The 57057-nt window shown below is 39.5% G+C and carries 71 protein-coding genes, 1 tRNA gene, 2 pseudogenes and 1 riboswitch (2 of these 75 running past the window's edge); of the genes and pseudogenes, 55 read left to right on the top strand and 19 right to left on the bottom strand.

The genetic code is table 11. From position 1 onward, the window contains the following. Window positions 1-247 carry the 5' portion of an aminotransferase-like domain-containing protein gene (locus PKC55_RS07620; protein WP_291126841.1) on the bottom strand. The gene continues 794 nt to the left of window position 1, outside the view, so 247 of the gene's 1041 nt are visible here — the first part of the coding sequence; the start codon lies at window positions 245-247; its stop codon lies beyond the left edge, outside the window. Window positions 248-925: 678 nt separating this feature from the next. After that, complete coding sequence (locus tag PKC55_RS07615) at window positions 926-1600, bottom strand: S24 family peptidase (RefSeq protein ID WP_291126843.1); 675 nt, start codon at window positions 1598-1600, stop codon at window positions 926-928. Between the two features lie 72 nt (window positions 1601-1672). On the opposite strand from PKC55_RS07615, the gene PKC55_RS07610 reads away from it, so the two are divergent. From PKC55_RS07610 to PKC55_RS07530, 17 genes are all read left to right on the top strand, one after another. Beyond that, on the top strand, window positions 1673-1870 hold the full coding sequence (locus tag PKC55_RS07610) for a hypothetical protein (protein ID WP_291126845.1): 198 nt from the start codon (window positions 1673-1675) through the stop codon (window positions 1868-1870). 4 nt (window positions 1871-1874) lie between these two features. Further along, window positions 1875-2078 (top strand): hypothetical protein, encoded by a 204-nt coding sequence (locus PKC55_RS07605; RefSeq protein ID WP_291126847.1) that lies wholly within the window; start codon window positions 1875-1877, stop codon window positions 2076-2078. Window positions 2079-2145: 67 nt separating this feature from the next. Continuing rightward, window positions 2146-2790: a coiled-coil domain-containing protein gene (locus tag PKC55_RS07600; RefSeq protein WP_291126849.1), complete on the top strand. Its 645-nt coding sequence runs from the start codon at window positions 2146-2148 to the stop codon at window positions 2788-2790. A 30-nt stretch (window positions 2791-2820) separates the two neighbouring features. Beyond that, a tRNA-Leu gene (locus PKC55_RS07595) sits at window positions 2821-2890 on the top strand. A 185-nt stretch (window positions 2891-3075) separates the two neighbouring features. After that, the gene (locus PKC55_RS07590) at window positions 3076-4932 is read left to right on the top strand and encodes a protein-tyrosine phosphatase family protein (RefSeq protein WP_324372502.1); all 1857 of its coding nucleotides are present in this window, start codon (window positions 3076-3078) and stop codon (window positions 4930-4932) included. A 24-nt stretch (window positions 4933-4956) separates the two neighbouring features. Next, window positions 4957-5814: an AAA family ATPase gene (locus PKC55_RS07585; RefSeq protein ID WP_291126853.1), complete on the top strand. Its 858-nt coding sequence runs from the start codon at window positions 4957-4959 to the stop codon at window positions 5812-5814. A 39-nt stretch (window positions 5815-5853) separates the two neighbouring features. After that, window positions 5854-6507: an ATP-binding protein gene (locus PKC55_RS07580; protein ID WP_291126855.1), complete on the top strand. Its 654-nt coding sequence runs from the start codon at window positions 5854-5856 to the stop codon at window positions 6505-6507. Between the two features lie 11 nt (window positions 6508-6518). Then, entirely contained in the window at window positions 6519-6968 is a 450-nt protein-coding gene (locus tag PKC55_RS07575) for a hypothetical protein (RefSeq protein WP_291126856.1), read from the top strand. Continuing rightward, entirely contained in the window at window positions 6965-7165 is a 201-nt protein-coding gene (locus PKC55_RS07570) for a hypothetical protein (protein ID WP_291126858.1), read from the top strand. Before PKC55_RS07575 ends, PKC55_RS07570 begins: the two co-directional genes overlap by 4 nt. Next, the gene (locus PKC55_RS07565) at window positions 7165-7296 is read left to right on the top strand and encodes a hypothetical protein (RefSeq protein ID WP_291126860.1); all 132 of its coding nucleotides are present in this window, start codon (window positions 7165-7167) and stop codon (window positions 7294-7296) included. Before PKC55_RS07570 ends, PKC55_RS07565 begins: the two co-directional genes overlap by 1 nt. A gap of 248 nt (window positions 7297-7544) precedes the next feature. Further along, window positions 7545-8018, top strand: a complete 474-nt coding sequence (locus PKC55_RS07560) for a hypothetical protein (protein ID WP_291126862.1) — start codon at window positions 7545-7547, stop codon at window positions 8016-8018. Further along, the gene (locus PKC55_RS07555) at window positions 7936-8487 is read left to right on the top strand and encodes a hypothetical protein (RefSeq protein ID WP_291126864.1); all 552 of its coding nucleotides are present in this window, start codon (window positions 7936-7938) and stop codon (window positions 8485-8487) included. Before PKC55_RS07560 ends, PKC55_RS07555 begins: the two co-directional genes overlap by 83 nt. Window positions 8488-8744: 257 nt before the next feature. Next, window positions 8745-9314, top strand: a complete 570-nt coding sequence (locus PKC55_RS07550; protein ID WP_291126866.1) for a hypothetical protein — start codon at window positions 8745-8747, stop codon at window positions 9312-9314. A 3-nt stretch (window positions 9315-9317) separates the two neighbouring features. After that, window positions 9318-9548: a hypothetical protein gene (locus PKC55_RS07545; protein ID WP_291126868.1), complete on the top strand. Its 231-nt coding sequence runs from the start codon at window positions 9318-9320 to the stop codon at window positions 9546-9548. Between the two features lie 76 nt (window positions 9549-9624). Then, window positions 9625-9876 carry a hypothetical protein gene (locus PKC55_RS07540; protein WP_291126870.1) on the top strand — a complete coding sequence of 84 codons (252 nt, stop codon included), beginning with the start codon at window positions 9625-9627 and terminating at the stop codon, window positions 9874-9876. 5 nt (window positions 9877-9881) lie between these two features. Beyond that, window positions 9882-10406 carry a hypothetical protein gene (locus PKC55_RS07535; protein ID WP_291126872.1) on the top strand — a complete coding sequence of 175 codons (525 nt, stop codon included), beginning with the start codon at window positions 9882-9884 and terminating at the stop codon, window positions 10404-10406. A gap of 266 nt (window positions 10407-10672) precedes the next feature. Next, window positions 10673-11110 carry a hypothetical protein gene (locus PKC55_RS07530; RefSeq protein WP_291126874.1) on the top strand — a complete coding sequence of 146 codons (438 nt, stop codon included), beginning with the start codon at window positions 10673-10675 and terminating at the stop codon, window positions 11108-11110. 61 nt (window positions 11111-11171) lie between these two features. On the opposite strand, the gene PKC55_RS07525 is transcribed toward PKC55_RS07530, so the two are convergent. From PKC55_RS07525 to PKC55_RS07480, 10 genes are all read right to left on the bottom strand, one after another. Next, the gene (locus PKC55_RS07525) at window positions 11172-11648 is read right to left on the bottom strand and encodes a hypothetical protein (protein ID WP_291126876.1); all 477 of its coding nucleotides are present in this window, start codon (window positions 11646-11648) and stop codon (window positions 11172-11174) included. 12 nt (window positions 11649-11660) lie between these two features. Continuing rightward, window positions 11661-11894 carry a hypothetical protein gene (locus PKC55_RS07520; protein ID WP_291126878.1) on the bottom strand — a complete coding sequence of 78 codons (234 nt, stop codon included), beginning with the start codon at window positions 11892-11894 and terminating at the stop codon, window positions 11661-11663. A 128-nt stretch (window positions 11895-12022) separates the two neighbouring features. Next, window positions 12023-12358 (bottom strand): hypothetical protein, encoded by a 336-nt coding sequence (locus PKC55_RS07515; RefSeq protein ID WP_291126880.1) that lies wholly within the window; start codon window positions 12356-12358, stop codon window positions 12023-12025. Between the two features lie 113 nt (window positions 12359-12471). After that, window positions 12472-12936 (bottom strand): hypothetical protein, encoded by a 465-nt coding sequence (locus tag PKC55_RS07510; protein WP_291126882.1) that lies wholly within the window; start codon window positions 12934-12936, stop codon window positions 12472-12474. A 28-nt stretch (window positions 12937-12964) separates the two neighbouring features. After that, window positions 12965-13387, bottom strand: a complete 423-nt coding sequence (locus tag PKC55_RS07505; protein WP_291126884.1) for a phage virion morphogenesis family protein — start codon at window positions 13385-13387, stop codon at window positions 12965-12967. Next, a complete protein-coding gene (locus tag PKC55_RS07500) occupies window positions 13380-14240 on the bottom strand; it encodes a phage head morphogenesis protein (protein WP_324372492.1) in 861 nt (286 codons plus the stop codon). Before PKC55_RS07500 ends, PKC55_RS07505 begins: the two co-directional genes overlap by 8 nt. Window positions 14241-14272: 32 nt before the next feature. Further along, window positions 14273-15472 carry a phage portal protein family protein gene (locus PKC55_RS07495; protein ID WP_291126888.1) on the bottom strand — a complete coding sequence of 400 codons (1200 nt, stop codon included), beginning with the start codon at window positions 15470-15472 and terminating at the stop codon, window positions 14273-14275. After that, a complete protein-coding gene (locus PKC55_RS07490) occupies window positions 15469-15948 on the bottom strand; it encodes a hypothetical protein (RefSeq protein WP_291126890.1) in 480 nt (159 codons plus the stop codon). The genes PKC55_RS07495 and PKC55_RS07490 overlap by 4 nt, the downstream gene beginning before the upstream one ends. Before the next feature lie 34 nt (window positions 15949-15982). Next, window positions 15983-16819: a hypothetical protein gene (locus PKC55_RS07485; RefSeq protein ID WP_324372489.1), complete on the bottom strand. Its 837-nt coding sequence runs from the start codon at window positions 16817-16819 to the stop codon at window positions 15983-15985. Window positions 16820-17490: 671 nt separating this feature from the next. Beyond that, on the bottom strand, window positions 17491-17940 hold the full coding sequence (locus tag PKC55_RS07480; RefSeq protein ID WP_291126894.1) for a hypothetical protein: 450 nt from the start codon (window positions 17938-17940) through the stop codon (window positions 17491-17493). A gap of 193 nt (window positions 17941-18133) precedes the next feature. Here PKC55_RS07480 and PKC55_RS07475 point away from each other — a divergent pair, with 193 nt between their 5' ends. The 20 genes and pseudogenes from PKC55_RS07475 to PKC55_RS07380 all read left to right on the top strand — a co-directional run bounded on the left by PKC55_RS07475 (window position 18134) and on the right by PKC55_RS07380 (window position 33002). Then, window positions 18134-19051 carry an HK97 family phage prohead protease gene (locus PKC55_RS07475; RefSeq protein WP_291126896.1) on the top strand — a complete coding sequence of 306 codons (918 nt, stop codon included), beginning with the start codon at window positions 18134-18136 and terminating at the stop codon, window positions 19049-19051. Window positions 19052-19380: 329 nt separating this feature from the next. Beyond that, window positions 19381-19917 carry a hypothetical protein gene (locus PKC55_RS07470; RefSeq protein ID WP_324372486.1) on the top strand — a complete coding sequence of 179 codons (537 nt, stop codon included), beginning with the start codon at window positions 19381-19383 and terminating at the stop codon, window positions 19915-19917. Window positions 19918-19977: 60 nt separating this feature from the next. After that, window positions 19978-20589 carry a hypothetical protein gene (locus PKC55_RS07465; RefSeq protein ID WP_291126900.1) on the top strand — a complete coding sequence of 204 codons (612 nt, stop codon included), beginning with the start codon at window positions 19978-19980 and terminating at the stop codon, window positions 20587-20589. Window positions 20590-20593: 4 nt separating this feature from the next. Beyond that, complete coding sequence (locus PKC55_RS07460; protein ID WP_291126902.1) at window positions 20594-21790, top strand: DUF2586 family protein; 1197 nt, start codon at window positions 20594-20596, stop codon at window positions 21788-21790. Window positions 21791-21930: 140 nt separating this feature from the next. Continuing rightward, window positions 21931-22257, top strand: a complete 327-nt coding sequence (locus PKC55_RS07455) for a hypothetical protein (RefSeq protein ID WP_291126904.1) — start codon at window positions 21931-21933, stop codon at window positions 22255-22257. Between the two features lie 45 nt (window positions 22258-22302). Next, window positions 22303-22626 carry a hypothetical protein gene (locus tag PKC55_RS07450; RefSeq protein ID WP_291126906.1) on the top strand — a complete coding sequence of 108 codons (324 nt, stop codon included), beginning with the start codon at window positions 22303-22305 and terminating at the stop codon, window positions 22624-22626. 170 nt (window positions 22627-22796) lie between these two features. After that, the gene (locus PKC55_RS07445; RefSeq protein WP_291126908.1) at window positions 22797-24596 is read left to right on the top strand and encodes a tape measure protein; all 1800 of its coding nucleotides are present in this window, start codon (window positions 22797-22799) and stop codon (window positions 24594-24596) included. After that, on the top strand, window positions 24589-25086 hold the full coding sequence (locus PKC55_RS07440; protein WP_291126910.1) for a DUF6046 domain-containing protein: 498 nt from the start codon (window positions 24589-24591) through the stop codon (window positions 25084-25086). Before PKC55_RS07445 ends, PKC55_RS07440 begins: the two co-directional genes overlap by 8 nt. 365 nt (window positions 25087-25451) lie before the next feature. Further along, window positions 25452-26060, top strand: a complete 609-nt coding sequence (locus PKC55_RS07435) for a hypothetical protein (RefSeq protein ID WP_324372479.1) — start codon at window positions 25452-25454, stop codon at window positions 26058-26060. A 185-nt stretch (window positions 26061-26245) separates the two neighbouring features. After that, window positions 26246-26620: a hypothetical protein gene (locus tag PKC55_RS07430; protein WP_324372477.1), complete on the top strand. Its 375-nt coding sequence runs from the start codon at window positions 26246-26248 to the stop codon at window positions 26618-26620. Next, on the top strand, window positions 26617-26949 hold the full coding sequence (locus PKC55_RS07425; protein WP_291126916.1) for a hypothetical protein: 333 nt from the start codon (window positions 26617-26619) through the stop codon (window positions 26947-26949). The genes PKC55_RS07430 and PKC55_RS07425 overlap by 4 nt, the downstream gene beginning before the upstream one ends. Continuing rightward, window positions 26936-27223, top strand: a complete 288-nt coding sequence (locus PKC55_RS07420) for a hypothetical protein (protein WP_291126917.1) — start codon at window positions 26936-26938, stop codon at window positions 27221-27223. Before PKC55_RS07425 ends, PKC55_RS07420 begins: the two co-directional genes overlap by 14 nt. Continuing rightward, a complete protein-coding gene (locus PKC55_RS07415; RefSeq protein ID WP_291126919.1) occupies window positions 27220-27456 on the top strand; it encodes a hypothetical protein in 237 nt (78 codons plus the stop codon). Before PKC55_RS07420 ends, PKC55_RS07415 begins: the two co-directional genes overlap by 4 nt. Continuing rightward, a pseudogene (locus PKC55_RS07410) lies at window positions 27440-27829 on the top strand (N-acetylmuramoyl-L-alanine amidase); the annotation flags it as partial. The gene PKC55_RS07415 and the pseudogene PKC55_RS07410, both read left to right, overlap by 17 nt. Before the next feature lie 29 nt (window positions 27830-27858). Continuing rightward, on the top strand, window positions 27859-28362 hold the full coding sequence (locus PKC55_RS07405) for a putative periplasmic lipoprotein (RefSeq protein WP_291126922.1): 504 nt from the start codon (window positions 27859-27861) through the stop codon (window positions 28360-28362). A gap of 6 nt (window positions 28363-28368) precedes the next feature. Further along, a complete protein-coding gene (locus PKC55_RS07400) occupies window positions 28369-29229 on the top strand; it encodes a hypothetical protein (RefSeq protein WP_291126924.1) in 861 nt (286 codons plus the stop codon). Then, window positions 29222-29716, top strand: a complete 495-nt coding sequence (locus tag PKC55_RS07395; protein WP_291126926.1) for a hypothetical protein — start codon at window positions 29222-29224, stop codon at window positions 29714-29716. The genes PKC55_RS07400 and PKC55_RS07395 overlap by 8 nt, the downstream gene beginning before the upstream one ends. A gap of 91 nt (window positions 29717-29807) precedes the next feature. Continuing rightward, window positions 29808-30599, top strand: coding sequence for a tail fiber protein (locus PKC55_RS07390; protein ID WP_324372471.1), 792 nt, complete (start codon window positions 29808-29810; stop codon window positions 30597-30599). Between the two features lie 35 nt (window positions 30600-30634). Next, entirely contained in the window at window positions 30635-32752 is a 2118-nt protein-coding gene (locus PKC55_RS07385) for a hypothetical protein (RefSeq protein WP_291126930.1), read from the top strand. Between the two features lie 4 nt (window positions 32753-32756). Continuing rightward, a complete protein-coding gene (locus tag PKC55_RS07380) occupies window positions 32757-33002 on the top strand; it encodes a hypothetical protein (protein ID WP_291126932.1) in 246 nt (81 codons plus the stop codon). 120 nt (window positions 33003-33122) lie between these two features. Here the strand turns inward: PKC55_RS07380 and PKC55_RS07375 are convergent, their stop codons facing one another. Further along, complete coding sequence (locus PKC55_RS07375) at window positions 33123-33386, bottom strand: GntR family transcriptional regulator (RefSeq protein WP_291126934.1); 264 nt, start codon at window positions 33384-33386, stop codon at window positions 33123-33125. A 242-nt stretch (window positions 33387-33628) separates the two neighbouring features. Further along, window positions 33629-33827: riboswitch (cobalamin riboswitch) on the top strand. A gap of 117 nt (window positions 33828-33944) precedes the next feature. On the opposite strand from PKC55_RS07375, the gene PKC55_RS07370 reads away from it, so the two are divergent. After that, on the top strand, window positions 33945-36005 hold the full coding sequence (locus tag PKC55_RS07370) for a TonB-dependent receptor plug domain-containing protein (RefSeq protein ID WP_291126936.1): 2061 nt from the start codon (window positions 33945-33947) through the stop codon (window positions 36003-36005). 20 nt (window positions 36006-36025) lie between these two features. Next, a complete protein-coding gene (locus PKC55_RS07365; protein ID WP_291126938.1) occupies window positions 36026-37108 on the top strand; it encodes a sirohydrochlorin cobaltochelatase in 1083 nt (360 codons plus the stop codon). A 357-nt stretch (window positions 37109-37465) separates the two neighbouring features. On the opposite strand, the gene PKC55_RS07360 is transcribed toward PKC55_RS07365, so the two are convergent. The 6 genes from PKC55_RS07360 to PKC55_RS07335 all read right to left on the bottom strand — a co-directional run bounded on the left by PKC55_RS07360 (window position 37466) and on the right by PKC55_RS07335 (window position 41187). Beyond that, window positions 37466-37759, bottom strand: a complete 294-nt coding sequence (locus PKC55_RS07360; RefSeq protein WP_524536938.1) for a phage integrase SAM-like domain-containing protein — start codon at window positions 37757-37759, stop codon at window positions 37466-37468. A 604-nt stretch (window positions 37760-38363) separates the two neighbouring features. Next, complete coding sequence (locus PKC55_RS07355) at window positions 38364-38789, bottom strand: DUF3788 family protein (RefSeq protein WP_291124405.1); 426 nt, start codon at window positions 38787-38789, stop codon at window positions 38364-38366. Window positions 38790-38801: 12 nt separating this feature from the next. Then, complete coding sequence (locus PKC55_RS07350) at window positions 38802-39278, bottom strand: DUF1905 domain-containing protein (protein ID WP_135105929.1); 477 nt, start codon at window positions 39276-39278, stop codon at window positions 38802-38804. Window positions 39279-39361: 83 nt separating this feature from the next. Continuing rightward, the gene (locus PKC55_RS07345) at window positions 39362-39835 is read right to left on the bottom strand and encodes an AraC family transcriptional regulator (protein WP_291124408.1); all 474 of its coding nucleotides are present in this window, start codon (window positions 39833-39835) and stop codon (window positions 39362-39364) included. After that, the gene (locus tag PKC55_RS07340; protein WP_291124410.1) at window positions 39832-40773 is read right to left on the bottom strand and encodes a helix-turn-helix transcriptional regulator; all 942 of its coding nucleotides are present in this window, start codon (window positions 40771-40773) and stop codon (window positions 39832-39834) included. Before PKC55_RS07340 ends, PKC55_RS07345 begins: the two co-directional genes overlap by 4 nt. 9 nt (window positions 40774-40782) lie before the next feature. After that, on the bottom strand, window positions 40783-41187 hold the full coding sequence (locus PKC55_RS07335) for a VOC family protein (RefSeq protein WP_291124412.1): 405 nt from the start codon (window positions 41185-41187) through the stop codon (window positions 40783-40785). Window positions 41188-41512: 325 nt separating this feature from the next. Here PKC55_RS07335 and PKC55_RS07330 point away from each other — a divergent pair, with 325 nt between their 5' ends. The 16 genes and pseudogenes from PKC55_RS07330 to PKC55_RS07255 form a co-directional block, all read left to right on the top strand. Further along, entirely contained in the window at window positions 41513-41974 is a 462-nt protein-coding gene (locus PKC55_RS07330; protein ID WP_291124414.1) for a hypothetical protein, read from the top strand. Further along, window positions 41970-42292, top strand: a pseudogene (locus PKC55_RS07325) (RNA ligase family protein); the annotation flags it as partial. The gene PKC55_RS07330 and the pseudogene PKC55_RS07325, both read left to right, overlap by 5 nt. Window positions 42293-42460: 168 nt before the next feature. Next, on the top strand, window positions 42461-43003 hold the full coding sequence (locus PKC55_RS07320) for a GNAT family N-acetyltransferase (RefSeq protein ID WP_291124416.1): 543 nt from the start codon (window positions 42461-42463) through the stop codon (window positions 43001-43003). 27 nt (window positions 43004-43030) lie between these two features. Then, window positions 43031-43762, top strand: coding sequence for a DNA alkylation repair protein (locus PKC55_RS07315; protein ID WP_291124418.1), 732 nt, complete (start codon window positions 43031-43033; stop codon window positions 43760-43762). A 19-nt stretch (window positions 43763-43781) separates the two neighbouring features. Further along, window positions 43782-44642: a GNAT family N-acetyltransferase gene (locus PKC55_RS07310; protein WP_291124420.1), complete on the top strand. Its 861-nt coding sequence runs from the start codon at window positions 43782-43784 to the stop codon at window positions 44640-44642. Between the two features lie 89 nt (window positions 44643-44731). Continuing rightward, entirely contained in the window at window positions 44732-45526 is a 795-nt protein-coding gene (locus PKC55_RS07305) for a helix-turn-helix domain-containing protein (protein ID WP_291124422.1), read from the top strand. Between the two features lie 90 nt (window positions 45527-45616). After that, complete coding sequence (locus tag PKC55_RS07300) at window positions 45617-45985, top strand: VOC family protein (protein WP_291124424.1); 369 nt, start codon at window positions 45617-45619, stop codon at window positions 45983-45985. A gap of 476 nt (window positions 45986-46461) precedes the next feature. After that, entirely contained in the window at window positions 46462-47631 is a 1170-nt protein-coding gene (locus tag PKC55_RS07295; protein ID WP_324372460.1) for a hypothetical protein, read from the top strand. Window positions 47632-47636: 5 nt separating this feature from the next. Continuing rightward, entirely contained in the window at window positions 47637-48854 is a 1218-nt protein-coding gene (locus tag PKC55_RS07290) for a quaternary amine ABC transporter ATP-binding protein (protein ID WP_324372459.1), read from the top strand. Window positions 48855-48856: 2 nt separating this feature from the next. Next, window positions 48857-49738 carry an ABC transporter permease gene (locus PKC55_RS07285; RefSeq protein WP_291130501.1) on the top strand — a complete coding sequence of 294 codons (882 nt, stop codon included), beginning with the start codon at window positions 48857-48859 and terminating at the stop codon, window positions 49736-49738. Then, the gene (locus PKC55_RS07280; RefSeq protein WP_291130502.1) at window positions 49735-50553 is read left to right on the top strand and encodes a glycine betaine ABC transporter substrate-binding protein; all 819 of its coding nucleotides are present in this window, start codon (window positions 49735-49737) and stop codon (window positions 50551-50553) included. The genes PKC55_RS07285 and PKC55_RS07280 overlap by 4 nt, the downstream gene beginning before the upstream one ends. A gap of 878 nt (window positions 50554-51431) precedes the next feature. Further along, entirely contained in the window at window positions 51432-52640 is a 1209-nt protein-coding gene (locus tag PKC55_RS07275) for a tyrosine-type recombinase/integrase (RefSeq protein WP_291130504.1), read from the top strand. 427 nt (window positions 52641-53067) lie between these two features. Then, entirely contained in the window at window positions 53068-53601 is a 534-nt protein-coding gene (locus tag PKC55_RS07270) for a UpxY family transcription antiterminator (RefSeq protein ID WP_135106448.1), read from the top strand. 39 nt (window positions 53602-53640) lie between these two features. Further along, a complete protein-coding gene (locus PKC55_RS07265; RefSeq protein WP_291031188.1) occupies window positions 53641-54798 on the top strand; it encodes an MraY family glycosyltransferase in 1158 nt (385 codons plus the stop codon). Continuing rightward, window positions 54795-55595: a polysaccharide biosynthesis/export family protein gene (locus tag PKC55_RS07260; protein WP_291031186.1), complete on the top strand. Its 801-nt coding sequence runs from the start codon at window positions 54795-54797 to the stop codon at window positions 55593-55595. Before PKC55_RS07265 ends, PKC55_RS07260 begins: the two co-directional genes overlap by 4 nt. 20 nt (window positions 55596-55615) lie before the next feature. Next, window positions 55616-57057, top strand: the 5' portion of a protein-coding gene (locus PKC55_RS07255; RefSeq protein ID WP_291130508.1) for a GumC family protein. The gene runs 973 nt beyond the window's last position; only the first 1442 of its 2415 coding nucleotides appear in the window; its start codon is at window positions 55616-55618; the stop codon falls past the right edge of the window.

Genomic DNA, 57057 nt, shown 5'->3' with positions numbered 1-57057 from the left:
CCGGGTTTTCAACTAACACAACATCTCCTTTTTCGAGTAAACAATGAGCTGTAAGAAACAATGCCATTTGACTTCCACGTGTAATGCACACATCAGCAACCGATGTTTGCATACCTCTATTTTGATTAAGCATACTGGATATTGTTTCACGAAATTTATTATCACCAAATTCGCTGGCAATATTCATGATTTGCCAATGGGCTTTGCGGCTAAAGATACGTCGATATGCTCTCGCCAATTCTTTCATTGGAGTATACACTGCATCCGGAAGTCCGTCATCGAAAAATATTAAATCGTTTCTGAATATCTCACTTGGTTGAATTTGAGATTTTTTCTTTTTTGAAACTTGAGATATCTGTATGGGGGTTAAAATGAAAAATCCAAAACGCAGAATTTCATAAAACGCTTTAAATGCTTATGTATAAAGGAGTTTGACACCGAAAAGCAAAAGCGCAAAGTATTTTTGAAAAGTACAAAATGTATATTTGATGTCACTTTGATGTCACTTTGATGTCGTGTTGCATATAGAAATGAGGGGCAAAAGCCTCTCTTTTTTTGTTTATACTGTTTAAATAGCTGAAAAACTGCATAAATAAAGCGTTTTAGATGCATAAATATAGTGTTTTATTACCGTGTAAACGGTGTTTAAACGGTGATTGAACAAAGACGCGAAAAACACGAAAATAAGCCTTTTTTAAGCTTTGGGCAGTCAAATGGGCAGTCAAATGGGCAGTCACTTTGCGGCATAAAATATGCTTAAATATACCCCATATTGCCAAAAATCACCCTTAAAACTGTTAAATAACGACCTTAAAGACCCCCATAATGCCACGAAAAACATATAATAAATGCACCTTAAAGGCTTATTAATAAACAGTTTTAACGAAAACAGGATATTTATTTTTTGTTTGGTTTTGTATTTTTCTCAATATCGGCGTACTAAACCGATCACAAGTGCAAGGTTATATATCTCAGATTTATGTATTTGAAAGTCTCTATATAAATCTGAATTTTCGGAAGTACAACGGATATACTCGTCGTCAACATCAAATATACGTTTCACGATAACACCCTGACTTGTATCTAATACATGAAATCGCCCCCACTGAATAAAACTCGATTGCTTTACATATAAGCATGCGAGCTCGTCGCCCGAATGAAACTCAGGTAACATACTATCACCCTTTGCAAGTATTGTAAAATCGTACCGTGCAAATGCTTTAATTACTGGCATTTGTTCGGCATATTCATTCGTAATGCCGTCGAGTGCGATTGATAATGTACCCGCCGCCGCATTAAATGGTATTCTCGGTCGGGTTTCTTCTATTTCCTCTTTCCTTTCGGTGATAGGTTGTTTATCCGCGTCAAACATTTTGCCCTTTCCAGTTAAGAGCCACAAAGGGTCTAAATCGGGTATTTCCGATAATACATTTTCGATCGCGCTCGAGTTTAGAGGAGTATATTTTGCTCTACCTCTAAAGCTAGCGGATGTCATACCAATTTTAACATAAAAATCTTCTTTGGGAATATCCTTATATTCAAGCACTTGTATTATTCTCGGTTTGATTTCCGAAAATTTATTGTCGGTTTTCTTGTTCATCGAAAATATATTTTCTATGTTTGCAATCTATTTACGAACAAAGATAAAGAAATAATTAAAATAGCGTCTAAAATGAAAGCAAAAGAAAAAGAGGGGTTGACCCCCGAGCAAATCAAAAACCTACCTACGGGCGCATTAGCTCGAAAATATAAGAGTTCGGCGGGCTATGTGCGTGAGATATTAAAAGGCGAAAAAGGAAATAAAAGAAGCTATATCGCTGACAAAATAAGAGAGGATGCACAAAAGATATTAACCATTTTAGAAAACTAATACCATGATAATAAAAGACTTAAAAATCGAAAGCGTGTACACATGCGCAACACCACAAGGCGACATACCCGTGTATTATTATGGAATGACAGAGGATAAATATGTCTTTATCCCTTACGATCTGAAAAAGAGACATTTCAACGGTCGCCCGAACGGGCTCACCGAAAATGAGGTAAAAAAGCAAATCAAACAACTGGCGCAAGCCTAAATAATAGCAATTCAATCACTTTTTAAATTTTAAATGTATGAAAATTAAAGAATTAAGCAAAGACGAAATGACTCTTATCGTTGAGGTTTTGGATCAATTCACAAGTAATGTAAAAGGGCAAAAGACGGCTCTTGAAGTTCTCGAGAAATTGAGAAACGACCTAAAGGGCGGTATTAGCGGGTTAAAAGTCACTTGTCCCCCGTTTTCGATAAACGAGTTTTACACAACCTCAGAATTAACGACTCACGAAGTCGACAAAATCCTTTTTGTGTTGAATGATAAAATCGAGGACTTGCGCGACCAAATCGACGACGATGTGATCGCATTTGAAGCGAACGACAAAGACGACTCTATCAGTGATATTATCGATCACTTATCATCGGGGCTTGAAACTGCAAAAGAGGCGCAACAACTCGAGTCGATCCACGACAATATCGTAAAACAAAGAGCTAAAGCCGAGCAAGAAGAAAACGAAAAGGACAAAAAGATCGCCGAACTGACTGCAAAAGTCGATACTCAGCAAATGGCTCTAAAAGGCAAAGACGGTGAGATAGCATCACTTAAATCAGAAAGGAACAGCCTTGCGCATGATAACAGTCGTTTGCGCGATCACTTAGACTCGGCTAAGTGCTGTATCGGTAGATTTAGAGCCGAACTGGAATACAGATATCGTTTTGACCGTCCTCGCCCGCTTTCTCGTGGCATGTTCTAATCAACAAACAATTTAAGCCGCATTTGCGGCGGGTGTGTAGCTCAGAGGTAGAGCAATAGCACAAAGCTATATGTCGGCGGTTCGATCCCGCCCACACCCACACAAAAAACGATAAACGATTTAACAATGGAATATCACAATAACATACTTTGTTTTGAGGCTGGGTGGCTTATTGAAAGCGACATAGTTACGCGTACAAATTATGATAATCTTGTGAGGCGTAATCAATTCAACGTTGTACGCCGTGCGAGCCGTAACACGCCCGCTTTGATAGCTTATGATAGTATGCCCGAGCGCATCAAGAAAGCCATAAGAGAGAAAATCAAAGGCGACCCATACGAGCAAGTGAAATATAGTGAGCTCGAGGGTTTTATCGAGCCAAATGCGGCGGCGCTTGACTTTTTCGAGTCATTCAAGTTAAACGACGGTCGGTTTATCCCGAAACAAACCCGCATCGGCTATTATAATAATGCGATCGTGCTCGACGCCGTGCAACGGCTAATTATCAGTAAGAAAACAAAGCGATGCGCAAAGAGCTCATACTCATGGGTTACTATCAGCGAAGCGGTGCAAAACCTTGACCGTGTTAAATACCCTCACGACTTACCGACAAACGAGCGCACGCTCGAACGTAAATACGGCAAATATATGAGCCGCAAAGACAACGGCGGTTTTATCTCGCTGGTACACAAAAACTTTTTGAAAGACCGAGCAAATTCCGCAGTTATCAACGACGAGTACAAAGAAAGCATATTGATCGAACTTTTAGGCGATCACCGCAATTTAGATAACGAACGTATCGCAAAGACGTATAATCAGGTGGCTGGCTCGCTGGGCTGGCGCAAGATTTCGAGCGATACGGTTGCCGTTTACCGTGATAAATTCGACCTTGAAACATACGCGGGGCAACACGGGTCGGTTGCATTGTATAACAATAAGCTTATGCAAGTAAAACGATCAGCGCCGACAATGCCTCTGTATTACCTCACGCTTGACGGCTGGGATGTAGAACTATTATACCAGCGTACCGAGAACGGTCGCACAACCTACCATCACCGCCCGACGGTTATTGTTGTGCTCGATCCGTGCAAGAAATACCCGATCGGTTATGCAGTGGGCACGCACGAGACCCCCGAACTTATCAAAGCGGCTTTACGTAATGCCGCCAAACATAGCGCCGAGCTTTTCGGCAAGATGTACCGCACACATCAAATACAATCGGATAGGTACGCATTTAAAGCCCTTACACCGATTTATCAGACGATGGGGCTTAAGGTAACACCCGCACGGGCAAAGAACGCGAAAGCGAAAGTTATAGAGCGATATTTTCTTACTCTCAATGACGAGTATTGCCATTTGCAGCCGAACTGGTCGGGGTATGGCGTGACATCGGACAAAGACAAACAACCGAATGTCGAGGGCTTGAACAAATACAAAAAGAATTTTCCTGATTTTGAGGGCGTTGTTAAACAAGTTGAGGCGATAATCGAATTTGAACGCCAAAGCAAGCGTGAGGCATATCTCGCACAATGGTCTCAGGTAAAAGACGAGGACAGGATCGAATTATCATACGAAAGCTATTTGAGCACGTTCGGCGAAATGATTACCAAACGCCACAACAAAGAATTACGCGAAACATACATGTTGCAAGGCTCAGGCATCAACGCCACAATAAGAGGCATCAAGCGGGCTTATGATTGCTTTGATCCATTATTCAGACGTTATGCGTCGACACAATGGGGTATTGTTTACGATCCCGAGGACACGAGCCGCATTATGGCAGTAAACGACGACGAGTCGTTGCGCTTTGTACTCGAGGAAAAATATGTACAACCGATGGCATTGCGTGATCGTCAGGACGGCGACGCATACGAGCTCGGACGTGTGAGAGAGTTTAACGACGGGGTGATCGAGCATATCACAGAGACCCGCGCAAACGCCGCCGAACATGTACGCGAACTATTCGACGCACACCCGCAACTCGACGGCACACTGGCAAAGATACTCTTAACCGACAGCATAGGGCAACACAAGAATAACCGCAACATCGGTCGTGCCAAATCAAAAGAGATCGAGTCGGTCGATTATGTGCCGATCGCACCCAAAGAAACCGAGATCAAGTCAATTTACGATAAATATTAATAATCATTTAAAAATCATACAGATATGACACCACAAGAAAAACAATTAATCGCCGATGCTTTACGCTTGTATTGTAGCCGTTACCCGAGCCAAAATAAAGCCGCAAACAGTCTGAGAGACGTATCGCCCGCAACTGTATCGCAAATGCTTAACGGTAAATGGGAATTGATTAACGATGCCATGTGGCGCAAAGTAGGTTCTCAGGTAGGATTTAAAGAAGTGGGCAAGAAACTCGTCAAGACATCGGTATATAATGAGCTTTACACCCTTTTGAGTGACAACCAAAGCGACAACGGCGTGTCGGCTATTATCGGCGCGGCTGGCGGCGGTAAGAGTACAACCTCAAAGCAATATATCTCAGAAAACAAAAACGCTTTCCGTGTGGCTTGCTCTGAATACTGGAATAGAAAAACATTTTTACTCGAATTACTCGAGTCGATGGGATGCGACCCGTCAGGGTACACCGTACACGAAATGATGCGCGAGGTATGCAAGCAATTAAAGAGCCTCGAAAACCCGATACTCATACTCGACGAAGCCGACAAGCTTAACGATCAGGTGCTTTACTTCTTTATCACGCTTTACAACATGTTAGAGGGGCATTGCTCGATCATATTGCTTGCGACTGACTATCTGAAAAAGCGCATATTGAGAGGCGTTGCGCTTAAGAAAAAAGGATATAACGAAATATACAGCCGCATCGGTCGCCGCTTTATCGAGCTTGACGGCAATACATACGACGACATGGCAAACGTGGCAAGGTCTATCGGCTTGTCGAATGAGAATAATATAGAAAAGGTTATTAATGATTCTGACGGCGATCTGAGACGTATCGACAAGTTATCAAAGGCAATCATCAAGAAAAACCGAAACGCTGCTTAAAAACGCCCTTAAACACCTCTTAAACGATAGTAAAGATAAATGACGAACCAAAGGAAACCGAAAAAAGCATTATCAGTCGCCGACGTTCTCAGCTATAAGCCGAAAACGATACCATTTGAGGGCAAGTGGCGTGATGCGATCGGGTTGCCTGAATTAAAAGGGTCGTGGCTGATATACGGCGACTCAGGAATGGGCAAAACTTCTTTTGCAATGCAACTCGGTCGGTATCTATGCTCAATCAATGAGAGTTTGTGGTTTCGCACTGCTTACGACTCGATCGAAGAGGGTTTGTCGTCGTCAATACAGGAAGCCTATAAGCGCACGGGTATGGCAAATGTCGCCCGCCGCTTTTTGCTCTTAGACAAGGAATCGATCGAGGACTTACAAATAAGGCTCAAAGAGCGCCGATCGCCCGATGTAATATTTATCGACTCGGTACAATATGCCGAACTCACCCGCAAGACTTACAAGGAACTTGTCGACATGTTCGGGGCAAAGCTTTTCATTTTCATAAGCCATGCCGACGGCGATAAACCAAAGGGCGCACTTGCTCAAAGTATCTATTATGACGCAAATGTCTGCATTTATGTGCACGGTTTCGTTGCGAATGTAACAAAGAGTCGATACGGTGGCAGTGGCGAGATCGTCGTCAGCGAAAGCAAAAGACAAGAATTTTGGAGTATAAAACAGTAAAATATAAAAATATGGCAACAACTAAAATAAACCCGCACGGCTGGTTTTTTGAATATATAAAGCAAGTCGGCGACGACGAAAAAGACGAGGCACGCAAAGCGCTAGTATATGATTACTCAGGCGGCAAAACTGAGAGTCTATCGGAAATGTACGCGGTTTATCCCCGATTTTACAACAAAATGAAATCCGATCTATTATCGGCAATACAACCGCAAAAGCCAAAGAATGACGAGGGGCTCGACTTACACCGCAAGCGATTGATCGCGGCAATATATGAGAGCCTCGAAGATCAGGGCATCAAGTGTAAACCTTTCGAGTATGTGAAAAGCGTTGCATGTAAAGCCGCAAATGTAGATCGGTTTAACGACATACCATTGCCGACCCTCAAATCACTTTATCGCAAGTTTGGCGAAAAGAATCTAAACACTCAGGTAAAAGGACTAATAAACGCAACGATATGAGGATAAAAGAACTTGAAAACGAGATAGAAAACGCCGAGCGTGCTATGTTCGAGACAAAGACGATCAAAGAATGGGATCGAGCCGTTAGATATTACAACGAGTTAAAAATCAAATGGTATCAAATGAGCGGTGAGTCGCCAGTGCCCGAGGTTATCAACTTAGTAGAATTTAACCTATATAAAACAGTGACAGCCTGATGGACGGCTGGGGGTGGCTCTGGGATTTACTATTTGAGCAACCCGATACAGAGCCCGACGACTCATACAATTACAAAAAAGAAAGGGCAAAAGAGAAATATTACGAGGACAAATACAAAGATGAAAAATAGTTATTAATCAGCATTTAAACAGTATTTAATTATGGAAATTTTAACAGCGAGACCCGAGTACATAAGTTTTGAATCTTACAAAGAACACCTTAGACGACAAAACAAATGGCTCAAAAATAAGTTAAAGCCGCTTGTTTATTATGTGAGCTGGCGGCAACGCCGAGACGAAAAAGGCGAGCATATTGGGTGTATTCGATTTTTACCTTTTGTTGGTAGTGCAAAGCATGATTTAAGAAAACCAGTATAGAATGACACGCGATCAGCAACTTAAAGTATTGAGGAACAAAAAGGCGAGCAAAGAGCAATTACGCGAGGCGCTCGCCGCCTCTTTGGGTGTGGAATACGAGCCCGAAACGAAAGAAAAAGCGGTAACACTTTTTACTCAGTTTCGCAATGCGTTTTCAAAAGCATATCAAGAGCATACAAAAATAGATTATTCATTCGGGGTGCGCGACGGTGTGGCGATTAAGCAACTGATCGAGAAAATACAATGCCTTATTGAATATAAGAGCCCAGCCGATGCGCTGGCAACCTTTGAGGCTCTTTTGCAGAATTTACCCGACTGGTATAAACAAAACGCATTTTCTCTCTCTGTAATCAATAGTAAGTTTAACGAAATAGCGGCAAGCATACGGAAAAATGGCAAACAACAACAATCAGGTGGCAACGATCTCGAAAGTAAACTTGCCGAGCGTTTTAGAGCCCGCCAACCTCACCCGTGAGTTAAAACATGTAAGAAGTGTCGGCGATGCTTTGACACTTGCCTCAGACCGCGAGAAATACCCGAGTTTGGCAGTTATACGCCGCGATCATGGTAATGAAGTAATCGAAGATTTGATAATGGCATATTTGGTCGACATGCGAAAAAAGATAAACGCAAAGCGGCATTTGACAGATGAACAAATCGAGGAAATCGCATTCGAGGTCGTCAATACATATTATCATTTCACTATCGCCGACATACATCTTGTTTTCAGATGGGCAAAACTGGGTAAATATGGTGAGCTATACGAGTCTATCGATATGCCCAAAGTGATGGGCTGGTTTGAAACTTACGACAATGCCCGCACCGATGCCGCCACACAAAAAAGCATAAACCAGTCGGGCACATGGAACGTAAGCGACAACCGCCGCGAGTCTGAGCGATGGGGTAAATATTTTGACAAAATAGGTAAAAAAGCAAACAAATGAGCGACTTAATATCATTATTACAAATCACACCGCCAGCCGTTAGCTCGGTAACGTCAGAGTTAAAACAAGTTGTAAAGACTTGCCCGACATGTCACGGTGAGGGTGTTTTCAGAGAGGCGCAAGGGTATCACGGATCAGCACGAGAAGACATCAAAGAAACGGTGTGCCATCGGTGTAAAGGGTTTAAAAAGTTACGCGCCGATATTGTGATCCGATGGTCGCCTGACGAGCCAAAAATCGAATAAAACAATAAAATTATGAAAGTGGGTACAAAAAGTGTGTTGTTCGGTGCACACTGTTTTTTAATACATCCGATATTTTTATTTATAGCATGGTGCAAATTATATGGTTTTCCGTTTGACCCTCGATTGTGGGTTGCCTTTTTCGTGCACGATTTGGGCTATATAGGTAAGCCGAATATGGACGGTAAAGAGGGTGAGACACATGTCGAACTCGGTGCTAAAATTATGGGCTTTCTATTTAATAAAAAATGGGCTGACTTTTGCCGTTATCATTCACGATTTTATGCAAAAAAAGATAATGTAAAACCGTCAAGACTTTGTATAGCCGATAAATATGCCATTTGTTTAGAGCCTGCATGGTTTTATTTAGTGCGTGTCAATCTGAGCGGTGAGATAAAAGAATATATGCGCCTTGCTGGTAATAAATCGAAATATAAAGGCGAATCTTTAAATCGTGATGAATATATGAATCTTGATACGGGTACACAAATAGGCTGGTTTAAATCAATGACATCATATATGCGTCGGTGGGTTTTTGAGCACAAAGATGGAAAAGAAGATACATGGACACCTAAAAACAATTAGAATATGAAAAAGAAAAGACCATTAATCGTTATAACAATACTCAGTTTATTGCTTACGCTTGTTTATTTGCCGTTTTGCTTACTGGGCTATGCAGTTTATTATTTATCAAAATTAATGCGCTCTATGGGCTTTATTTTGATGCTAAAGAAAAACAGTGCACGCGACGAGCTCGCAGGGTTTTGGCAAGTGTATTGCTCGATAGCTGATTATAAAATCGGTTTGCGGGAAAAGTAAAAGCCTCGTATACTCTCTCGAATACTTAAGGCTTTGTAAGCGTGGTTGCTACAAAGTTAATTAAAATTCGGGAGTTATGCAAGCAACAATAGTTAAGCGATCAGAAAGCAGACGTAAAAACGCACTGAAACGTTATGCGATTATACAATCGTTAGTCGCCGAGCGGTACGAAGAGGGCAACCAAAGCAAAAGCAAGGCGCAAGCCTATCGCCAGCATGTTAATAACTTGTACCCGATGGGTGAACGCACATTTTGGCGAATTATGGGCACTGACATAAATAAGGAACTTGAAAAATGTAATCATGGGCAAATGAGCCTACAATTTTAAAATGTATGGGAGAAAAAGATCAATTGTCATGGGGTGATTTAATAATCACCCTCAACGGCAAAGAAATTCAAGGAATTAGGGATATTAAGTATAACAGTAAAAAACAAAGAAAAATGATACATCATTCAACGAAAAACATAACTATCAGCATTGACAAACTTATCGACACAATTGTCGTTGTCGGCGATAATGTGGATACACAAGCGATCGAAAACAAAGTTTTAAAAGCATTACACAACGCATGTGAAAAAGCCGTATTGCCGGAGCATAACGCAGTTGTAAACACTTGGGCTCAACCTGAGCGACCAATAAAAAGAAAAATGACCTTAGACGATTTTAGAGCCGCCGCAAAACATTTCGAGGCTATGAGCTTACCGCCATCTTGTTATCCGTTTTTGAGAGCCAGTATCGACGTAGCAAAGGATCGCGAGGAACGAATCGCGACCGCACGCAAAAGTTTTGAGTTATGGTGTTTTTATTATTTTCCGCGCTGGTGTACTCGCCGACCATTTATAAATGACGATTTGTAAACTTAGAGCCTCAACGATCTTTTGGTCGTCGGGGCTTTTTTTGTTTCTATTCAAAATAAATGTACTAAATTTGAAACCTGTTAAAAATATGAATGAACAAATACGAAAAGAGTTTGAAGCGCAAAGACATTACGACATGTTAATGTATAGGTATCGCCGATTGAAACGTTTGCCTTATGAGCGATTAAAATCGGCTATTATCGAGGCTTTTTATATTGAAAGGATATGCAATTTTTTCGGTCGAACAATTAAATAATGATAATGATATGAAAAAGATTTTAACTTTATTAATATGCCTCTCAATTGTGGGGCTTTATTCTTGTAGTAGCGACGACGATAAGGACGGAATGGATATATCAAAAGTAAAATTAACCGCCTCTTATAAATATACAAAGAACGAACAAATAGTTTCAAGCCCGCTTACAATAATGTACTTGTATGATACCAAAAATGAGGACACAAGCGGCTGGGAGTATAACGCAGAAAGTACCTCTCACACAATGACACGCCCCGATGGTACGGTCGTTTATCCTAAATATAGTTTTATATCAGAGGTTAATAAAGACATTAACGAAGAAATAGAAAACAATATTTCTTATATCTATATTGCGATTTGTGGTGTAGATTATTCGCAAACAATAACAGACAAATTTGTGACAAAAGGCTCAGCGATTAAAATAGAAAAGACTTTAACAGCAAATTAAATGGTATTTAAACGCTGATTAAATAAAGAGAAAGCCCCGCATTTTTGTTGCGAGGCTTTTTTTATTTCTTGTTGAATCGTAAGAACTCAAACAGATAATAAAACATTGCTTTCTGATATTTGGTGAGCTCGCGCCCCTCGTTGAGTAGACGATTTATACTGGTCTTGTCAATATCTAAAAGCTTTACAAGGTCTTTTTGTTGCAACCCGTATTTTTCCATATCGGTGCGCACATCGTCGATTGTATAACCTTGTAGGCGGTCTTTACTATACGGAACAGGGCGCACATAGAGACACACGTCGGGCGGCAACATATTAAACACATCTTTCGTACGGCTTATCAGATCGGCGGCACTGAGATAATTCTCGGCACTGTTTTCGCCTTGCCATACCTTAACGATCAGTTCCTTACTGGGCTCGTCATAGCACAACACCTCGAACTCAATACGCGCGTGTTGCTTGTATAACTGTTCTGATTTTTGCAATAGCTTTTTGTCGTTACTTGTCAAAAAAGCAAGTGTATCAAGTCCTTTAATCATATTTGCATTGTTTTAAAGTGTCGTCTTTCTCGACACAATTTTTACATCACTTAATTGCCTGATCTTTGGCGTTCCCGTTTTATGCGATTTGTATATAATATAATCAATCCTATCATAAGTATGTATGCCCATATAAATATTGAGCTCTTTGTCGTCGTCAAAATCAAACTCGAATTTATCACCGATACATAACATTGAAACATTAATTACTTCAAATACAGGAACGCTTAAAATTAATTTTCTCATACTCTTTGCCTCGTTTTTATGCTGGTGAGCCCCCAGTGTTTAATTATTGTTTAAATAGTGTTTAAACGCATGAAAATTGATTAACTGGTCTTTGAATAACTGGCAGGGCTTTCGCCCCGCCGTTAGTCTTACAATCTTATTTCTTTCAGATTGTTAAGGTCAAAGATTGCGATTTGCTGATTTTGTTTGCCAAATTCGACCGCCTCGCTTTTGGTTTCAAACACCTTGCAACTGTCATAGTAAAAAAGGTTGCTTTCGGTGTCTAACCAACCCCCGACCGTTTGCCCGTTTTCGAGTGAATGGTTAATCACTTTCTCGAGCCCCTCACGGTTAAAGCTGTTTTGAGTTTCGAGATAAGCGGCGATATAACCGCTTGTAACGTTTTCCAAATTTGGAACTGTAACCGTAAACCCGTCGGGGTTTTCCTTTGCAATCTTTTCGATTGCGTTAATCAAATGTTTCATAGAGCGTTTGTCGACTTTATCCTGCTGACCCCGCAGTGTTTAATCACATTACAAATATAGGTAAAAGTTTACACATGGCAAACTTTTTCGAGTGTTTTTTGAAAGAAAAAGCATTATTTTTCTATATCCAAAGCGAGTGATACCGTCGGTCTTGTTTTCGGTTTCACTGGTACGCATGTTTTATCAGTAAATGCGATTGTAAATGTGATGTCGCGCTCATATACCCCGTCGCGTCGCTTGATCCTTTGCATACGTGTACGGATCGGCGCGGAAAAGCCATTCTTTATAAAATCTTGCCCGTGTATGGCTTTGACTATATCGTCATAAGCGACCCAGCCTCTTTTTGCGCTATCCTTTTGATTTTGCGGCGCTTTGTTACTGGTGTTACCCAGTCGCAAGATATATAGCTTGACAACGACGGTTAATGTACCTTGTTGCCTGAGATCGCCCGCATCGGTAAATTGCCCGTCCTGTATATCTATAAGTGCACACGGCATCTTAACGGGCGGCATACCCTCGTAAAAATCCATTTGCCCCCAGTCCTCGTCAACTTCTTTTAATGACGGTGCGTGTGACATTAATTGCACTTGAAAACTCTCTATAATATTATCCATTATCAATCTGATTAAATAAGTCGTCTAAATATTCATTTATAGCCGTTGGCACATTTTCGCCGACAATATCCTTAATGATTTTGTTTACCTCGGGATCGTCGCCGACAAACTGGCGTTGCGGCATATTGACAACATAGTTTTTACCCTTTTTCGATGTCCGTTTGATCGTGCCGCCCTCGTTGTGTATCGATGCGTAAGGCGCTGACGATTTCCACACCAGCCGAAAGCCTTGCCGCGACGATTGTATGGAGTTTCTCAGAAAAGAGGTGCGCAACATAAGAGAGCCGATTTTCGGGGCTTTCTTTACGGGTTGCCATTTCTTGTTAAAAAAGGCTTTACGCTCAAAATTACGGTCGAACTCGTCGGATAATTCCACACGTATATCGTCGAGAATTACATCGATTATATTACTCATTGCTTAACCCCTTTTCGACTTGTTTTACAACTTCTTTATCATTGTAATACGGGTGTGTTACGGGAAAGATTATTTTTTCTTTACCCGCATTAAAACGAAACATCGCACTCGTATTTTTACCGCCAGCTCCGACCGTGTATGTCGCCTCATTGCCGAGCCGCCTCGCCTCGTTGCTATCTGAGGGCTCGTACTTACTTTTGCGCACTTGTACCGCGTTGCATCGGCATCGCCAGCCGTTCGGAGGGAAAAACTCAGACCAAAACACATCGCTCGGCGGCAATGTGATATTGTGCATTAACTGGTGAGAGTAGCGCACACGATCGTCGTTTGCCGTTCGGTATTGTAAGTAATAGCGGTCGCCGTATTGCTCAAAATCAGCCCATTTGCCCGCCATGTTTGCCGATTGCGTTGCAAACTGGTACTCGCTTTGCAGATACGATTTATTGTATGTGTCGTGTACCGAGCGCACATCTTTAAAGAACTTTGAAAACTGTTTGATCGCACCCTCGTCGTCGATCAGCATGTCGCTGAGCTCGCGCAATTCCGCATACGTTTTGCAACCCGAAAACACATACACATTGTTTTTGAAATGCTGCATTGTGGCGGCTGGTATCTCAAAGTCGATACCCGTTTGTATTGCCCGTTGCAATATGTCGTTTATTTCGTCGGCAAGACCTTGCACGGTTTTATTGCCGAGATCGTCAGGGGTTACGGCTGTTTTCTTTTCCTTATGCACCCATCGGGCAATCTTATTGAAAGCCTTTTCGAGTCTTGCGTTTTCACTATCAGATAACACGATCTGATCGGTAAAGCCGCCGCATGTCGGGCACGTACATTTGTAATAATCGTGCAACGTCAGTTTATCAGGTGATGCCGTGCCCGCACCTACTGAAAATTTGCGATGCCGTTGTTTTTATTGCCCAGTACCTTAATACCGAATTTTTCATTGACAAACTCGGGGTCGACTTCCATGTGCGGCATAAGTTTAACCGTCATATCAAACAGCTTGTCGGTGTCCTCGGCTACTTTGAACCGAAACCGCGAGCTTGTTGCGGGTATCCAGTGAATGCGGTATAAAGCGGGTATAACAACGCTATTCATATACATTTCGACCATACGCTTGTCAGCATCGACAAGGCGATCGAGTATGCTTATGCTTATTTTCTCTTTGCTTTCGTTGCCGTTCTTTGTGTCCTGACCTATGATCGCGCCCGACATGAGCATACTTATATAGTTATCGCATAGCTTTATAAGGTTGCCGTACACATCGCCGTTTGTGCTGACTGCATTTGCAAACTCGAAACTTTCGGTCGAGTCAATGATAAACCATGCCGCCGCCCCGATATCACGCATCATGTTCTCGGCTTGTGCCAGCATTGCGGGGTCTTGTGTGTTTGTTTTCATCACACGGGGCGGTATGCCGTAAATCTCGCAAAGCATCGACCAGCACGCTTGCGCGAACTTCTTAAACAAAACATGCGGCACGGCTTTATTGAGTAACCCGAGGTGATCCGAATTAAATTCGAGTAGCCATTTGCCGAACTCACTTGCATTGCGGTACTCGACAAATTCATTAAAAGCCGTATCGGGATAATACCGACCAAAATCGGGCACGACATTTCGGCGGTTAATCAGGTCGACACGTTTAATGCCTTTCTCGCTCGATAATTCGATCAAAGAATAACCGTAATACTCACTATCGAGTATGTGTGATATAATGTCTTGAATAACGGGCAAATTATTTAAAAGAGCCGTGATCTTTTCGTCGACTTTGCCGTCAGGTGTCAGCATTTCAAAACCCGACGAGATCGTTTGCTCTTTACGGTTGTTGATCTGAGAAGCAAGCAAGGCATCGCCAGCGATATTGTTGTAAATATCCTGTAACAAATATTGTTTAGGATCGAGAGCCAGTGTCGCGATATATTGCGCGTGATTCCAGTCGGCAATATCTTTACGGGTCTGTAAAATAGGTTTGCGCACTGTTTTGGGTGCATATATCGGCTTGCGGTTTGTGCCCGTTGTTGTTTCGGTTTGAGGCTGAGCCGCCAGCGATACGGGTTTGTTATATCGTTTTTTCTTACTCATACTTGCTCGTGATTAAATTTTTTTGCTGATCCGTAACGAAAGATTTGTTTTACATTCGAGCCGTCGGGGTCGGGCTGTATCGTCGGCAAATCGGGTGTCAGTGTCGGCGAGTCTTTGAACTCACCCAGCCCTGCGATCTTTTCAAGTGTTTTAATTACATTCTCGTAACGTTCCTTTACATGCTGGTAAATGATGTCGAGGTTTGAGAGCTCGCAAATATTCCATGCGGCGACGGTTTTACACATACGCAATACCCACGCGTTGCGATCCGATCCAGCCGCGCCGAAAATCGCATTAATATCGTATATCGGTCGCCCGTCTTGCCATTGTCTTTGGTTGCTGGCGGTAAAGTAGCTTTGCACTTCAGCAACGCCCGCACGTATGCCGTCGTCGATTATTTGCTCGTCACCCTCGGCGATTTCGTCCATTTGGTACTGGTAGAGTACCGATTTCATTTCCTCGATCTCTAAAAACATAAGCTTAGTTGTTTAAAAGGTGTTTAAATGCTGATTAATATCCGCGATTCGCGCGTCGTTGTGTTCGGTAAGTACCCGCCCGTTTTGCGATGTTCTCGTCAAGTATCTTGTAACCGCCCTCGATACAGTCGGGCGCATCGATAGCCCCTCGGTAAGTGGGCGACACAACATAAAATTGCTCGGTGCAAGTTTGCATGTGCGGGCTGTCTTTTTCGGCTTCATTGAATACTAAAAGCCCGAGGCGGTTTGCTGGCTCGAGTGTGCCCTCGATACGGGTAAATTTTTCGGCTTTCTTACGGGTGTCGGGGCGTATGGGTATCATATACCCGACCGTGCGCCCGATCTCTTTAAAAAGCGGTAAAAAAACTTGCTCGTAAAACGGGTTTTGCAATGTGTTGTTTTCGATCCAGTATTGCAGATAATAGCCGCGTGTAAGGCTGTAAATGTCATAAAACCATTGTACAAATTTTGCATTTGTGGTTTGTTCGCAAAACACCTTAATAACATACGTTATACCCGCTTTACGCCCCAGTAATGCAACGACTTTGTAAGAATTGTTTTTTATATCACTGTTTGATGGTGCGGGGTCTGAGTAGACAATTAACTGATCCATTTGTGATAATGACGGTACTTTAGCGAAAGTCAGTTTCTTAAAGACACGCCCCTCGGTTTGCGGATTGTTGAAATACTCAGTTTGCGCCGACGCATACGAGATCATGCTCAACACACGGTCGATATTTTCCTCGCTGTTTTTCGAAGCCCACGAGCTCACGCCGTTTGTGCGTATGTTTACGATGTCAAACTTGTCGGCTTTCTTCATTAACTCAGTCACACAACAATACTCGGCGATAATATTGCCACATACGATCACCAGCAACGGCACATTAACCGCACGGGTGGGTATGAGTGCGCCGTTTATCCATTCCACACGCTTGCGTATGATGTCAGGATTTCGGCAATCCTGATCGGTGTCTATATCGTCAATCAGGATCACATCAGGGCGGGCGGCATCGTTACGAGTACCGCGCGGACTCTGATCCGCACCAACGGCGCGAAAGGACACTCCGCATCGCGTCTTAAACTCGGTGTCGCGCCATTTCCATGACTTTTGTTTGCCATAATCGGCGATAATACGCTGGTTTGTGTCGAGGTTTGCACGGTATGGCTCGAGCAACCTTTTTGCGTTGTCCTCAGAGTTTGAGACAAGTATTACATTTTTCTTTTTACCCGTCAACGTCAGATATAAAACTTCCATCATTGTGCGTGTCGATTTGGCGAGCTCGCGTGCCCATACCCTCGACTCGAACCACTCGGGGTTATTTATAACCCGCTGGCTTGCCCGTTTATGGAACGATGCGGGCTCGGCAGTACAAAAACTCGGGAAATAGTATTTGCACCACGCCTCGAAATCGTTTTCGAGCCGCCGTATGCGTTTTTGCTTGTCTGCATGGCTTTCGCCCTTATCGATGCTTGTTGCTTTGAGTAGCGACTCGCGAAAATCATCCCACGACGCGACCGCTTGTTTGTCTGTAAGAGTCGCCATCAGATCAATGATTTAATATACGCGTCAAAAATGCCGCTTACTTCTTTTGCCTTTTCCACGTCGTAACCTTGTACAAACGTGCATACGTTCTTTGAGTACATGACAATCTCGCCGATGCTGGCATTATCCTGTAATTTTTTGATAATGCTTTCGAGCTTTGTCATTTGGTCGATCTCAGCGGTTGTGGGGTATCGCTCGTCGGGGTTTTCTCTCTTTTCGATCTTTTCCTCGATCGCTTTCAAATAGCCTTTGTATTTGGCGATCCGTTTCTCTTTTGAGCTTTTCGTGCTTTCGAGAATAATATCCCAGCCCTCAGCCTCAACCCATCGTTGGATCGTACGCGGTACGACCCCCGCAATCTCGGCGACTTGCAACTGAGTAAAATGCCCCGTCATGTACAGATCGCGGGCTTTCTTTTGCTTGTCGTTTTCTTTCGGTGATTTTGCCATTAATAAACCATGTGTTAAAATACAATAGAGGTGCGCCAGTCGGCACGCCCTTTTTTGTGGTTAAAAAATCGTGATTATTTTATGCAAAGTTCCCGTTTTAAATGCTGATTATAAAAAAGTTATGCCATTACAGCAGACCTTTTTCGACACCCGAAAATTGCGCCGTTACTTTGTGCTATAAATCATTTTTTACATGGACGAAAAAGAAAAAGACTTCACCCTCTCAGATGGTAGTCAAATAAATTCGCACGGCTTTAAAGTTTTGTTGACTGGCGGCATGTATGCCCGCTTTGATACAAACCCCGTATTGCTTTACGACCACAATACAGAGCATTTGATCGGGCGATGGGAAAACCGCCGCATCGAAAACGGCAAGTTGATAGCGACACCCGTATTTGACCTTAACGACCCGTTTGCCGCCGAGAAAGCGCGCAAAGTCAAAGAGGGCTTTCTCAAAGGTGCATCGATAGGCATACGCATACTCAAACTTGAAGAAATAGACGGCGAGTATGTGGCGACCGAATGGGAATTGATCGAGGCAAGTATTACGCCCATACCGTCGGACGCTGGCGCGGTAAGGTTGTACGACGAAAACAGACACGAACTCTCATTCGAGCAAGTTAAACTCAATTTCAATAATAATAAATCAATTAACCAAATGGCAGAAAAAGAAAAAACAGTCATTCTGTTATCGGCGTCAACGGTTACAAGCTTAGGGCTTAAGCCGAATTACGACGAGCGTGACATCGAGATCGCAGTCAAAGAAAAAGACGACGAGATCGCAAACCTCAAAGCCGAGATCAAAAAGGAAAAGGGCGCAAAAATTGAGGCGTATTTGTCGGCGGCAAAAGACGCGGGCAAGATCGACGAAAAGACAAAAGCAAGCTTGCTTAAAGTCGCTCAAACCGATTTTGAGGCGGTAAAGGAATTTATCGACGGCATCGAGTCAAAACCGACGCAATCTCTCAGAGACATGGGCAAACGCACACAGTTATCGGGCGACCGTGCGGGCTGGAATTTTTTGAAATGGTCGAAAGAAGACCCCGACGGGTTGCGTGACATGAAGCTAACTAACCCGACCGAGTACGAAAGACTTAAACAAACACTTTAATAATCAGGAAAATGGCAACAGTTTTTAAATCAATCTTTACTACCGTTATTCTTGCGCTTTTCTACCCAAATGCTGACTGGTTGCAAGAACTCACCGACATGGATCACATGGTCGATAACAACACGATCAATCTTGCCGAAGTCGGCGCTGATCCCGAAGTTTTCGAGGATAATGCCGTGTGGCCTCTGGTGGCAAAACAGCGTACCGACAAAGGTATCGTTATACCGCTACACACATACGACACCGAGCCGACGCATGTTACCAATGTCGAGGAACTCGAAACCAATTACAATAAAGCCGAGTCGGTATCGCGCCAGCATGCGAATGTATTGCGTACCAATGCGGCAACGGGGGCGGCTTATCAGATCGCACCGAATAGTCATACATCGACAACACCCGTACTTAAGACAACGGGGGCGGCAAAGGCTGACGGCACAAAGGCACTGACATTCGACGACATTCTCGACTTACAAACCGCATTCGACGACGCCGATTTGCCACAAGACGGTCGTATTATCTTATTGAGCCCGACACACAAAGCAGACCTTAAGAAAGAAGATAAGAAGCTTTATAAAGAGATCATGCAAGAAAAGGAAGTATACGGCTTTAAGATTTACACCTTTACCCGCAACCCTAAATACAACCCAGCCGACGGTACAAAACAACCATACGGGGCGGCGACTGGTAATGTATCGTCTATTGCTTTTATCAAATCTGAGGTTATGCGTGCAATGGGTGATGTCAAAGGCGAGCCCGAATACCACTGGGCATTATATCGCGGCTGGATATTAGGTTTTCAAATGCGTTTTGTGGCAATGCCATTCAGGGCATACGGTATCGCCGCCATATATAGCGACGCGGCTTAAACCTTATACACAAACAAATACAGAGATCGCGGGCAGAATAAAACATATTAAACGCGATTCTTGCGCACTGGGTCTCTGTATCTCTTTTTAACACATCAATCAATTATAATCATGGCAAAGCAAAATAAAGAAAATGCAACTGATAAAAAGGATAGTACAGAAGTTGCGGGAACTGTATCACCCGACAACAAGGCTGCAACGCCGCAAGTCGATAATCAAGAAATGCAAACGCCGTCGGTACTTACCGAAACGGGTGCGGCTGGATCGGTCGCAAGTGGTGACAGTGAGCAAGGGAGTGGCGACAGTGCCAGCACAAGCGGCGGCGAAGATTCCGAAATGGATTCTCAACCAAAAGAAAAAGGAACTGGCGAGCAAGGGGGTGATACTGCAAGTGAAATAAAACTTACTGAAAAAGATTTGCCCCGTCATTCTCATGATCCCGAAAAGGTATTTTCAAATGACGAGGCATGGACAGACAAACCAGCCGAGCCGAAAGCCGATACCGAAAAACGTTTGCGTATAGCCGCCGACATTTTCAAGAAAAACGACCGAGTCGATGTCTTGCACTTTACGAGTGATTTTACCCCATTTTTCAAGGAAAACGACGCGATAAAGCATACCCGTACGGGCAAGCTTGCAGACAAGACAATAATCTCAATCACAAAACAATAATCAAATGGCAGAATTACCACGCGTAAAAATAGAATACGGAAACGGGGCGCTCGGGCAAGCGGTATCGAGCGCCGACGGTTTGCTTTGTCTTGCAGTGGTGGGGGCGACTGAGATCGCCGAAAAATTCGCGCTTGCTAAACATTACCCGTTGCAAGCTCCGAGCGGTCTCGAAACGCTGGGCGTAACTCAGGCAAATAACCCGCTTGTATATAAGATCGTCAACGATTTTTACAAAGAGGCACAAGAGGGTACAAAGACATATATTGTCGGTTATCCTGATACGTTACACATGTCCGATATACTGGATAAAACAAAGCCCTATTTGCGCAATGTTCTTGAACTGACAAAAGGCGAGATACGGGGTTTTGCAGTAACAAAAGTTGCCAGCCCCGACCCTGAGATCGAAAACGGTATGTCGTCAGATGTTGCCACCTCTATGTTTGCGGCTCAAATGCTGGGCGACTGGGCGACCGAGACTCTCAATGCGCCGATATTTACCGTACTTGACGGCGTGTCTTATACGGGTGATCCCGAGACGTTGCCCGATCTGAAAACATTTGCATACAACCGAGTGGGTGTGGTAATCGGCGACACCGAGTCGGGATCGGCAAATCAAGCCGTCGGGCTGATTGCTGGTCGCATTGCAGTATCGGCGGTACAACGCAATATTGCCCGCGTGAAAACGGGTGCGCTTAATGTACTCGAAATGTTTGCGGGTGATAAGCCGATCGAGCTTGCAGATGTGGCAACCATACACGGCAAGCGGTTTATAACATTCAGGACTTTTACAGGCTTTTCGGGCTATTATATAGCCGACGATTTGCTGGCAACAAAAGAGACCGACGATTATAGCCAAATCACCCGACGCCGCACGATCGACAAGGCATACCGTATCGCTTACCCGACGCTTGTCGAGGAACTTGTCGACGAAATACCAGTCAATGAGGACGGCACAATGATAGAGACGTATGCCACCGCTTTCGAGCAAAAGGTTATCAGTGCCATTGCAACCAATATGACGGCAAAAGGCGAGCTTTCGGCTGATCCGACCGACGAAAACGATCAGGGAGTAAAATGTCTTGTCGACCGCACGATCAATATACTGGCAACCTCTCAGATAAAAGCAACATTACGCGTACGACCTTTTGGGTACGGCAAGTATATCGATGTGCTTTTAGGTTTTACCGTAACATCAAATTAAGGGCTCAGACCCTTTTATTAACCATTTAACAAGATTAGCAAATGGCATTAAGTGACTTGGTACTCATAAACGGGCGTGAGTATGAGTGGGGCGACATACGCCTCAACGTCGGCGGCATCGAGATCGAGGGTTTTCGTAATGTGAACTGGAAACCCTCGCAGGAAAAAGATTTTTTGCATGCCAAAGGACGCAACCCACGATCGATACAGCGAGGTAATAAAACATACACTGGCACTCTCACTTTCACGCAAAGCGAACTTATAGCGATACAGCGTGCGACGGGCAAATCAATACTCGATCTTAAGGTCGACATCGTTGTGGCTTTCGTTCCTGACGACTCACCGATGATACATACCGTCGTAATCAAGGGGGCAGAATTTACCGACGCCGAGCAAAAGATGGCGCAAGGTGACAAATTTATGGAAATAGAATTACCATTCCTTGCATTGCGCATTATCGAGCTTTAAACCGCATTTAAACAGTATTTAAACAATTAATAAAACATTAACAAAATGGCTACAGACATAGAAAACCCGACACCCGATCAGATCGCAAAATGGAAAAAGGAATGGGCAGAAAAAGGCAAAAGCATTCATAAGGTGACAACCGCGAGCGGCAAGGTCGGTTACTTACACGACCCCGATCGCAAAACCTTATCGCTTGCAATGACCCGCATCGCTCAAAACAACATTGTCGGCGGTGTCGAGGCGGTACTTAATAATTGCTGGCTCGGCGGCGACGAGTCGATCAAGACAGACGACAAATCATTTATGGGACTTGCCTCTCAGATCGACAAATTGATACAGACCGAGACCGTCACGCTGGAAAAGCTTTAACGTCAGCCGAAATACTCGACCCGAAAAAAGAAGCGATACGCATAATCGACGCACAGTTGCGCTATCACTTACACATTGACCCCGACGGGCTGACGAATGACGAATGGGCAATGCACGCAAAGACCCTCGAATGGATAAGAGAGCAAGAAAAAGGCAAAAGCACGTAAACAATGACTAATTTTTATACATATACGATTGAATTGCGAGACAGATTATCGTCAGCGCTGAGACGCGCTGGCGGGTCTGTCATAGATACGACCCGACGGGTGCGCGATCTCCGTAATGAGGTAAGAAGCCTCAACGATACGCCGCTTGCTGGCTTTGCCAATTCTTTCAAACGTATGTTTTCAAATATACCGTTTGCCAATTATCTGACAAACCCGCTTGTCATAGCTGGTGCGGTCGGTGGGCGTGCGTTAAAACTGGGTATCGATCAGGAAATGAGAAACGCCTCTTTTGAGGTGTTATTTAAAGGCGAGGCAAACGCAAAAAAAATGATTGACAACATTTCAGCGTACGCCGCAAAAACGCCTTACGGTAAAGCCGAGTTGAGCGATGCGGCTCAGGTTATGGCGGGCTTTGGCATAGTACAAGAAAAGATAATGCCAAACATGAAAGCAATCGGCGATATTGCGATGGGCGATAAAACAAAATTAAGCTCACTTACACTGGCTTTCTCTCAGATGTCGGCTACTGGCAAATTAATGGGGCAAGATCTTTTGCAAATGATTAATGCAGGGTTTAACCCACTCGAGCAAATGGCGCGCACAACGGGTAAAAGTATCGGGCAACTCAAAGACGATATGTCAAAGGGGCTTATCACGTCCGAAATGGTTACTCAGGCTTTTTACGACGCTACCAGTGCGGGCGGTCTGTTTTATGGTATGACAGATAAAATAAGTAATACGCTGGGCGGGCAACTTTCCACATTTATGGATAACGTCAACGAATTATTGCTTAATCTGTATAATATCATACAGCCGCTATTAATGCCATATATACAAGGACTTAATCTATTATTGACTGACTCTACTGCATTTTTTGATAAACTGGGCGAGAAAATATCAAACCTCAGTACAACGGCAAAAGTTGTCGGGGGTGTTATGCTTTGGCTTGCGGCAACATTTACGGTTGTTAAGGTTGCAACGATGGCGTATGCCGCCGTGACTAAAATAATCACAGCGTTGAAAAGCGCCGAGACGCTCGCATGGATAGCAAACAACCTTGCAATGTGGGCAAACCCGATTACATGGGTTGTTGCGCTGGTTATTGGTTTGATCGCTGTTATTGCCTTTCTGATTATTAAAGTTGACGGCTGGGGCGAGGCTTGGCAACATACGGTAAACGGTTGTAAACTCATATTTCAACTATTTGTCGATAGCATTAAGTTTTATTTCAATACGATGGTAAACGGTTTAATGCTGGGGCTCAACAAAATAAAAGAGGGATGGTATAAGTTTAAGGAAGCCGTCGGCATCGGTGATAGTTCGGAAAATCAAAGGATGCTTGCCGAAATCAGTGCCGATACAGAACGCCGTAAAAAAGAGATCGCAGACGGGGCAAAGGGTCTCGTCGAAACGGGTAAAAAAGCTGCTGACGAGTTTAAGAAAGCGGGGCAAAGCCTACATTTTAACGACACATCGCTCGGCGACGTGGTGGGCGGTCTTAAGTCAAAGCTCGGTATCGCCCCTGCTGGCGTGGCTGGTATGGATGGCGACGGGTCGATCAGTGGCGGCGGCACTGGCTCGGGTACGGCTGGCGGTAAAGGTAAAGGCGGTGCAAGTGGCAAAACGGCAAACTCAATCGCGACGGGCGGCTCAAAGACAACCCATATTACGATCAATCTCGGCAATTTAGTAGGAACAATGACCGTTACGGCAGGCAATGTCAGCGAGGGCGCGCAAAAGGTACGCGATATTGTCCTCGACGAGTTGTCGCGTGCGCTCACAATGGCTCAGGCAAATGTTTAATCTCATTTACAATAACCGACCGATCACGGTACGCGATGCGTCCGATCTGGTCGAAAGCGGGCAAACGGTAACACAAGTGATGCCGCTATCGTTGCAAATGCCCGATAACAGTTGGTGGCTATTGCCTTATGAGCCTTTGATCTCGGTAAGTGGTGAAAATATCGTCAAGATGCGCAATGTCGCAAAATCGACGGGGCGCGGTACAATTAAAGAGCGATGGTGCGAGGGTGATTTTAAGATCAGCGTACAAAGCACATTTACGAACGACGATATGTACACTTACACCGACATTGAAGTACAAAAACTCAGAGAGGCGATCACACAAAAAAGGGCTATTGCCGTGCAAAACGAGCTTTTGCAATTACTCAACATTAATCAAATCGTCGTGCTGACTTACGACTTGCCGTTTTCCAAAGGCGAAAATGTGCAAAACTGGTCTTTTGAAGCCGTGAGCGACGATAGTTATAATCTTTTTATCGAAGTGAAATAATGTTCAATATGGTTTACGACATACGGATCGGTAATTATAAACTCGCCATGCTCGAGTCGGTCGAAATACATAAGTCGGTCGATCTGCTTACCAGCACGGCGACGGTTGTTGTGCCCGCCGTTGTCTATAACCAGTCACTCGATCACGAGAAATATGTCAAGGTAGGCGACACGATCTCGATACAACTCGGTTATGACGACGAGCTCGTCTCTGAGTTTACGGGCTTTGTACAACGGATCGATACCGACGACGATTCACTGACGTTTAATTGTGAAGATTCCATGTACCTGACGCGCAAATCGGTGGCGAATAAACAGTTTTTAAACACGACGGTAAAAGAGATCGCGCAATACTGCATGTCTGAATTGAAAATCGGCGGTAGCCAAATAGGGCTTAAGAATATCGATTGCTCTTATGATATAACGTATCAAAAGTTTGTGATTAACAACGCAAATGCTTTCGATGTCCTTAAGAAACTGAAAGAAGATACAAAGGCAAGTATTTACATGATTGGCGATACTTTACACATACACCCGCCATACGTTGAAAAAGGCGGCGATGTGGTTTACGATTTTTCGGTCAACATCGAGAGCTCAGATTTGAAATACCGAAAAAAAGACGATCGTAAGTTTGAGGTGCAAGTGGACGGTGTCGGCTTGGATGGTAAAAAGAAAAAGATTGTCGTCGGTACTACTGGCGGCGAAAAACGAACGGTAAAGGTAACAAGCCCGATGTCAGATGCCGACCTCAAAAAGAGGGGCGAGTCTGAACTCGAATACCTGACTTATGACGGTTACGAGGGCAGTGTCATGGGCTGGCTCATTCCTTTTGTTGCGCCGACCTATTCGGCAAAGATAATCGACTCGGATTACGAGTATAAGACGGGCACATATTATGTGACAGCCGTTACAACAACTTTCGACGAAAACGGCGGGGTGCGCAAAGTAGAAATAGGCAAAAAGGTTTCAAACTAATGGATAAGAGAGCACAAATAGCACAACAACTCAGCCAGCTAATGAGCGCGGGCGGTGTATTGGGTTTCGTTTTTGCGGCAAAGGTAATAGAGGTAAACGGGCTTACTTGCACAATCGATTATGACGGATTAAAACTGACAGATGTACGGCTTTTGCCGACAACAACCGTCGACGGCGACCGCGCGTTGCTAATACCCGCAAAAGATACTTATGTGTTGGTTATCTCAGACGGTGGCGACCTGAGTAGTTTATGGATAGCTAAAACCGATGTACTGGAAAAGATCGAGATTATGATCGGTGATGTAAGCGTGGTTGCTGACAAAGACGGTGTAATACTCAACGGCGGGTCGCTGGGCGGTATGGTAAAGATCAAGCCTTTAATCAGTAAGCTAAACACACTCGAAAACAGTGTGAATGCTCTGAAAGCGGTCTTTGCTGGCTGGTCGCCAGTATCGCAAGACGGTGGCGCGGCTCTGAAAGCGGCAATAAGCCAGTGGGCGGGGCAACCCGTATCGGTGACAAAGATCGGTGATCTTGAAAATGAAAAAGTGAAACAATGAAAGAAAAAGGCTTTTTACTGGATCAGGCAACAAACGACCTGATCGTTAAAGTTACCCGCGACGATTTGGGCATGATTACGGGCGGGCTTGTGCTTGGTGATGTAACTCGTCAGAATCAGAAAAATATCATTTTCATACATCCCGCCGAGATAAAAGAAGCCCCGACCGTCGGTGTCGGTATCGATTCGATGCTCATGTCAGAAGAAACGCTTTTGTATAAACACAAGATACGCGAGCAACTCGAAGCCGACGGGCAACGCGTCAGCTATTTGGATATAAAGGTTTCAATTAATAACGAAATAGACATACCGATAAATGCAAGCTATTGAAAGTAAACAAGGGCAATGGCTCGGTGATATTGCCGTAAGAGAGGCGGGAGATATTTCGGCACTATTCGAGCTTGCCGTTAAAAATGATTTGTCGCCGACCAAAAGTGTGCGCATCGGTACACTATTGACGCCGCCGACTATTGTAAACAAACGAGTAATAAACTATTTAGAACGAAACGGCGTGCAACCCGCGAGCTCGGACAAAGGATCGGCACAAGTGGTGGGGCGCGGTATCGGTAACATGACGATTAATGTCGATTTTATTGTGATATGAAAAATAGATTAAAATACCAGTATGTAATATCGACAATACTCGTGATTGTTGGTTGCGGCTTGTTGATAGCTGGGTTTTGTGTGCCGCCCGTGGGCAAAATAGATAATTCGGTTTTGATTGCTTACGGTGAGACTTTGACGTTTGTCGGGGCATTAATGGGGGTCGATTATTCTTACAGGGCAAAAAAGTATATAAACGATAAAGAGGATAAAGAAAATGAGAATGATAGATAAAACAATATTGCATTGCTCAGCGACAAAAGAGGGGCAACACTTCACGGTTGAAGATATTGACCGATGGCATCGGGCTCGCGGTTTTGCAAAAATAGGGTATCATTTTGTCGTGTATCTCGACGGATCGGTGCACAAAGGTCGTGATATATCCGAGATCGGCGCTCACTGTTTAGGGCAAAATACAAACTCGATCGGCATTTGCTACATCGGCGGGCTCGATCAGAACGGTAAACCAAAGGACACCCGCACACCTGAGCAAAAAGCCGCTATCATAAAGCTTGTTGACGAGTTAAAAAAACGATACCCGACTATGACGATACACGGACACAATGAATTTGCGGCGAAAGCTTGCCCGTGTTTTGATGTTCAAGAGGAATTTTAACCCGTTTAAATACTGATTAAATGAGACTTTTTATAATACTTGCTTTGTGCTTCTCTCTTGCTGGGTGTAAGTCGCCCAAAACAGCAACAACCGATACACACCAAAAACAGCTACGCAATATCGAAAACGACCTTAAGGTTTCGCGAGATTCGGCGGTATATGAAACGATCGCGCGTGCCATACAAACGGCAATAAACGAGCGGCTCAATATATCTTTGAAACAAACAAAATACGATACAGACAAGCCGATCGACCCCGAAACGGGCAAGCCGCCGATCAAAGAAGAAAACGACATTAACCTGAGTAAAGAGATAGAGACACAGATCGCTGAAAACGCCAGCGAAACGAAAGCTAGTGTGTCGAGTATTGAGACTATCGACAAAGGTAAAGATAAAACAAAGATCGAAGGCAAAGAAAAAACAAAGACTGAAACGGGCTTGTCGAAATGGCAGAACTTTTTTATCTTCTTTGGTGGGCTTTCTCTCACTTGTCTTATCGGCTTTCTGTTTTTTAAATTCAAATAGTAAATTATGACAATCGCCGAAATAAAAAGCATAATGACGGGCTCGTTTGTTGCAAACGAGACGATCAAAGCAAAATATAATCTGCAAGACGGTAAAAGTTTTGAAGATCAATTCTCGACAGTATCGGTCGAAAATATCATTTTTTACGTGGTTGCCACATGTATGATATTGCCGTTTCAGATGTTCGAGCAATTTATGGTTGATTTGCTGGCTCTCTTAAGAAATAACAAAGCCCACACCCCGCGATGGTATGCGACACGGGCAAAAGAGTTTCAATACGGTTATGAGCTTGCGGGCGACACGGATCAGTACGACAACTCGTCTTTGACACCCGAACAAATCGAAGCGTCTCAGATCATAAAATTTGCCGCTGGTATTGAGGCGAGCGATCAGAGTTTTTTGTTTTTAAAGGTTGCCCGCGAGGTAAACGGGGTAAAACAACCTTTGACAGATATACAATTTGCATCATTCAGCACTTATGTAAACAAATATAAAGACGCTGGCGTGCGTATTAAGATAGTCAATGCGCAAGGTGACGATTTATACCTCAGATTCGATATTTATTACGACCCACTTGTACTCGATAGTGAGGGCAAACGCTTAGACGGCACAAATGATACGCCCATACAAAACGCTATCAGGGCTTATATAAGCAATCTTTCGTTTAACGGATATTACACAAATCAGGCGCTTATCGACGCATTGCAAGGCGTACAAGGTGTCGAGATCGCCGACCTTAAGCTTGCGGCGGCTCGATATGGTAATTATACAGAGTTTACGGCAATAGAGGCACGGGCGATCCCTTATGCGGGCTATTATAGAATATCAGATAATAACCTCGTATTAAATATGATACCGAATGAATAAGAATTATTATAACATAAGTTTTTCGAGGCTGGCTCTTTTGTTGTTGCCCGATCGCTTTCGATATAATGTTATAGTCGCTTTCATTACGGCACTTGTGCGACCTCTCACCGTTTTACATACACGGTTTCAGAGTTTCACAAGCTCACTTGATACTGATGTGCTTTGTCAGGTTTGTTACTTAGAGGGCAAACTCAATGACTTATACGACTATTACGAGCGCCGCATTTTCATACGTGATACGCCGATCGACTTTGATAACTTTTTATTGCACAAACAAAGTACAAATAAGCCGATCTTAATATCAATAGAGGGCGCGGGCGATCCTTATATGCTTGTCGAAAATAATATGCTCGGTACAACGATAACCGACTTTGACGTGGTTTTTCCGTATGGGTATAGCTTTTCAGACGACGAACTCAAAAAAATGTACTCGATTATTAACAGCAACAAGCTTGCATCTAAAAAATACCGCATCGTTTATGAATAAAGTAAACTTTCTAAATAAAGATAATTTTCCGCTTTACAGTGAGGGGCTTGCAAAACTGCAAAATGCAATATTTCTGACGGCAAATTTAGCATTGCTGGGCGGCGGGCGATATATCTTGTCGGGTTGTACCGAAAGTGTCGTAAATAACGTCGCAACGATCTCGGACGGTCTCGTCGTTGTTGATGGCGAGATACTCGAACTCGTGGGTGCGGCGAAAAAAGATAAGATCACTATTCGCGAGGTTAAAACATCCTTGTCGGCATTTGGGGTCGATTATCCCGAATCGTATGTTACTCGCTATGTTGAATTTTCGGCAACGGGTGAGTATAACTGGGCTGACTTTGAAAAAATACCTACAAATCAGTATTTATATCGTCAAATTAAAAATATCACGGGTGACCCTGCTGGTATTGTAAAAGAGTTTGCGGGGTTTGCCTCTAAAATACCACAAGATTATATGCTTTGTGATGGTCGGGAACTTTCGACGACTGAATACCCCGAGTTATTCGAGGCGCTCGGCACAATTTACGGTGGCGATGGTAGTAATACTTTCAGGTTGCCAAATGCTGGCGGTCGGGTTGTTGTTGGTTACTCGGGTACTGGCGATTATAAGTCAGTCGGGCTGACTGGTGGGGCTGATAGCATTACACTTACCGAAAAGCAAATACCCTCTCATAAACATATTTATCCATGGGGAGAAAACCCGACAACGGCATGGAGTCCGCCATGGGATTATGCAGAGGGGTATATCGGAAATCAAAGGGGTTCAAACGGCACAGATAACGATAACGCTTGGGCATATACATCGCCAGTAGGGGGCGGCGAGGGACACGAAAACCGTCAGGCTTTTATCGTATTCGCCAAAATTATAAAGGTGCGCTAAAAATGCAATTAAACAGTATTTAAACAGTATTCAAGATGTCAACACAACCGATACCAACATTAAAAGAAAAGTTTTCTGATGGCAAAACCCCACCAGGGCATGATTTTAGTGACTTGATAGATTCTTTTTGGCATAAGTCAACAAAAATACCAGCCACACAAATAGAAAATATAAACGGCAATGGGGGCGGGTTAGCTCCAATATTAGATAATGATTTCTTTTCTGATAGCCGATTGCTATCTGTGAATAGTGGGAGCGCCATTAAGGTTGGTACGAATTGGACTAATATAATATCGTCCAGTACTGGGAGGTCTGTTAACTACCAATTAGTAGAAAGGTGGAAAGATGGAACGCTTATGGATGCTAGTAAAGTAGATGGAACAATATACAGGCTAAGAGGGGATGAGTTCTTAAAATTGGCTATTCCTATGGACTGGATAGATGCGGAAATATTCGGAGCTGTGGGCGATGGCGTAACAGATGATACAGCAGCATTAACAAGAGCATTCGCTTTCGGTGGAAATATCAGACTAGGGAAAAGACATAAGATTAGTTCAAGTATTTCTCTGACAAAGGATATCAATATAAAAGGAGATGATTCTAAAACAGAGATTGTAGCTCCCTCGGATATTCAGCTATTTAATTCAACCGCCCAAAATATAGATATATCGAATTTAATAACAAAAAACAATAAAGGAATATTACATCAGACAGTTAATTTCGGAGAAATAAATATACATCACTGTAGTTTTACTGGCGTTGACGAAACAGTGACTAATTATTTTGTCGATGTTAATGTAGATTTGTCGGGTACAAGGTTGTTGATAACTAATAACAACCTGAATAAGTGTACTATTTTCTTTACAGACCGATTCAAATGTGAGGACTTAATAGTAGATTACAACTATATAACAGATGGTACACGTTTTCTCGTGAGGAGTCTACCGTCGCATGGTAGTGATCCGCTAAATGCTCAGTCACCTAAAAGAATATCATTTTGTTACAATTATATAAATGGTATTAATACTGCATTAACAGATAAATCGACTTACGCACGTGTTTTGCAGGCGTCAGCTATTGAAAAAATAACGATGAATGATAATTACATATACCATCTTAACACGTCAGAAGCTGCAACGGTATTGTATTGGTCTTTTGGTTCACTCGATTTTTTCAGAAATACAGTAAGACGAATAGAGGGTAGAGAGGGTGGAGTTCATGATAAATCAAATATCAATAGCTCTCTTTATGGATATCGTGTTAATTGCGGTTATAATACTTTCGACCAGTCGGAGATTGGTAGCGAAAACCAGTTAGAAACTATATATAAAATATATGCTCTTTCAAATTTTATTACAAATACTGATACATTTATAGGCTGTCGTTGCCCAGCGTATAGAATATATCAATCAGTGGACGTAGGCATTACACCTGAGAATTTTACATTTAGAAACGCCGAAGTTTGCGACCATAAATACCCTGTCATTGTGCAAATAATTCAACAATGCAAAAATGTTAATATAGAGGGTTTCAAGGTTAATAAAATTAGCAATCCCGATAATCTAGCTGTTAATGGGGAGAGCCGTCTCAGGTTAGCCGATCTGTATATGACTTTTGATAACGAAAAGGGTATAGAGAATATTTTGATTCAAAAAAATGACATTATCGAGTCATCTAATAATTTCGTTTTCCTTATGGCTTACAAGAATGCTGTATCAACAACTGGTTTCATAAGAAACGTATTTGTAAAAGGTAATACAACGCTACAAAGTGAGGCTTTATGTAGGTTTATAAATGGACAGGATTTAGGTTATTTCTTATTTGCGGATAATAACTCTACTACATCGGCTGTTTCAGTCGGGGTTACGCCTCCAAATATGTCTTTGTCTAACAACCTCCCTAAACCATTTCTTAATTATGCGCTACCAACTAGTACACTTGCAGCGGGAGCAACAAAGAGGATAGTACAGGCTGTGACTAATACTTCATTGGGAGACTTTGTAAAAGCATCATTAAGCATCGGGATTGCAAATCTGTCTATAGCTGGTAATGTGCCAAGTAATAATAACGTAGAAGTTTTTATCACAAACACATCAGCGTCACCAATTACGATACCTGATTGTATGCTATTTATTAACGTTGATAAAAGATAGAATAATGAAAGATTTACAAATAACAATTTTAAATAAGGTAGGTATAGATAATGTACTTCATTTCCTAGCTGGAGGTTGGATAGCTTGTATTGCGCCAACTTGGTTTTATGCTTTGATGATTGGGTTTTGCATTGGTTTAATTAAGGAATTATATGATAAGTACATAAAAAAGTCTCAATTTGATTTATACGAATTGTTATCTACTTTTTTTGGTAGTGTTGTAACTGCAATCTATTTATTTACTGTTTAATTAGCGTTTGAATGCTATTTTAATAATTATCTTTGTGCAAATCATGTCTATATTATTTAGATGTGATTTGCTTTTTTTTGTACTTTTTATTTTGAAAAACTGTATTTTTCATTTTCGCGATTATATCTGTATTTTATTTGATACATAAGTTTTCTTTCTTTCCTCTGAGATAATCCAACCCTCATTAATAAGGATATCAAATGCCAGAACAACTGTATTGCGATTAACTGATAATTCAGCAGCCATATGCCGCGTACTAGGCATTGTTTCTCCAGCCTTCAGTACGCCACTCTTAATCGATTCTATTATCAAATCAGCTATCTGTATATAAATGGCCTTATCGCCAGATCTGTTTAATTTGGTATGTAATAGTTTTAAGTTCATCTTTTTGGACTATTCATCTTCTTTTAATTCGAAAGGTAAATATAGTCCAATCAATTTATCTTTTAAGCAGAAATTATATAAAAATAAAAGAATTAAAAGATTCCATTTGTTAATATTGGAAAAGGAAAATATAACCCAAATGAAGCAAATAATTCAATAACCGTTATTTTGAAGCATTAAAATTTCTAAACCGAGAATAAAATACAATCATTATTTTCTTTTTTCATTAAAAAACATTTATTTACATTTGTGCCAGATTTGGTAATCAGTATATTTCATATCCTGATGAAAGGGAACTCGGTGAAAATCCGGGGCTGTACCTGCAGCTGTAATTCCTCGCGTTATATCGGTTAATATTCTATGCCACTGTTCTTTTTGCTAGAATGGGAAGGCTTTTAACCGGAGGAGAGCCAGAAGACCTGCCAAAAGACAAATAAACACCAAGCTTCCAGGGATAGGAGTGGTTGTGGATACTTTATGTATACATTGCTATTTTATTAATTTTCAGGAAACTCGATGTTTTATTTTATTAATTTTTAAAGAATTATAAAATAAGATATGAGGTATTATTTATTATTGACAGCTGTATTTCTTTGCTGTCAATTGCTAATTGCACAAATTGCCGATACGACTCGGCATGTTGTAAAATTTGTTTCTCTAAAAGAAGTTGTTGTTACCGGTACTGGTACTGAACATTACATTAAAGATGCGCCTGTACAAACTGAAGTGATTTCAGGAGGAGCTTTAAAGGAATATGCGGGGCGTGATATTGAGGATGTATTGGGAGGCTTGTCTTCTTCTATTACTTTTAACCGGAGTGACATGGGGAGTAATATTCAACTCAATGGTCTGAAGAATGATTACATACTTATTCTTATAGACGGAAAAAGGCTAAATGGAGACATTGGCGGGCAAAACGATTTAAGCCGTATCAATATGAACAATATTGAGAGGATCGAGATTGTAAAAGGAGCAGTTTCTTCATTATATGGTTCAGATGCAATCGGTGGTGTTATAAATTTCATAACTAAAAAGAACAAAGATAAACTCAGTATTTCTAATACTTCCCGCATAGGCAAATATGGAGATCTAGATCAAAGTAATATTTTTGCATTAAAGCATAAAAGGTGGAGTTCGAATACTTCATTTTCTTTGAGTCATACTGATGGTTGGCAGAATACAACTCAAGAATGGTATAGAGGCAAACTCTATGAAAACAGTGTTACAAAAACAGTAAATCGCTCTACGGATTATACTATTTCACAAGATTTATCGTATCAGGTATCTGATAAACTCACATTAAATACGAGTGCTTCTTTTTATGAAAAATGGACTTATCGTCCTACGGGTATTCCTCAGTGGCGGTTGTATGACTTTTATTATAGGAATCAGTCCTATAGTACAGGAGGAAAATACAATATGCAAAATAAAGATTACCTTACATTTGACTTATCATTTGACAAATACGATTATTTTTATGACTATACAAGTCGTGAATACACAGACTATTTTGATGAGAACGGAGACCGTATTGTTTACTATTCAGGAGATCGCATCCTTCAAACATCCCAACGGCGTGTATTGGGTAATTTGAAAGGTGTATTTTACCTAGATGAACAAAATACATTAAACACAGGAATCGAATATATTGGGGATCGGCTGGTATCACCTTATCGTCTTGAAGGAAATAAAGCTGCAGCTTACTCTGTATCGGCATATGCTCAGGATGAATGGAATGTGACAGATCGATTTAATATAACAGCAGGAATCCGATTCGGACAACACTGGGAATTTGGCCAAACATTCACACCTAAAGTTTCGGCTTTGTACAAGTTTCATAACTTTAATTTTCGAGGAACATATTCTAATGGGTTTAAGGCTCCCACTATAAAGGAGTTGTATTATCACTATTATGCTACCATAATGAGTAAATACAAAGCTTATTATGGAAATATCAATCTAAAAGCTCAAAAGTCGGATTATTATGCATTAAATATCGAATATCATTTACCTCGTTTTAATGCAAGTGTAACCGCCTATCATAATAATATAAGGAATATGATTTCTCTTCAGACAATAGAAACTTCTTATGAAGACAAACTACAGTTGGTGGAGGAAACCATGAAATACGTTAATCTGGCAAAAGGGCGGATTTATGGTATGGATTTCACTTTTGACGCCGAATTGCCAATGAATATAAAAATAGGAGGGGGGTATAGTTATCTGGATGCTAAAGGTCAACGTACAGATGATGAAACGGCAAACGATTACATGAAATATGTATATATAAACGGCACTTCACGACATAATGCAAACATTCGTATTTCATGGTTTAAACCGTGGCAGAAATATAAATTAGGACTTAGTCTGAATGGACGTTACCAATCAAAACGCTATTATACAACAGACGGAGATACAATGGGCTATCAGATTTGGAGAGTCAACACATCGCATTCTTTTCTTGATTCTAAAAAAATAAAATTAGATATCAATATCGGAGTAGATAACATATTCAATTATGTCGATCGGAGTCCTTTCGGACATAATAGAGGGACAACGTCCCCCGGTCGGAATTTCTACACTTCTATTATCGTAAAATTTCAAAATCCAAACAAATAATTATTTTAAAACTATTTATTATGAACAAATTCTTAAAGAATCTTCTAACATTTTCCATGATCCTTTCTATAGGATTTTTCAGCGCTTGTTCAAATGATAACGAGGATGAGAAAGACGATAGAAATGCTGTTGTAATCAATAAAAAGAACGAAACAGCCTTACTCCTTTGCTCTTTCGGTAGTACTTACGAACAGCCTCAAGCTACTTATGATCAAATTATAAAAGATTATCAGGCAGCCTTTCCTAATACAGACATCTATATGTCATTTACATCTCGTACTATAATTTCTCGTGTGTATGCGCAGATTGGTAAAGCTTATTCTCAACCCGATCTATGGCTAAGCGCAATCGGTAAAGCAGGTTATAAAAATGTATATATACAATCACTACATATTATTCCAGGAGAAGAATACCTTAGCCTAATGAACACGGATGTGAAGAAAAACTTTATGATTCCTTTTCCTAACGTTAAAGTAGCTAAAAGTTCTTGCTTGCTCGAAACAGAGGAAGATGTCGATGCTGTTGCTCAAATCCTTTACAAATATTATAAAAACCGATTAGATGCAGGAGAGGTTGTTACTTTGATGGGGCATGGTAATCCTGATACTGAATACACGCATGCGAATGAGAGGTATGCCCAACTTGAAACCGCATTGCAAAATTTGAGCGGAGAGAAAAATATCTTTGTAGGAACAGTAGATTGGGGAGCTAAAATGTTTTCACATATACGTACTGAAATTGAAGCTTTTGCCACTAGAAAAGGTATAACTAAAGATAATTATAAGAAAATTACCATTAGCTTGGCTCCTCTGATGTCAATTGCCGGGGATCATGCCCAAAATGACTTGTTGGGAGGTTTGGAAGACGGTCAGAGTTGGGATAAGATTAATCCAGAAGAGCCGGATCACGAAGCAGAGTATAGCTGGAAATTAAAATTAGAAAAACTTGGATTTACAATTGGTGCCGATGGTACTAACATAGACCCGAAACATTTCAATGTTGTTGGTTTGGGAGATCATAGTGCAATACGTACAATTTGGCTTAACCATATGAAACATGCTGTCAAAAATGCAACATCATGGAATGAGCATTTAGGAGAATAAGTATTATTGAATATTTTGAGAATATTCATAATATTGTGTAAAAGGAAGCTACTGGTTGAAAAACTTGTAGCTTTTTCATTTATAATTCTATAAGTCGTTATTATAGACATTCCAAAATGTTTTTTAAGAAAAGAATTCTTGAATCAGTTTTATATACAGCAAGATCGCCTAGCATCAGCATAACCTGATTTAATGCCTGATGATCATATAAGCAACCTTCAAATGTGTCATATTAAGCTGATTAGGTTTGCAAAATTTATTGCGTTAGCTCAGAAAGAAAACAAGAACAAATCTCTTGACATGTTACGGTTTCCTTCATTTATAGCAGCTGTTGATATCATTCTATATCATCTAATTTTAATGAAATCTTCCGGCTACTAGTCTTTTTATGGTATATGAGTTTTGAGAGCCTTTATTGAAACAATAATCACTAGGTCTCATTGCACCATTCCTCAAAGCAATATTAAAAATTGTCCGTGTGGCACAGATACGCATCGCAACAGTTGTTTTGGTATAGCCATGAGCTAATGCTTCCTTTTCGAATCGTTGCATTTGCTTAGCAGTAACATCCTGAAAAGTCAATTCAATAAAACTTTTACTGCATTTTTGCATTTCTTTTCGTTTACACCACTTACCACATTTGAAGCAAATAAAAGTATTTAGAGCACCATGATAGAACTCAGCAGTATTTAATCGTTTCTTAAAATAGTATTTACTCTCTTTTTGTCGACCTTTCCTAACAATGTATCTAATTGATCAAAACTAAAGGAATTAAGCTTGCACAATTTTACCACTGTATTATATATGACTTTCGCTGATGTTCTCAATATTCCTTCTTAGGTAAACGTTGCCATTGATCTATCTTTAGCGTTGCTCCTCTTGTTTTCACATAATATAAACGACTATTCGAGCTCTTCTTGTATTCAATACTGTAGCGACTCTAATATCATCTTTCTGTATTGAATTAATGGCTTCAATTTTTTCTCTTGTTTTCATAATATTTGCAATTGTACATAAAAGATGCTATAAAATACTACTCAAAATCGTGCTAATAGGTATTTTTACTGTGCATAAATGTCTTGGAAATATAGATGAAAATATGAAATTTTAATAAAAAAGAATAAATAAATGTGTTGATTAATTGCTTGGTATATAGATGATAATAAATAGAATATAAGGATGTTGAAAATGAGAAAATAGGTTGTTTATTTATATCAGAGAATGCTCTGATTGAGAAAAGTTCTTTATAGATTCTTTATTTCAGACTTTTCTTGAACCGAACTGCCGTCAATAAATCGCCAAGCTGATTCTCTTTATTTACATCAAAAATCATCGGAATTAGTTTCCCAATAGTTTTTGCCTTGGCAAATTCATCCTTGATTGTTCCCGAAATATCAAGTTTTGCAATTGCTTCAAGGTGCTTTTCCGTAAAAAAGAAGCTCGTTTTGAAAAAGCCTTCCCATACAGAAAGCCAAAAGATAGTTTTTTCCTTATACACTGCCTTACCTAGCCATGCTTTACCATCATTATAGTATCTCCATTCGAGGGTTAGAGCATATTCTTTGTTTGTAACAGCTTCAAGAAAAGACACTAATGCGTTGAACCCTTCACCTAGTGCATCTTCAAGAATCTTGTCTGATGGGAATATATCCGCATCTCTTAATAGCATTTGTCCTTCCATCGCTTATATTGGTTAATAGAATTTCTCTCCTTTTTGTATCATGCTGATAGTTTTGGCAATCCGATCTGCTTTAGTTTGTTCCGTTTTTGCAGAATTAATCCAATTTATAAATGCTTTTTTCTGCCCGTCTGTATAAATCTCAAATTTTCCAAGAACTCCATCTTCATATTCCAAACACAGAAGTAATTCCTGAGGGATTATTAAAGATGTTTTGTCCTCATAAATAGTGATATGTACTATATCTCCTGCTTGCTTTTTTATCTTTTTCCTTATTTCAGCTCTAACAGCCAACCCCACATGTCCATTCCCAATAGGCATTAGGTGTGTATTGGAAAACGCATAATCATCTATCTTTCCCTTTACTTTTAGCATTCCGAAAGATGTTTTAGGCATAGGTATTTCAGGTATTTCAACAAAAGTCCAAGCTCCTTTACCTTCAGTTTTTAATAATAGATAGTCTTTGTCTACTAAGGGTGTTTCTGTTCCCATCTTTTAAAGATAATATAAAAATAGCTGTGCTAAACATATACTACACAGCTATTCTACATATTGTTATTTTGTTGTGAAGGTGCTTATTTCACAGGAATGCGTAATTCTACTATCCATGGAGCACTGGGATCTTGAACATCACCCTCGCAACTCACATATAACTCATAGTGATCTCTTGAATCACATTCATATCCTTTTTCGTTAATGTCAACATATACCTTCTTCCAGGCTTCATCATATTCGGCCATTGTGACTTCTACTTGCATTACGAAATACTTGCCACCAGTTATTGTGTAGCGTTTCATCCCATCTTCGGGTTCGATGCCCGAAAGATCTTCCAAACAGGCTTCCGAACGTAATTTTTCGACAGGGGTATTCATTGGATCATCATGATAAACTCCGGCCATTTTAGGAGAAGCCTCCCAAAGATTATTGGCTCCTGCCCATGCGGCTAATTTCTCAAATACGTTTCCAATACCTGAATAATCTCCTATATGCGAAATTGCAATTGTCTTTATCGGTTCGAGATTTTTTATCTCTGTGCTATTTATTTTCATAAGTCTAATTTTTCAATAATTTGTTTAATAATCTCTTTTATTTCAACGGGTTTAACAACCGTTGTTGTATCGGCATTTGCCAACACCCATCTAGCTAGTCCTTCGAGCGAGTAAGCCATGTAGGTTTGTTCTATCCGTCCGTCTGCAAGTTCTTTCTCTTCGGTCAGTCCCATAAAATAGCATCGGTCGGCAAAATGTTTAGAAACCTCTTTACTTGTACGTAAAACAACTTCGGTCAAACATTGAGGATCATCACATCCGAGGAGTGATTCCAGAGCAGGATGAACTTTTGTATGTTTATCTTCTGTTGTTTTTATGTTGCCGATACGATCCAATCTGAATATTCGGTAGCTTTTTCGTAAGTGACACCAAGCAGATAAATACCAGCGAGGGTATGAATAGGTTATGCCCACAGCTTCTAATGCTCTTCTGGTCTTACTTTCGTCTGCATTCGTGTAGTCTACTTCTATGACCAACTTGTCGTTTATACTATTTAAGATCGTTTGCATTATATTCGGTAGACTTTCTCCGGCATTCCGACTTTTATATACGGCTATACTGTCGTCCATATCGTGGAGATATTTCTTGTCCACAGATCGTAAAGCAGCTCGTATCTTATCCATTCCTTGGCGAAAGTAGTTGCTGTTTTGGGTATCGGTAAGTTGCTCGATAATTTTTTCGGCTGTGAGGAAAGCAATTGCTTCCTCTTTGGTAAACATGAGCGAAGGTAGCCTGTAGCCTTCTATTAAAGAATAACCAACTCCCGAATTTCCGCATATCGGCACTCCAGCTTCAGACAATGTATGCATGTCACGATATATTGTGCGCAGGCTCACGTCGAAGCGTTCTGCCATTTCAGAAGCTTTAACAACGGGGCGTGACTGTAACTGTATCAGTAGTGCCGATATGCGATCAAGTCGGTTTAACTCTTTATTCATGTTCTCTTATTATTCTATAATCAATGCCCAAAGTACGCCAAATTTATCGATAATTTCGGCATAAAGTTTAGCATAAGGTGGTTGGCTAAGTTCACATTTTATTTGCCCACCTATGCCTAATTTAGTATAAATGTCTTTCAGTTGTTCCTCTGTGTCACAAAATATAGTGAGTGTATGCCCCAGAGAGCCAAAGTTGGCCTTTGTGTCCGGTAAAAGATCGGCCAAGCTGATAGTACAGCCATTAAAGTCAAGGTCGGAATGGATTATCTTGTCTTTGTATTCGGCAGGACTTTCCATTGCCTGATATTCTCCATAGCGAAAAATTTCTCCGACAATACCATTAAATACTTCGGTATAAAAGTTAAGTGCTTCTTCTGCATTGCCATTAAATGACAGGTAAGGTTTGATTTTCATAATTCTGATGTTTTAAAATTTAACTACAATGCAAATGTATCACCCCATTATGACAACAGTATGTCAGCAAGTTTTTTCAATTGTAAAGAATATACAGGTATAGTAAAGAATAGAGGAGAACACAATACTAAAAATTAGTATTTATAATCTTTTGAATTCACTAACAGTAAGTTACATGGATGATAAATGTTTCTATGAAAAATTATATTAAAATTCACGTTTGTTTACTAAATAATAGTTAATTTTGTGCGATTTAAAAAAATAACCTTGGATTAAGATCCAATAATTTATAGATATAAAGTTAACTACTAAATAATAAATTCTAATGAAAAATATAAAAGTTAGTTTGTGTCACTGTTTTGTGTTAATTCTTACCGTTTTTACCTTCTTTTCATGCAGTGAAGATAACGCTCCGGAGCAAAAGGCGGATTACAATTTACTTGGCATAACCTCTGTTACTATTAACGGTAGCCGCATTCCTGTCAAAGCTGATGGAGTATTACTAGACTTAGCTGATTCTAAAGATATAGTAGGAACAGGATCCCTGAGTGAACCGTATAAAAAACATTTTGAAATAGAATATGCAATATTGACTAAAGATTTGTCAGCGTCTTCTGTGGAGATACAGAGCAAATATCCGGACGTATCTATAGATATATCTCATGTAGTTACTAGTCCATCTGTAATTACATGGATAGCTAAGATTACAAGAGAGGGTTACTCAGAATCTGTTATATATAATCTGTCTTTTTTTGATCCAAGTTTAAATAAGATGTTTTTAGAATGATTTAGGAGATATAGAGCTTTTGGGAGAAAACCTTTATGCTGTTTACTCTATTGAGTATAAACGTATCGAAGAACATTATTTTATTTTTGCCGCGCGCCAGATGGATAAATGGCTTTCATGGGAAGAAGTGAAGTTTTATGCATCAATGTTTGATTTTCCTACAGTGCCCGAGTTGGAGTTGTCTCTCGCAATATTGGAGAATATCCCGTTTCGGAATTCATGCATAATGTTTTCAAATACGTCCGCAAAGGTCATGTGAAAACTGATAAGCACTGGACTCGCAATCGGAAGCGGGCTAAGTTGGTATGGGAGCAGTAGCTTTACAATAAAGATGTACTTATTTCTTTTACCATGAAAGATATTAAGGATTGAAATAATGATAACTTTGTTTTACAAATCTATTGCGGATAAATATCAATTAAAAAAAGATATTTTGTCTTCAAAGAATAGCATAACCATCATCATCAATTGATATTAAAAGAGAAAATGACAGATTATATTTTGACGACTGATCGGTTGAGATTAAGACATTGGAAAGATTCGGATATTGAGCCGTTTGCAGCAATGAATATGGATAAGGATGTTATGAGGTTTTTTCCTAAGACTTTATCTTATTCAGAAACTCTGGATTTTATAGATAGAATTAAGTTACACTTTGAGAAACATAATTTTGGACTGTTTGTAGTCGAGGAAAAATCTACGGAAGAATTTATTGGATTCACCGGATTCACCATTCCTGCTTTTGATTCTTATTTTACACCATGTGTAGAAATAGGTTGGAGATTTAGAAAGGAATTCTGGAAGAGAGGATTAGCTGCTGAGGCTGCAACAGCATGCCTTAATTATGGCTTTGATATTTTAAATTTCGATAAGATTGTATCATTTACCTCTGTTCTAAATATTGATTCTGAAAAAGTAATGAAACGAATTGGTATGCATCTTCAAGGGTATTTTGATCATCCCAAAATAGAAAAACAGAACCCTTTGTGCAAGCATGTTCTTTATGAAATTAAAAGGCCAAATAACTAGTATCGTTTAATTGCTTATCATTTAAAAATGGATAATATAGTAGAACAGGTTCGTCAGTCATTGATAATGTGTATTGATGAAAGTACACTTAATACTAGCTCTCGATTTTTCAAAGGAGGGGAAGCTGCTAAGGTACATGGTGTGCGAATGGGGGAAGTCACTAAAATAGCGAAGGAGAGCCTTAAACAGATGAAGGGACTTTCTAAACAGGAGATATTCGACTTATGTGAAGAGCTGTGGCAGTCCGGCTACTTGGAAGAATCGGTTGTTGCTTGCATTTGGGCAGAATCTTTACATAAACAATATGAACCTGCTGATTTTGAGATTTTCGAATATTGGTTACACAACTACGTTAATAACTGGGCTGATTGCGATACTCTCTGTAATCATACTATCGGTACATTCGTGATGATGTATCCCGAATATATATCAGAACTGAAAAAATGGGCAAAATCTTCTAGTCGTTGGGTAAAGCGGGCAGCAGCCGTTACATTGATTATTCCTGCCCGTAAAGGTCTATTTTTAGATGATGTGTTTGAAATTGCAGATATATTGCTCTTAGATAAAGATGATTTGGTACAAAAGGGATATGGTTGGATGCTGAAAGCAGCCAGCGAAACACAGAAAAAAAGTGAAGCCTATCAGAAAAGAGTGTTTGATTATGTGATGAAACATAAATCAGTAATGCCTCGTACAGCCTTACGTTATGCTATAGAAAAAATGCCCGCAAATATGAAAGCAGAAGCTATGAAAAAGTGAAAATGATATTAAGTGAGATATGAAGGAAATAAAAGTAAAGTCCTTGAAAGATATACACTTCGACGTAATATGTGAAGCTTTTAATCAAGCTTTTGCCAACTATGAAGTACAAATCAATAAGGTACAACTCCAAACTATGCTTAAAAGGCGTGGATTTGATCCTGAATTGTCATTTGCTGCATTTGCTGGAGATAAAATAGTTGCATTTACTTTAAATGGAATTGGAGACTTCAAAGGAATACGCACAGCATACGATACGGGAACAGGAACTCTGAAAGAATATCGAGGACAAGGTTTAGCTACTCAGGTCTTTGAATATTCTATACCATTTTTAAGAGAAGCCGGGATTAAACAATATTTGCTAGAAGTGTTGCAACACAATACGAAAGCTGTTTCCGTATACAGAAATCTTGGATTTGAAGTAACTCGTGAATTCTATTATTCGATGCAAACAAATGAGCATATAAGCAATCTTATAAAAGAATCAGATACTTCATATTCTGTTAAACAGATAAGTATCGATCAATTGGATTTGTTTACTGAATTTTGGGATTTTACTCCTTCGTGGCAGAATAGTTTTGAATCTATACAGCGGGCTGTTGATGATTTTATTTGTTTGGGAGTATTTGTCGATGGACGAATAGTCGGATACTGTGTTTTCGAACCTATATCGGGAGATCTTACTCAATTAGCCGTTGACAAAAAATATAGAAGGCAGGGGAGTGCATCTCTATTACTAAAAGAGATTTTAAATTTGAATAAAAATTCGATTCTGAAAATTGTGAATACAGATGTATCATGTGATTCGATTACAGATTTCATAAAAGCAAAGAATATTGAAGTGAAAGGAAAACAATTTGAAATGATCAGAAAAATTTAAAACCGACGATTTCCTTTTATAGATTCAGTTTGCTTATAAATGTCCCTTTTTTACAATTCATCAAAGTTGAGGTTAACTATCTTTGTACGATGGATTCTTTTGAAATTGTACAGCCCAGTATTGAATTGTCGCCTTACATTAAGAACTATTGGTTCTTAAAAGCAAATGCGGCAAATCATGTGCAAGGTATAATACCAACCGGGAACATCAATCTATTCTTCCATCGGGGAAGCCCTCTGTCAATAGAGTGCAATAATAGTCTTTTACCTCAGATGTTTATTAGTGGACAATCTACTACATATTCCAACCTCATTCAATCAGGTATTACTGATATGATTTGCGTTACGTTTCATGCATTTGGAGCACGCATGTTTTTCAAAGAGCCGATGCACGAATTTAAAGAACAGTCTATTGCGCTTGACTTACTCGACAATATTGAAATATTGGAGCTGGGTAAACTACTTCTGGATACATACGATAATAGAGTGTGCGTCCAAATGATTGAATCATTCTTGAAGAAGCAATATTTTTATTCCAAAGAATATAATTTGAGGCGAATGAAAGCCGCAGTAAATGCTGTTAATATGGGGCATGTAGGAATTGAGTCCTTGGCTGGTATCAGCTGTCTAGGTTATAAGCAATTCAAACGTATCTTTACTGAATATGTAGGGTTGAATCCTAAAGAATTCTTGCGGATAATCCGTTTTCAACGAGCATTATATATTTTACAAACCAGACCTTCTACAAATCTTACAGAGCTTGCATACATCTGTGAGTTTTACGATCAATCGCATTTGATAAGTGAATTCAAACATTTTTCGGGATATACTCCGGGTGAATATCTTGCGATATGTGATCCATATTCCGACTACTTTTCTCTTTAAAAGATAGATGTCCTTTTTTTCCAAGTATAAGGGAAATGCAATTTTTAGTTTTGTATTGTCAATATTTATTCATTAAAAATCAAAAATGAAATGAAAAAGCAAGTTGCATTTTTTGAAATTCCTTCTGTAGATTTCAATAGAGCTGTAAAATTCTACGAATTGGTACTAGGCATAAGTTTTAACGCTATGGACTTCGGTCATGAGAAAATGGCATTCTTTCCCGAAGAATCAGGTAAATGTCCCGGAGCTATATCTTACACGCCGGACTTTAACCCTTCAAAAGATGGGGTTTTGATAAGTTTCTCTGTTGAAAGTATCGAAACATCATTAGATAATGTAGTGAAAAGCGGAGGGAAAAGAATTATCTCAAAAACAAAGATTGAAGCCGAAGGGGTAGGGTACTTTGCTACATTCATCGACAGTGAAGGAAACAGTATAGGTTTATACTCGGATAAATAACTGAAAATATAAATCTTTATAGGTGAGAACTGGTAAGATTTTATATTCTGCCAGTTCTGTTTATTTATAGTTTTCAACAAAATTAAAAACTACTTAAAAGTGTCCTTATCTCTCTTTGCTTTTCTGAAAAACATGCCTATTTATACTATCAAAATGAAACCTGTTCTTCGATTATTCATGCAAATCTTTTCTGTAATTATAGTTTTTTGTTAACTTTGTGGCCAGTTAGGAGAAAATCTTCTAATAATCTAGAGTTGACTATTTAATAAAATCAAGACCGAAATTCTTTGGTATACAGTCGTATCTATGCTCTGGATTCTATTTATTAATATCGCATAATGTAGTATCGAGTCTTTTAAAATTGACTTCTAACTAGTAGCGTTATGCCCCCTTTGTTTTGCAAGATAGCATTTCAAAAATGATTATTTTCTTTGATTATTTCAAAGGAGGTATTCTTATGATCAATCCGTCAGATAATGAAAAGGATATTATTTATTTGCGCTATAACCATTTTTGTGTCTTCTCTGAGAGCACAAGAAAAAGAAGATTTTTTCAAATTGGGTGGAGCAATTCGTTTTAACACATCAGTAGAGAATTATGAAAAAAGTAATAAAGCTTTAAATACCTATATAAAACTCGATACGTGGTATTTGTCAGCCGATGCCTATAAATCAGGATTTGATTTAAGCTTTCAATACCGTTTCTATCCCGATTCTAAAGCCCACTTCTTACATCATGGTTATATCGGATACCAAATTGATCAGAGCCTGTATATTAAAGGAGGTGTATTTCAAAAACCTTTCGGAATAGGAGATTTTGCGTCCCATTCGTGGTGGTTCCAGATTCCCTATTATATGGGATTGGAAGATACGTATAATACGGGAATAGGCTTATCATATCAATTAAGTCAATGGCGCTTTGATTTTGCTTATTTCAGACAAGCAGCTCCAAAGGGTTCTATCTCGGATAATACTTTGGATAATGATGTTGGCAATGGCAGGTATTCTTATGCTGTGGTTCCTACTACAGGTTATGCCGGTAATACCCTGGTGGATGCAAATATCAGAGAATTGAATCACTTCAATTTAAGAGCCCGATATAAATTGAATGAAAATATTGAGTTCGGCGTTTCCGGACAACTAGGAAGTATATATAATAAAGAACTCAATAGTCGAAAATGGGGAACTAGTACTGCATTACATATAGTCGCTGATTATAATAAATGGAATTTTAAAGGAGAGTTTATCTCATATAATTATAATGCTCAGGGTAATAATAAAGAAAAACTGGACATCCTCCAGATGGCTGCTTATGGTGCAGCTTATGATGTGGCTACGAAAGGAAATATTTATATTCTAGGATTAGCATATATGATACCTATTAACAGAAAATTTATAAAATATATACAACCATATATAGACTATTCGATAGTCGATAAACATAAAAAAGAATATTTTAATATACAACACCTTATTCCCGGAGCACTTTTCTCTATGGGGCCCATATATACGTATGTTGATTTCGCTTTGGGTAAAAATCAACCGTGGCTGACATCTAACTTTGGAGAAGGTCTAGGTAAAGGGACTGCAAATGCCAGATGGAATAGTCGCTTTAATATAAATATAGGATATTATTTTAATCAATAATAAATATGAATAAAATAGAAATGAAGAACTTGTTTCTGATATTTGGAACAGCCAAGAAGCAAGCTCTAAGAATGCTGAAAAGCGGAAAATCAAAAAAAGAAATTCACCAAAGAACAAAGTGTACAATTGCAGTGAATAATGTAAGTCTTTCGATTAAAGAAGGTGAAATATTTGTTGTAATGGGTTTGTCGGGCAGTGGAAAATCGTCTTTACTCCGTTGCTTTAATATGTTGAATGTACCTACATCAGGTAGCATTTCTATCGATGGAGAAGATATCACAAAAATGAATAAAACGAAGTTGTTAAATCTTCGCAGAAAAAAAGTAGGAATGGTGTTTCAGAATTTTGGACTTTTGCCTCATAAGACAATAATAGACAATGTTGCTTTTGGCCTCGAGATTCAGAATATAAATCTGAAAGAGCGTTATGAGAAAGCAAAAGAAATAATAAATATAGTTGGTCTGTCAGGCTATGAGAATGAATACCCTTATCAACTGAGTGGTGGAATGCAGCAGCGTGTTGGAATTGCCCGAGCCATAGCAACCGATTCTCAGATTCTTTTAATGGATGAAGCCTTTAGCGCATTAGACCCACTGATCAGATCACAAATGCAAGACGATCTGTTGGATATTCAACAAAAACTTAAAAAGACCATCATCTTTATTACACATGACCTTGATGAGGCTTTAAAGTTAGGAAACACTATTGCGATTATGAAAGATGGGGTGATTGTTCAGCAAGGTAGCCCGGAGGATATCTTGATGAACCCTGCCGATGATTATGTAAAAGCTTTTATCGGAAATGTTGATTTATCTAAAATTATAACAGCTTCTACAATAATGGAACCATTTAGAGCAAGAGTGCAGTTAGGTAAGGATGGTTTGGCATCGGCATTGAGGTTGATGGAGCGTCACACCTTACGATTTGTGGCAGTTATAAGCGAGGATAACAAGTTTAAGGGCTATGTAAGAAGAAAAGATGTTGAACGTAAAATTGCTGCCGGAGAAAAGGGATTGGAATCTATATTGATGGATATTCCTAAAGTAATGGAAGATCACTCTGTATCGGATATGCTCCCATTGTTTATAAATCAAAAATATCCTTTGGCTGTAGTTGACTGTAATGAGAGGCTAATAGGCTGTATAAGATATTCTGATGTAGTAGCTATGGTTACAGGATATGACGAAGAAGCTGTTAAAGAAATAATAGAAAATGCAAGTTAAATATGAATAAACTAGATATAGGTAAGTATATAGAACGTTTTGTAGATTGGTCGTCAGATACAGCAGCACCGCTCTTTCGTCAGATAACCATTATGATAGATAATAGCGTTGATGTGTTACAAGAATTACTCGGGTATGTTCCGTTCTACATGATTATTGCTATTGTGGCACTGATCGCTTTTATTATTAAAAAGAAATCCTTAGGAAACCATAAATACTGGCAAAACAATATAGCAACACTGATAGGATTCCCTCTCTTTTGTGTTTTAGGGCTTCTGCTTATTTACTGGATGGGCTTTTGGGAACAAACAATGGATACATTTATCTTGGTATTGGTAGCAACGCTTATTGTGTTAATGATTGGCATACCTCTAGGTATATGGTGCGCATACAATAAAAAAGCCTATGCTATAATTCGCCCATTACTAGACTTTATGCAAACAATGCCCGCTTTTGTTTATTTGATTCCGGCAATTTTATTCTTTTCGGTAGGTAATGTGCCGGGTGTTTTGGCCACGGTTATTTTTTCATTGCCTCCGGCTGTTAGGATGACAGCTCTGGGAATAAAGAGTGTACCGAAAGAGGTTGTAGAAGCTTCTGTTGCCTTTGGTTGTACAAGACGTCAGACTTTGTTCAAAGTCCAGATGCCATTAGCCATGACGACTATTTTGGCTGGTATTAATCAGGTAATTATGTTGTCTCTATCGATGGTCGTTATTGCCTCAATGGTAGGAGCCGGAGGACTGGGCGAAAGTGTATATGCAGGTATTCAGCAGGCCGATGTTGCTTTAGGTTTCGAAGCAGGGCTTTGTATTGTAATACTAGCGATTATATTAGATAGAATGACACAGCTTTTAGGTAAAGAAAAGGAGGAACAGAAATGAATAAGATAATATACATTCTACTCTCATTCTTATTGCTCGGTCTTACATCTTGTGAGCCTCGTCATAAGCAAGATGTATTGATACTATATCCGAATTGGGCGGAGGGTATCGCTATTACATATTTGGCAAAGGTTATGTTAGAGGATAAAGGATATACGGTAACCTTAAAGCGTATAGAACCAGGTCCAATTTATACAGCTCTATCTCGTGGTGATGCCGATATATATATGGATGCATGGCTTCCTCATACACAAAAAGATTATTGGGCTAAATACGGGCATAAACTAGATGTATTAGGAACTGTTTTTGACGATGGTATAACCGGGCTTGTTGTTCCTGCCTACGTTAATATAGAGTCTATAGAAGAGTTGAATGAAAATAAAGACAAGTTTGACAAGAAAATCTATGGAATTGCTTCAGGAGCAGGAATCCATGCTAATACAGAAAAAGCAATAACCGTTTATAATCTCGATTACTCTCAGATTTCCTCTTCCGAAACGTCTATGATAACAGCCTTGAAAAAGGCAGAGAAAAATAAAGAATGGATTGTAATAACAGGTTGGAAACCACATTTTATGTGGACTGAATCCGAACTCAAAAAATTGAGTGATCCAAAAGGTATATATCCTACAGATAATATTCAGGTTATATCTCGGCGCGGGTTTAAAGAAGACAAGCCCGAAATTGCTGCTTTTTTTGAGAATTTTAAATTAGATGACAAGCTATTACACGAACTGATAATTGATGTAAGTATGGATAAGAATCCTGAAATTGGAGCTAAAGTGTTTTTTGAAAAACACCGGACTTTTCTGTAATAAAAATGATGGGTGGAGGAGGGTACTTTTACATATACAAATAAGAAAACTACACTATACTCCAAAATGAGCATTTCCTATTTTCAAAAACAATTAATGATTAATGGTAAATGAAAATTAATGATCCTTAACAACAATTATGTAAACGAGCCGCAAAGACATGTGAGATGCTAAAAAATGAATACAAACTTACCGATAGGCCTCAAAAAGAAATCTTAAAAAGCCAAAAATAAACCATCCAGACAAGGGAATGTATTAAATTTGCGATTCGAAAAAAAGCTGTTCTGAAGGCTTGTAAAAAGCCTTTTGACTTACGGTTTAATCTTAAAAAATCAGAGATTATGTTTGATTATAAATTTAGAGATGTATAAATAAGATTGAATGAGTACCGTTTCTTCGAAATTATATTGTACCTAATGTTTTACAAATTGAAAGAGATTTCAGTTATAGAGACATCAAAAAGACTTTTATAAATGTATAGAATTATTATCGGAGTAAGCAAAGATATAGTAAGAACAGTAAGAAGAACTGCCTTCAAGAAACATAATCGCAACAGTATGCCAATCGCGAATTTAAACTATCCTTCAAATTCAATTAAAAGCTAAACTGTGAGGAGCGTTATAAAAAAGAAACCAAAAGTTTTCATCCTATACATTTTTGGATGAGGAAAATAGCAAAATTTCCTTTTCCAATATGTGAACAGTGTCTTTTGGTGAAATATGACAAGTCTCAAATAGGTATATCTGATAGTATAGAAATATACTAAGATTCTATTATTGGGATCCAAGTCAATAGGCGATTAAATTTCTGCCTATTCATATTTGTTGAAAGAAAACAAAGCAAAGTAATATAAATAATTAGTTTTCAATTAGTAAATCATGACATCAGTAAAAGTGAAAATCAGACCTTCCATTGTCGAAAATAGGGAAGGTGCGCTCTATTATCAACTTATTCATAATCGAGTAACCAGGCAGATAAATACAGATTATAAAATCTTTCCTGGTGAGTGGAACAAACGTGGTGCAAATATTATCCTGCCTCTGTTTGATGAAAATAGAAAGAATTATCTCCTGTCTATAGAAGAAAAGATAGTATGGGATACAGAAAGGCTTGCAAATATTATAGACGTATTTAGTAAAAGAGGAGTTTCTTATACGGTAGATGAAGTTGTCTCAAGTTTTGAAAAGCAGATTCGAGGGACTTCCTTTTTTGTCTTTATGCAGCAGTTGATTGTCCGACTTAAACAATTTGGTAGAATTAGAACCAGTGAGACGTATAAAACTACCTTAAATAGTTTTATGCATTTTAGAAATGGAAAGGATTTATATCCTTACGACATTAATTCGGAGCTAATGACAGAGTATGAAGCTTACTTAAGATCTAATGGTGTAAGTCAGAATAGTTCATCATTTTATATGAGGATACTTCGAGCTGTGTATAATCGTAGTGTGGAGAAAGGTTTGACAGAACAGAAATATCCATTCAAATATGTATATACCGGCATTGAAAAAACCATTAAAAGAGCAGTTTCTTTTAAAGTCATTAAGCAAATCAGAGATTTGAATCTGGCTCCTTACCCAACATTGGATTATGTGCGTGATATGTTTCTATTTAGTTTCTACACAAGAGGAATGTCGTTTGTAGATATGGCTTACCTCAAGAAGAAAGATCTTAGTGGAGGAGTGCTGTCTTATCGTAGAAAAAAAACAGGTCAGCAACTATTTATTAAATGGGAGCAGTGTATGCAGGATATTGTAGATAAGTATCCTCCTAATGAGTCTTCATACTTACTCCCCATTATTAAAAGTGCCGAGAAAGATGAAAGAAGTCAATACAAGAATGCGTCTTGCCTTATAAACCGTAATTTGAAAATTATTGGAAGTAAATTAGGACTATCTATTCCTTTAACTATGTATGTGGCTCGTCATTCATGGGCTAGTATAGCAAAAAGTAAGAATATTCCTGTTACGGTAATAAGTGAAGGAATGGGGCATGATTCAGAAGTAACCACACAGATCTATCTAGCAGCATTAGATACATCTATAATAGATAGGGCTAACAATATGATACTTAAATCTCTATTGTAGTATTAAAATGATTCTTAAATGTAGATATCTCTTGCTAAGAGATATGTTTAATACTGCAAAAGTATACAAAATATTGAAAACAAGAAGATAGTTCTGAAGCTTTTTTTAAGGAAATTATTTAAAATATAAAAATGTTTAGTGAAAGCTTTCTATCCGTTTGCGTATATACTTGATAAATAATCTAATACAATAAAAACATATCTCTTAGCAAGAGATGTGCATACAGCGAGATCATAACTACTTATTGAGAATTTTTATTTAACACATAAGTGTGTTGTAAATAAATAAAAAATCTGCTGTATTATACACTTTATATCTATAACTAATTGGAATACATTATATTGTAATATTTCATGGAACCAGAGCTATGCTCATATCTGAAATAAAACCTTATAAAGTTCCAGATAATAGCACACTATTCATTCTTATGTACAAGCAAGAGATTCCGAGTTGGTACGCTATGCGTGCGATATTCCGCAAAGAAATGGATACAAAAAAATTATTGGATAAGGAATGCATTCGGAGTTTTATTCCTATGCATTATACACTCACTATGAAAAATGGTCGTAAAGTAAGAGAACTGGTTCCTGCTATTACCAATCTGATCTTTGTTCACGCCACGCCAACAGCTATTAAACAGGTCAAGTCAAAAACCGAATACCTTCAGTATATTATTGACTCGAGGAGTAAAGAAAAAATTATAGTTCCTGATGATCAAATGAAACGCTTCATAGCTGTAGCGAGTATTTGCCACGAAAAAATGACTTACCTAAAACCAGAGGAAGTTGATTTGAGAAAAGGAACTTTAGTGCGGGTACTTGGTGGTCCTTTTGATGGCGTTGAAGGTGTTTTTGTGAAAGTGAAAGGTGTGCGAAGTAGGCGAGTGGTAGTTCTTATACAAGGTATTGCTGCTGTTGTAACTGCCGAGATAGAAACTGACCTGATTGAAGTTATATCATAAGGTGGAATAATTAACTAATCTAATTTTAATTTTCATAGAATGTATTACTGGATTATAAATATCGGTTTGGTGTTCTTTCTTTGCATGTTCTTTGCATGGATACTAATTCCAAATATTCTGCTTATTGCTTTTCGAAAAAAGTTATTTGACCTACCGGATGAGAGAAAAATTCATCATGGAATGATCCCCAGGCTTGGAGGGCTAGCTTTCAATCCTGCTATCTTCTTTTCTATTTCTTTATTGCTTGGTCTTGATTTTATTTTAGGGGAACCGGATATTCTTAAGCAAGAAGGAAGTAACGTTCCTGAATTATTGTTTGGCTTCTGCGCCAGCACAATACTCTATTTAGTTGGAATTGCGGATGACTTGATAGGTGTTCGTTATCGTACTAAATTTATTATTCAGATACTATGTGGTGTTATATTAATTGCCGGAGGAGTATGGATAAATAATTTGTATGGTATATGTGGCATTTATGGGTTGTCGGAATGGGTAGGATATCCTTTAACTATTTTAGTCATTGTATTTGTTATCAACTCAATCAATCTTATTGATGGTATTGACGGTCTGGCTTCCGGACTGAGTGGAGCAGCTTTGCTCTTTTACGGACTAATTTATATCTACCTCGAACAGTGGCTTTTTGCAATGCTGGCTTTTGCTGCATTGGGAGCTCTCATTCCATTTTTTTATTACAACGTCTTTGGCAATGTTAATCATGGAAAGAAAATATTCATGGGAGATACAGGTAGCTTGACAATAGGAATCATTTTATGTATTCTTAGTATAAAGATATTAAACCAACCCGTAGATATTGCAGCTTCGTTCAATCCTGCTGTATTGGCATTTGCACCTTTAATAATTCCCTGCTTTGATGTAATGCGAGTTTTTATAAGTCGCATACGTATGAAAAAGCATCCTTTTATGCCTGACAAAAGTCATATACATCATAAGCTTTTGGCAGCAGGAATCTGTCAGCGAGCAGCAATGATAATTATAATTTCAGTATCGTTAATATTTACTTTGTATAATATCATCCTATCGCAATATGTTGACGTAAGCCTACTTTTGATTATCAACATCATTTTATGGATGCTGGGTAATATGTGGCTGGCATTCAAAATAAAAAGGCACGAACTAAAGCTCTCTATAGTCGAAACAGACAATAATCTCAAAAAACAATCCATTTATAAATTATGAGAATAAAACATTTCTTATTTGTGTTGATGGCTTCCATCATCTTAAATTCTTGTGGGTCAACACAAAATATTAGCTACTTTCAAGACTTACAGCAAGGTGTACCGGGGGAAATACTGAACCCGATAAAAATAACAATAAAGACAGATGATAAAATATCAATAGTGATAAGTAGCAAGGACTCCCAATTAGCAGAACTATTTAACTTACCTATCGTGGCACATCGTGTAGGACAGTCGCAAAGCCCATCACTGAATCAAAATCAGCAAATATCAAGTTATACAGTAAGCTCATCGGGTGAAATCGATTTTCCGGTATTAGGCAAAATACATGTTGATGGAATGACTCGAGAAGAGATTGCAAGTTATATAAAAAATCAGCTGTTATCAAATAACCTGATCAAAGACCCGGTTGTGACTGTCGAGTTTGCCAACCTTTCTATTTCAGTTTTAGGAGAGGTAAATACTCCAGGACGGTATAATATAGAGCGAGATAAAATTACTTTACTCGATGCTCTGGGAATGGCTGGAGATCTAACAATTTATGGAAAACGTGAAAATGTTCTCGTTTTACGACAGACAGCAGGTAAGCAGGTTCCTTATAAAGTGAATCTAAATTCGGGACATGATATGTATGCCTCACCTGTCTATTATCTGCAACAAAATGATGTAGTTTATGTGGAACCTAATAAAACACGGGCACGTCAGTCAACCGTTAATGGCAACAATGTTATATCCACTTCTTTTTGGCTGTCAGTGGCCTCTTTAATAACTACACTCACTGTACTTATTGTTAAATAAAAAAGAAAACATAAACATAAATGACTTCATTTCAACATAATAAAACAGAGCAGAAACAGACGGAAGATCTTATTCGTCTACAAGATTTATTATACTTATGCCTTTTCAGGTGGCGTTGGTTTGTAATATCTCTTTTTATAACAATTAGTATTGCAACTTTTTATATATTAACAACTCCTCCAATATATATTCGTTCAGCGTCTATCCTTATCAAAGAAGACTCGAAAAGTCAATCCATATCGAGTGATGTAGCTTCTATGTTTGCTGACTTTGGGCTGTCTCAACCCAATACTAACGTAAACAATGAGTTGATCGCTATACAGTCACCCTCTATTATTCTGGAAACAGTAAAGCGGTTGCATTTGGATGTAAACTATCAGATTAAAGATTCCTTTTACAAAAAAGTCTTATACGGTCCAGATCTTCCAATCACAGTTTCTTTTGCCGATTTGGCAGATAATGAATCTGCAGAGCTTGTTATAAAATTGTTGGCTGATGGGACATTTGAGTGCTCTGACTTTACATCTGATAATAAGGATATTGCTAACAACGTAATCAAAGGCAAGTTTAATGATACGATCGACACCCCATTAGGGAAAATAATAGTAGTCCCAACTTCGTATTACACTAAAAATGAAATACCTCTGATATATATTTCCCGTACTAACTTATATAGTGCTACGGATTTATTCAAACAGAATCTGACAGCATCTTTAAGTGAGGAAAAAGCAACCGTTATCGATCTCTCGTATAAAGATGTTTCCACACAACGGGCAGAAGATGTATTGAATACATTAATATCCGTTTATAAAGAAAATTGGGTGAAAGACAGGAACCTTATAACAGTTAGTACCAGCCTCTTTATCACTGATCGTTTGAGTGGAATTGAACGCGAATTGGGTGATGTGGATGAAGATATCTCTTCTTACAAAAGACAAAATTTGGTGCCGGACGTAGAAGCCGCCTCCAGCATGTATATGGCACAATCGAGGGAGACAAGTAATCTTATGTTGGATTTAAATACCCGATTATCAATGGCTCGCTATATGCGCAACCATTTGATGACTTCTACAAATAACAACCAATTGATTCCTGCAAATTCAGGTATCGAGAGTGCTAGCGTTGAAAATCAAATAACGGAATACAATACCATTCAATTGCAGCGGAACAATTTGGTCTCTAATAGCAGTGAACAGAATCCTTTAGTCGTGGATCTAGATCAGTCTCTTCAATCTATGCGTAAAGCAATTGTTTCATCGATAGATAATCTGATTGTAACCTTAAATACTCAAACAAAGAATTTACAAAGCAACGAACAAGAAACAACAGCTCAAATAGCAGCCAACCCTGATCAAGCAAAATATTTGCTTTCTGTAGGACGACAACAGAAAGTAAAAGAAGCTCTTTATTTATTTTTATTACAGAAACGCGAAGAAAATGAATTATCACAGGCCTTTATTGC

It is taken from the genome of Dysgonomonas sp. (assembly GCF_035323175.1).
In the GTDB taxonomy this organism is placed as follows: domain Bacteria; phylum Bacteroidota; class Bacteroidia; order Bacteroidales; family Dysgonomonadaceae; genus Dysgonomonas.
Note: the sequence above shows the minus strand (reverse complement) of the source record. Positions and strands in the feature narration are given on the sequence as shown.

Bases quoted from the DNA above. Each gene is read 5' to 3' on its own strand.
- PKC55_RS07615 (WP_291126843.1), bottom strand. From the start codon at position 1,600: ATGAACAAGAAAACCGACAATAAATTTTCGGAAATCAAACCGAGAATA.
- PKC55_RS07610 (WP_291126845.1), top strand. From the start codon at position 1,673: ATGAAAGCAAAAGAAAAAGAGGGGTTGACCCCCGAGCAAATCAAAAAC.
- PKC55_RS07605 (WP_291126847.1), top strand. From the start codon at position 1,875: ATGATAATAAAAGACTTAAAAATCGAAAGCGTGTACACATGCGCAACA.
- PKC55_RS07600 (WP_291126849.1), top strand. From the start codon at position 2,146: ATGACTCTTATCGTTGAGGTTTTGGATCAATTCACAAGTAATGTAAAA.
- PKC55_RS07590 (WP_324372502.1), top strand. From the start codon at position 3,076: ATGCCCGAGCGCATCAAGAAAGCCATAAGAGAGAAAATCAAAGGCGAC.
- PKC55_RS07585 (WP_291126853.1), top strand. From the start codon at position 4,957: ATGACACCACAAGAAAAACAATTAATCGCCGATGCTTTACGCTTGTAT.
- PKC55_RS07580 (WP_291126855.1), top strand. From the start codon at position 5,854: ATGACGAACCAAAGGAAACCGAAAAAAGCATTATCAGTCGCCGACGTT.
- PKC55_RS07575 (WP_291126856.1), top strand. From the start codon at position 6,519: ATGGCAACAACTAAAATAAACCCGCACGGCTGGTTTTTTGAATATATA.
- PKC55_RS07570 (WP_291126858.1), top strand. From the start codon at position 6,965: ATGAGGATAAAAGAACTTGAAAACGAGATAGAAAACGCCGAGCGTGCT.
- PKC55_RS07565 (WP_291126860.1), top strand. From the start codon at position 7,165: ATGGACGGCTGGGGGTGGCTCTGGGATTTACTATTTGAGCAACCCGAT.
- PKC55_RS07560 (WP_291126862.1), top strand. From the start codon at position 7,545: ATGACACGCGATCAGCAACTTAAAGTATTGAGGAACAAAAAGGCGAGC.
- PKC55_RS07555 (WP_291126864.1), top strand. From the start codon at position 7,936: ATGGCAAACAACAACAATCAGGTGGCAACGATCTCGAAAGTAAACTTG.
- PKC55_RS07550 (WP_291126866.1), top strand. From the start codon at position 8,745: ATGAAAGTGGGTACAAAAAGTGTGTTGTTCGGTGCACACTGTTTTTTA.
- PKC55_RS07545 (WP_291126868.1), top strand. From the start codon at position 9,318: ATGAAAAAGAAAAGACCATTAATCGTTATAACAATACTCAGTTTATTG.
- PKC55_RS07540 (WP_291126870.1), top strand. From the start codon at position 9,625: ATGCAAGCAACAATAGTTAAGCGATCAGAAAGCAGACGTAAAAACGCA.
- PKC55_RS07535 (WP_291126872.1), top strand. From the start codon at position 9,882: ATGGGAGAAAAAGATCAATTGTCATGGGGTGATTTAATAATCACCCTC.
- PKC55_RS07530 (WP_291126874.1), top strand. From the start codon at position 10,673: ATGAAAAAGATTTTAACTTTATTAATATGCCTCTCAATTGTGGGGCTT.
- PKC55_RS07525 (WP_291126876.1), bottom strand. From the start codon at position 11,648: ATGATTAAAGGACTTGATACACTTGCTTTTTTGACAAGTAACGACAAA.
- PKC55_RS07520 (WP_291126878.1), bottom strand. From the start codon at position 11,894: ATGAGAAAATTAATTTTAAGCGTTCCTGTATTTGAAGTAATTAATGTT.
- PKC55_RS07515 (WP_291126880.1), bottom strand. From the start codon at position 12,358: ATGAAACATTTGATTAACGCAATCGAAAAGATTGCAAAGGAAAACCCC.
- PKC55_RS07510 (WP_291126882.1), bottom strand. From the start codon at position 12,936: ATGTCACACGCACCGTCATTAAAAGAAGTTGACGAGGACTGGGGGCAA.
- PKC55_RS07505 (WP_291126884.1), bottom strand. From the start codon at position 13,387: ATGAGTAATATAATCGATGTAATTCTCGACGATATACGTGTGGAATTA.
- PKC55_RS07495 (WP_291126888.1), bottom strand. From the start codon at position 15,472: ATGAGTAAGAAAAAACGATATAACAAACCCGTATCGCTGGCGGCTCAG.
- PKC55_RS07490 (WP_291126890.1), bottom strand. From the start codon at position 15,948: ATGTTTTTAGAGATCGAGGAAATGAAATCGGTACTCTACCAGTACCAA.
- PKC55_RS07480 (WP_291126894.1), bottom strand. From the start codon at position 17,940: ATGGCAAAATCACCGAAAGAAAACGACAAGCAAAAGAAAGCCCGCGAT.
- PKC55_RS07475 (WP_291126896.1), top strand. From the start codon at position 18,134: ATGGACGAAAAAGAAAAAGACTTCACCCTCTCAGATGGTAGTCAAATA.
- PKC55_RS07460 (WP_291126902.1), top strand. From the start codon at position 20,594: ATGGCAGAATTACCACGCGTAAAAATAGAATACGGAAACGGGGCGCTC.
- PKC55_RS07450 (WP_291126906.1), top strand. From the start codon at position 22,303: ATGGCTACAGACATAGAAAACCCGACACCCGATCAGATCGCAAAATGG.
- PKC55_RS07445 (WP_291126908.1), top strand. From the start codon at position 22,797: ATGACTAATTTTTATACATATACGATTGAATTGCGAGACAGATTATCG.
- PKC55_RS07440 (WP_291126910.1), top strand. From the start codon at position 24,589: ATGTTTAATCTCATTTACAATAACCGACCGATCACGGTACGCGATGCG.
- PKC55_RS07425 (WP_291126916.1), top strand. From the start codon at position 26,617: ATGAAAGAAAAAGGCTTTTTACTGGATCAGGCAACAAACGACCTGATC.
- PKC55_RS07420 (WP_291126917.1), top strand. From the start codon at position 26,936: ATGCAAGCTATTGAAAGTAAACAAGGGCAATGGCTCGGTGATATTGCC.
- PKC55_RS07415 (WP_291126919.1), top strand. From the start codon at position 27,220: ATGAAAAATAGATTAAAATACCAGTATGTAATATCGACAATACTCGTG.
- PKC55_RS07405 (WP_291126922.1), top strand. From the start codon at position 27,859: ATGAGACTTTTTATAATACTTGCTTTGTGCTTCTCTCTTGCTGGGTGT.
- PKC55_RS07400 (WP_291126924.1), top strand. From the start codon at position 28,369: ATGACAATCGCCGAAATAAAAAGCATAATGACGGGCTCGTTTGTTGCA.
- PKC55_RS07395 (WP_291126926.1), top strand. From the start codon at position 29,222: ATGAATAAGAATTATTATAACATAAGTTTTTCGAGGCTGGCTCTTTTG.
- PKC55_RS07385 (WP_291126930.1), top strand. From the start codon at position 30,635: ATGTCAACACAACCGATACCAACATTAAAAGAAAAGTTTTCTGATGGC.
- PKC55_RS07380 (WP_291126932.1), top strand. From the start codon at position 32,757: ATGAAAGATTTACAAATAACAATTTTAAATAAGGTAGGTATAGATAAT.
- PKC55_RS07375 (WP_291126934.1), bottom strand. From the start codon at position 33,386: ATGAACTTAAAACTATTACATACCAAATTAAACAGATCTGGCGATAAG.
- PKC55_RS07370 (WP_291126936.1), top strand. From the start codon at position 33,945: ATGAGGTATTATTTATTATTGACAGCTGTATTTCTTTGCTGTCAATTG.
- PKC55_RS07365 (WP_291126938.1), top strand. From the start codon at position 36,026: ATGAACAAATTCTTAAAGAATCTTCTAACATTTTCCATGATCCTTTCT.
- PKC55_RS07355 (WP_291124405.1), bottom strand. From the start codon at position 38,789: ATGGAAGGACAAATGCTATTAAGAGATGCGGATATATTCCCATCAGAC.
- PKC55_RS07350 (WP_135105929.1), bottom strand. From the start codon at position 39,278: ATGGGAACAGAAACACCCTTAGTAGACAAAGACTATCTATTATTAAAA.
- PKC55_RS07345 (WP_291124408.1), bottom strand. From the start codon at position 39,835: ATGAAAATAAATAGCACAGAGATAAAAAATCTCGAACCGATAAAGACA.
- PKC55_RS07340 (WP_291124410.1), bottom strand. From the start codon at position 40,773: ATGAATAAAGAGTTAAACCGACTTGATCGCATATCGGCACTACTGATA.
- PKC55_RS07335 (WP_291124412.1), bottom strand. From the start codon at position 41,187: ATGAAAATCAAACCTTACCTGTCATTTAATGGCAATGCAGAAGAAGCA.
- PKC55_RS07330 (WP_291124414.1), top strand. From the start codon at position 41,513: ATGAAAAATATAAAAGTTAGTTTGTGTCACTGTTTTGTGTTAATTCTT.
- PKC55_RS07320 (WP_291124416.1), top strand. From the start codon at position 42,461: ATGACAGATTATATTTTGACGACTGATCGGTTGAGATTAAGACATTGG.
- PKC55_RS07315 (WP_291124418.1), top strand. From the start codon at position 43,031: ATGGATAATATAGTAGAACAGGTTCGTCAGTCATTGATAATGTGTATT.
- PKC55_RS07310 (WP_291124420.1), top strand. From the start codon at position 43,782: ATGAAGGAAATAAAAGTAAAGTCCTTGAAAGATATACACTTCGACGTA.
- PKC55_RS07305 (WP_291124422.1), top strand. From the start codon at position 44,732: ATGGATTCTTTTGAAATTGTACAGCCCAGTATTGAATTGTCGCCTTAC.
- PKC55_RS07300 (WP_291124424.1), top strand. From the start codon at position 45,617: ATGAAAAAGCAAGTTGCATTTTTTGAAATTCCTTCTGTAGATTTCAAT.
- PKC55_RS07295 (WP_324372460.1), top strand. From the start codon at position 46,462: ATGAAAAGGATATTATTTATTTGCGCTATAACCATTTTTGTGTCTTCT.
- PKC55_RS07290 (WP_324372459.1), top strand. From the start codon at position 47,637: ATGAATAAAATAGAAATGAAGAACTTGTTTCTGATATTTGGAACAGCC.
- PKC55_RS07285 (WP_291130501.1), top strand. From the start codon at position 48,857: ATGAATAAACTAGATATAGGTAAGTATATAGAACGTTTTGTAGATTGG.
- PKC55_RS07280 (WP_291130502.1), top strand. From the start codon at position 49,735: ATGAATAAGATAATATACATTCTACTCTCATTCTTATTGCTCGGTCTT.
- PKC55_RS07275 (WP_291130504.1), top strand. From the start codon at position 51,432: ATGACATCAGTAAAAGTGAAAATCAGACCTTCCATTGTCGAAAATAGG.
- PKC55_RS07270 (WP_135106448.1), top strand. From the start codon at position 53,068: ATGTACAAGCAAGAGATTCCGAGTTGGTACGCTATGCGTGCGATATTC.
- PKC55_RS07265 (WP_291031188.1), top strand. From the start codon at position 53,641: ATGTATTACTGGATTATAAATATCGGTTTGGTGTTCTTTCTTTGCATG.
- PKC55_RS07260 (WP_291031186.1), top strand. From the start codon at position 54,795: ATGAGAATAAAACATTTCTTATTTGTGTTGATGGCTTCCATCATCTTA.